This window comes from Rhizobium phaseoli, from assembly GCF_010668805.1.
In the GTDB taxonomy this organism is placed as follows: domain Bacteria; phylum Pseudomonadota; class Alphaproteobacteria; order Rhizobiales; family Rhizobiaceae; genus Rhizobium; species Rhizobium phaseoli_A.
The window spans coordinates 1-47,115 of sequence record NZ_WUFT01000030.1; the positions used below are offsets into that span (position 1 = coordinate 1).

Sequence of the window (47,115 nt, forward strand, 5' to 3'; positions counted from 1 at the left end):
AACCGGCTCCAACGCTGCGCGAGATGAAAGCTTCGCGTTTCCGCCGGTTGCTCACACCGCGCCACTTGGCGTATTCAAAACCGCCGAGGCTCTAATCGCCGCCGGATGAAAATTCAGTGGCAGGTCATCGGCAATAGGCTGGGAGAAGGATCGCGCCGGCAAGGCGAGTGACCGCAGGGTGGAGGCCTACAAGTTGGTCTCGGAGGTCGCGGCAGACTGTTCGCGTGTCACCAATCTCGTGACTACGAGTTGGCCAAATATTGAGCGGCGCATTTTAGCCGCCCTTCCCGATCACCCCGAAGTCATAAAGACCTGCGGCGACGCAGTCACCAAGATGCTCTCAGAAACTGCGCAGATCCAAGCAATGGCCGAGAGCTACAAGCCAATGATACAGAGCGCCAACACACCCCGGGACTGGGAGACTGGCCTCATGAAATTGCACGAGTGGCGAATCACGGCGGCCGGTCTCTATCCTCATGCAGAAGCGACGATTGGGCGTTTCGAAAAATTACTCGCCGCGGCAGAACAAGGAGTGGCCCTGCCGGAGCATGGCGGCAGTGCAGAAAAGGTCGTGGCCTTAAGAGACCGTGATCGTGGGTTTGACGCCCCACCACTTTGATTTTTGCCGACAGTGGCTCAATCGGTACCCATTGCCGGGAACAACGCCCACTCGGGCAGAGAACTCAAGGCAATGCCATCAAGATATAGGGTGTCAAACGCATTCCCCTCCTTCCCATTGATGCGGACCCCGTTGACGTGGCGACGAAACTCGAAGCTAAATCGATGGTCGCTCAGTGGATGACCAGCCCACTCATTGATGGTGGTAATATTGTACTCCGAGAAGAAGGCGCGGAACTCTTGGAGGTGGCGCAGCGAATGCTTGTAGTCTCTACCTGCTGCGATAAGCAGCCTTGCAGCTTTCTTGAGTTCGTCACCGCTCGCATAACTGGACGTGATAAGCTCCAGTGCGGCTTCGGGAGTTTCCTCGCAAAGCAGGGCCTCGACCCTTGATCGAGCAATACGAAGGTCTTTCACCGGATGGAACCCCGTACCCAATACGCCGGCACCGAACAAATGCCCTATCGTGATCGTGCGAGTATTCAGCCGGCCCAGCCCGCGTGGTCCCACCTCATCAAACTGGTCTTCAATTTTTTCCGTATGGCCCAGCATTCCGCCTGACTTGCTGACGGCCTTCAAGGCTTGCACTGCTGCTGGGAATTTCCTTGAGAAAGTGGCTTTAACACGTTCTGCTTCCACTCCTACAGCCAGGGCTAGGTCGATCGCAGCAAGGGCAGCTTTGGTCAGCGGGAGTGATGCAAGGAGGAAGTCCTCCGCACGGGTCCGCTCCATGCGCTCAAGGTATTCCTCTTCGGCACGTCGTTGGTTTTCCTTGTCAGCACAGCAGTGACCAATCAACGCAATGGATTGTCGGCTTTCTATCCAAACGAAGGAACCCTCAAGAAACTTCTCCTTTGGCCCGCACATTGCACAGGGGATCATACCGCGATCACCGCGCTTTTCCCGTGAGACATGGAAATCAGCTATCTTGCGGAATGGGAGGGTCTTCAGCACAGGCCCAAAATCAAGACCGGGGAAATCATCCGGCTGCCCCCCGGCCTTCATGATGTCGATAAAGGTGCTGCGTTCATAACCTGGAAAATCCTTGTAGACGCGAGCAGCTTTCGCACTATCCAGCTTCGGAGCCTCGGCCCGTTTGACCATGCGCCACAACCTCTGATTCAGGTGGAGACTACAGTGTGATTACCTCCGCGTGATTCGGTCAAGACCTAAGGTTGAGAAATACACCAAAAACGAGATGGTTGGCACATTGAGCGTTCAATGGCAGCCGAGAAACCTCTGTCGGTCGCGTGAGGGCGAGGCGCGCGCACTATAACAGGCACTAAGATTCGCCACCTGAGCCTGGTGGAATGGCGCGGAGATTGGCGGCAACAAGCGGGGGTACCAATGGTGGGTACTTTGTTGGGTACTTGTCCGACTCAAAGATCATGCTATCTACTTGATATCAAACCAAAATATACCATGCGGGAAAATTTGGTGGAGCTAAGCGGGATCGAACCGCTGACCTCTTGCATGCCATGCAAGCGCTCTCCCAGCTGAGCTATAGCCCCATCAAGGTGGTCCGGCTCGGGGCCGGTCCTGGGATACTCCTCAAGGCGTGCCCTGCGGAGTGGCGGCTTATTACTTCCGGTTTTCGGAGATAGCAAGCCTAAAAAATCCGGCCCGGAGAATTTTTTCCTCACCGGGCCGAAATGCAGTGGTCAGACTTCGTCTTCGTCGCCGGTCACGCCGATGATGTCGCTCATGTCGTCGTCGTCATCGTCTTCGTCTGGTGTGAGGAAGGTATCGTCGTCGTCATCGCCTTCGATTTCGACATCGTCGTCGCCCATATCGGGGATGTCGTCGCCGGAGGCGGCCTCATCGGCATCCTCAAGCGAAACCAGTTCGACTTCGGTGTTTTCAGTATCGACTTCTGCGACCTCGTCTTCCTCGGCAACGTCGGCGATCGCCGAGGTTTCCTGGAAGAAGGACAAGGGGTAGGACTTGCCGGTATAAGGAGAAACGACCGGATCCCGGTTCAGATCATAAAACTTCTTGCCGGTTTCCGGATCGGTACGCTTGGTTCCAAGTTCCGCTTTCGCCACTATAAGCCTCGTGAGAATGGCCGAATGCGAGATTCGGCAAATGCCGATCAAGCCGGCGTTCCATCGGAATTTATAAGCCGGTCCCCTTAATCGCTGTGGCTTCCTATGTCAAAGCCAAACTTCATGATCAGAGCGCAGGCTATTTCCGGCGCCGCCGGATGACCGGCCGGCGGGTTTATGGTAACCCGCCGCGGCAGCCGCAGATCGTAGCGAAGATTGGCGCCGGAAAGGATGGCCTTGCGAAGGAAATGTTATGCGTTTACAAATGATTACGCCATGCATGGCTCCGCGCCAGGCCCGTAAGTCCGCTGCCCCAGGATTGATCACATGACAACGAAGACCTTCACCATCGCCATCGATGGCCCGGCGGCGGCCGGCAAGGGTACGCTTTCGCGCCGCATCGCCGAGCAATACGGCTTCCATCATCTGGATACAGGCCTGACCTATCGCGCCACGGCCAAGGCACTGCTCGACGCCGGCCTGCCGCTCGACGACGAGGCGGTGGCGGAAAAGATCGCGCGCGAGGTTGAACTCGCTGGATTGGATCGCGATATACTTTCCAAACATGAGATCGGCGAAGCAGCCTCGAAGATAGCCGTCATGCCGGCGGTGCGCCGGGCGCTGGTCGAGGCGCAGCAGCGGTTTTCAACGAAGACGCCGGGAACGGTGATCGACGGGCGCGATATCGGCACGGTCGTCTGCCCGGATGCGCCGGTCAAACTCTATGTAACGGCGACGCCGGAGGTCCGCGCAAGACGCCGTTACGACGAGATCCTCGGCAAGGGGGCGACGGCGGATTTCGCTGCGATTTTCGAAGACGTCAAACGGCGCGACGAACGCGACATGGGACGGGCCGATAGCCCTTTGAAACCAGCTGACGATGCGCACTTGCTTGATACGTCGGAAATGAGTATAGAGGCCGCGTTTCAAGCTGCACAATCGATCATCGATGCGGTCTTGAGCCGAAATGCCTAAATTGAAGCGATTTTGCATGCTCAAGAGCATGGATCGCTGTTAATGCAGCCTGAAATTCCGTCCAAGCGCCGGATTGCCCTCGTGAAAGAGGGCGGACTGGGTTCAGGCCCGTTCAACGCAAACCAACCGGCGCATACGTGTCCGCTTCGCTATTCAGGACACGCAGGAGATTTTATGTCAGTAGCTACTCCCTCTCGCGAGGATTTCGCGGCCCTTCTCGAAGAGTCCTTTGCCAAGAACGATCTTGCCGAAGGCTATGTTACCAAGGGTATCGTCACGGGCATCGAAAAGGATGTCGCCGTTGTTGACGTCGGCCTGAAGGTCGAAGGCCGCATCGCGCTCAAGGAATTCGGCGCCCGCGCCAAGGACGGCCAGCTCAAGGTTGGCGATGAAGTCGAAGTTTACGTTGAGCGTATCGAAAACGCGCTCGGCGAAGCAGTTCTGTCGCGCGAGAAGGCTCGCCGCGAAGAAAGCTGGGTCAAGCTCGAAGCCAAGTTCGAAGCTGGCGAGCGCGTCGAAGGTGTGATCTTCAACCAGGTCAAGGGCGGCTTCACGGTCGACCTCGACGGTGCGATCGCCTTCCTGCCGCGTTCGCAGGTCGATATCCGCCCGATCCGCGACGTCACGCCGCTGATGCACAACCCGCAGCCCTTCGAAATCCTCAAGATGGACAAGCGCCGCGGCAACATCGTGGTTTCGCGCCGCACGGTTCTGGAAGAATCCCGTGCCGAGCAGCGTTCTGAAATCGTTCAGAACCTCGAAGAAGGCCAGGTTGTCGACGGCGTCGTCAAGAACATCACCGATTACGGTGCGTTCGTCGACCTCGGCGGCATCGACGGTCTGCTGCACGTCACCGACATGGCATGGCGCCGTGTGAACCATCCGTCGGAAATCCTGAACATCGGCCAGCAGGTCAAGGTTCAGATCATCCGCATCAACCAGGAAACCCACCGCATCTCGCTCGGCATGAAGCAGCTCGAGAGCGATCCGTGGGATGGCATCCAGGCCAAGTATCCGGAAGGCAAGAAGATTTCCGGTACCGTCACGAACATCACCGACTACGGTGCATTCGTCGAGCTGGAGCCGGGCATCGAAGGCCTGATCCACATCTCGGAAATGTCCTGGACCAAGAAGAACGTTCACCCCGGCAAGATCCTGTCCACGACCCAGGAAGTCGAAGTCGTCGTTCTCGAAGTCGATCCGTCCAAGCGCCGTATCTCGCTCGGCCTCAAGCAGACGCTGGAAAACCCGTGGGCAGCATTCGCCCGCAGCCATCCGGCCGGCACTGAAGTCGAAGGCGAAGTCAAGAACAAGACCGAGTTCGGCCTGTTCATCGGCCTCGACGGCGATGTCGACGGCATGGTGCACCTCTCCGACCTCGACTGGAACCGTCCGGGCGAACAGGTCATCGAGGAGTTCAACAAGGGTGACGTCGTCAAGGCCGTCGTTCTCGACGTCGATGTCGAGAAGGAACGCATCTCGCTCGGCATCAAGCAGCTCGGCAAGGATGCAGTCGGCGACGCCGCTGCATCGGGCGATCTGCGCAAGAATGCAGTCGTTTCCTGCGAAGTCATCGCAGTCAACGATGGCGGCGTTGAAGTGAAGCTCGTCAATCACGAGGACATCACTTCCTTCATCCGCCGCGCTGACCTTGCCCGCGACCGCGACGAACAGCGCCCTGAGCGCTTCTCGGTCGGCCAGGTCTTCGACGCCCGCGTCACCAACTTCTCCAAGAAGGACCGCAAGATCATGCTGTCCGTCAAGGCTCTGGAGATTGCGGAAGAGAAGGAAGCCGTTGCCCAGTTCGGTTCGTCCGACAGCGGCGCTTCGCTCGGCGACATCCTGGGCGCAGCCCTGAAGAACCGCGGCGGCGAATAAGCCTCGCATCCGCCTTTGAATTGAAGAACCCGCCGGATCGCTCCGGCGGGTTCTTCATTTTCGGGCTAAAGCGCGTCGCAATCTTTCAGATTCGCTCCTCGTGCTTTAGCTCTTTATTTTTACGCATGTCGTTGCCGCAAAACCGCTGCACACTTTTGCGCGACATGCTTTAAGCGCGTCGCATCAACGCTGCACACTTCCTGATGACAGGCATTATGGAAATTTATTCCCAGCCGACCATGCGCTGATACAGCGCATAAACAGGGTCGGCGGCCGCGCCTGGCTGATGCGGTACCGGCTCGGAATCAATCATCCTCGGCGTCCTGCGCCCAGGCGCCGCGCTGGCTGCTTCGGCATCAGCTGCGGCATCCTCGCCGCCGGATTGCGCCTGCTGCTGATCCTCCTGTTGATCCCCTTGCTGCTGATCTGGCGGCGCCCCATTGTGGTGGTGCTGATGCTGGTGGTTCGTCTCGCCCGCCTTCTCGTTCGACGGGACATCCTTGGCAAACTGATAAGGGAGCTGCGAATAGGCAAGCCCCTCCGGCATCCTTGCCGCCAGCGGTAGATAGGAAGCCTCGGCCGTCTCGGGAATCGGCGCCATTGGCGGTGGCGCGGCGGCCTCTTTCGGCTGGCGGGTAGCCGCTGCCACGATCTCGGTATCCATCGGCGAAGGGCGAAGCACTGCGGACTGGCCCGCATCCGGGGCTGCGAACTCCGCCGGCTGCCTGGTCAAGGTTTCAGTCGCATCGCTGATGACGGCTTCGTCGAGGATTACATCGATCTCTACGGCTGCCTCGACGGGACCATCCTCCACCACAGCTTCGATATCCTGCTCGCGGATGATGGTGACGATCAATTCGGAGACCTCTTCGGTCATCGAAGCGACAATTCCCGCCCAGTTCCTGGGAATGACGGGATCGCCCTTTTCCGACACCGCGCGAGGCTGGATGGCAGGGGCTTCCGGCGTTTCCTGCGCGTCCTCGGGCGCTGTGGCTTCGGTCGGCAAGACCGGCGCGGCTTCGATCTCCTGCGGCACAGATTTTTCCGGGGCGACCTCGCCTGCCGGCGCCGACGCGGACTGAGCCCGGTTTTCAGGCTGCGGCGTTTCCGGTTCGGCAGCGTCCACGGCCTCGGCGATGACCACTTCCTCGGCAATCACCAACGCCGCGGTCTCGATCAGCGCACTGGCCGGCGCGGACACTCTGTCTGCCGGCTGGCGCGTAGCGGCAGGCCCGCGATCCTCATGCAGCTGGATCTCAGGCCGGGCTTCGGCGCGCATCGGCGAAGCGTCGTTCTGGCCGTAGGAACGCACGACGGCGCGGGCGGCGAGATCGCGATCCTTGTAGCGGACGATTTCCAGATAGGCGACGATGCGGGCTGCTTCAGGGCCTGTCGGGTTCTTCAGGGCCGCGGCGATCATCCGGAGCGGCAGGCTATGGCCCTCGGCAGTGAGTTGGCGCTCGACCTCGTCGATCCTGACGGCCGGCAGCCGTTGGATTGCATCGGCAAGCCGAGAGGCGAAAGCAAGATTGGTCTCGTCCTCGCCGCGATCCAGCGAGATCGCGCCGCTGGCGGCGTCGATGGCATCAAAAAGGGCCTCGACCATGCGCTCACGCGCTGCAAGGAGCAGGATACTGAGCTTGCCGGCAATGGCGGAATTCAGGTCTGCGGCTTCGACCGGGTTGACAGGCGTGGGCGCAATCACAGAACGGCCGAGGCCGCCGGCGACGATCGCCGCAGTCTGGCCTTGGGACGAAAAGCTTGCATTGGACGCTGCACGAACGGGAGTCAACATGGCATGCTCCTTTCGCAAAGTGACGATGAAAGCAGGCTCTATAAAAGGACCGCGCTCATCCGGCCCCCTTGCATCCCAGCAGATCCTCCTGTCCGCATGACGCAATGGCCGCGTCATCGAAATGCATAAACATTGATGGGAATTTTAGGAAAGAGGCGTTAACGAATCGCTAACGCCGCGGACAAGCCTCTCCACGGCGCTTGTCTGCCTACGTGTCGCCGGCAATTTCATCAGCTATGGGCGAAGATATCGGCCTCTTCCCAGCCGAGCAGGTCGAGCTTGGCGCGGGTCGGCAGGAATGCGAAGCAGGCCGTCGCATGGTCGAACCGGCCGTCGCGAAGCAGGCGCTCCGTCAGCTTGTCGCGCAACGCGTGCAGATAGAGCACATCGGATGCGGCATATTCGAGCTGGGCTTGAGATAGCGGTTCGGCCGCCCAATCGGAAGTTTGCTGCGCCTTGGAAACATCGACGTCGAGCATCTCCTTGAGATTGTCCTTGAGCCCGTGGCGATCGGTATAGGTCCGGATCAGGCGCGAGGCGATCTTGGTGCAGAACACCGGCGTCGTCGTCACGCCGAAAGTATGGAAGAGCACGGCAATATCGAAGCGGCCGTAATGAAAGATCTTCTGATGGGTGGGATCTTCGAGCAAGGCGACAAGATTGGGCGCGTCTTTCTGGCCGGCGGCAATGCGGATGACGTCGGCGGTGCCGTCACCCGGCGAAAGCTGGACGACGCAGAGCCGATCCCGGCGCGGCACCAGGCCGAGCGTTTCGGTGTCGATGGCGATTGCGCCGGTGTAACGGGCGGCATCGGCCGCGGAAATATCGCCTACGTGATAACGTATGGTCGCCGCCATGAGATTATCTTTCGTTCGAATGTCAGGCTGAACCGGCCTGAAATCGTCGTGTTTTAGCGCTATAGCGCAAAGCCGCAAAATGCGAAACTGCTTCCTGTGCGGGTGGGTCAGAATGTCGGCGGCGTGTTGATCCAGAGAAGCACGGTTTCGCCGTCGTGGCGGTTGCGCCAGGAATGATAGCGGCGGCTTTCGAAATAGAGCGAATCGCCCGGGCCGAGATCGAAAAACTGATCGCTGTCGAGCACCAACTCGAGCCGGCCGGCCAGAACATGCATGAATTCCTCGCCCTCATGGCGATAGGCGCCCTCGCTGGCCGCCCCCGGCGCCAGCACGAAACGATGGCAATCCATCATCCTGCGGCCTTCGGCGAGCAGTTGCACCGCGACTCCAGGCGTTGTTTCAGGCCAGGTGCGCCACGCCCCGGCACGCACCACAGCCGATCCCTCCTCGCTTTCCTCGCCTGAAAGGCGCGAGACGGTGGTGCCGTAATACTCGGCGAGGTCATGCAGCGTCTTGAAGCTCACGCCCTGCGAGGTGCGCTCCAGCGTCGAGAGCGTCGAAGCGGTGATGCCGATGTCGCCAGCCACCTGATCGAGCGTCTTGCCGGCGGCATGGCGCAGGCTGCGCAGCTTGCGGCCAAGGCCCGCGCCCTGGCTTGCCTCCGCAGCATCGGCCGGGGGCTCCTCCCCTTCCAGCGCCTCGCGGATTGCCGCGGGATTGAGGCCACGCTCGACGCGAAACCAGGAGATGCGCTTCAACCGCGCCACATCGTCGGCGCTGTATTGCCGATGGCCGGTTTCCGAACGGCCGGGAACCAAAAGGCCCTGGCTTTCCCAGAGGCGCAGCGTCGAGGCCGAAACGCCCACCAGCCTTGCGGCCTCCGCCACCTTGTAGCGTACAGGGCCGCTATCGTTCATCCAGAAACATCCCGATTCCAATCGCTGCGTACATTCATCAAAACGCGTGATGTTTGAAGCAAAAAATCCCGCTTGTTTTCTTGCAGGAAAAATGTAGGAATTTTCTACATCCCTTGCAGAACTTCTGCAAGATAATTCCAACCCCTTTTCAGCGCAGGAGCACATTCGATGAAAGCGACAAGCCTTACCGACCGGAAAAACGCCGCCATCTCCCGCGGCGTCGGCATGACGACCCAGATTTATGCCGATCGCGCAGAAAATGCCGAGATCTGGGACAAAGAAGGCCGCCGCTACATCGATTTCGCCGCCGGCATCGCCGTTCTCAACACCGGCCACCGCCATCCGCGGGTGATCGCCGCAGTCAAGGATCAGCTCGACCGTTTCACCCATACCTGCCATCAGGTGGTGCCCTACGAAAGCTACGTGCTTCTCGCCGAACGGCTGAACGCGCTGCTGCCTGGTGATTTCGAGAAGAAGACGATTTTTGTTACGACGGGTGCCGAAGCGGTCGAGAACGCCGTCAAGATCGCGCGTGCCGCCACCGGCCGCTCGGCGATCATCGCCTTTGGCGGCGGCTTTCATGGCCGCACTTTCATGGGCATGGCGCTGACCGGCAAGGTCGTGCCTTACAAGGTGGGCTTCGGCGCAATGCCGGGCGACGTCTTCCATATTCCTTTCCCGGTCGAGCTGCACGGCGTCACCGCCGATCAGTCGCTTGCGGCGCTGAAAAAGCTCTTCGCCGCAGATGTCGATCCGCAGCGCGTCGCCGCCATCATTATCGAGCCCGTTCAGGGCGAAGGCGGTTTCTACGCCGCACCCGCCGCCTTCATGAAGGCACTGCGCGAACTCTGCGACCAGCACGGCATCCTCTTGATCGCCGACGAGGTGCAGACCGGTTTTGCCCGCACCGGCAAGATGTTCGCCATGGATCATCACGAGGTGGCGCCCGACCTGACGACGATGGCAAAGAGCCTTGCCGGCGGCTTTCCGCTCGCCGCCGTCACCGGCCGCGCCGAGATCATGGATGCGCCGGGACCGGGCGGGCTTGGCGGCACCTATGGCGGCAATCCGCTCGGGATCGCTGCCGCCCACGCCGTGCTTGACGTCATCAAGGACGAAGATCTCTGCGGCCGCGCCAACCAGCTTGGCGGACGGCTGAAGCAGCGGCTGGAATCGCTGCGCGAGACGGTGCCCGAGATCGTCGACATCCGCGGACCGGGCTTCATGAACGCCGTCGAATTCAACGACCGGGCGACGGGAATGCCGAGTGCCGAATTCGCCAATCGGGTGCGGCTGATCGCGCTCGACAAGGGCCTGATCCTGCTCACCTGCGGCGTCCACGGCAACGTCATCCGCTTCCTCGCGCCGATCACCATCCAGGACGAGGTTTTCGGCGAGGCGCTCGACATTCTCGAGGCCTCGATGCTGGAAGCAAGTTCGGCCAAATGACGCGACAGCAACCGGATTTCGACGGCTGCCGGCAACCGGCAGCCGCTCCCAAGGAGATATGAGATGGCTTTTACCACCGCCCTGACCAGACACGTTCCCTTCTCGTCGGCCTTCCTGCGCGCCGCCGGCTATATCAACGGCGTCTGGACATCGGGCGATGCCGCCGGGACTTTCGACGTGCTCAACCCGGCAACGGGCGAGCTGCTCGCTTCGCTGCCCGATATGGGGGCTGCCGAGACGCGGGCGGCGATCGATGCGGCCTATGCCGCCCAGCCGGGCTGGGCTGCCCGCCCGGCCAAGGAGCGCAGCGCCATCCTACGCAAATGGTTCGACCTGATGGTCGCCAATGCAGACGCGCTCGCCGCAATCTTGACAGCCGAAATGGGCAAACCCTTCGCCGAAGCGCGCGGTGAGATCCTTTATGCCGCGGCCTATATCGAATGGTATGCGGAAGAGGCCAAGCGCATCTATGGCGAGACGATCCCCGCGCCTTCGGACGACAAACGGATGATCGTCATCAAGCAGCCGGTCGGCGTCGTCGGCACGATCACGCCGTGGAATTTCCCGGCTGCGATGATCACCCGCAAGATCGCGCCAGCGCTCGCGGTCGGCTGCACGGTGGTATCGAAGCCCGCCGAACAGACGCCGCTGACAGGAATTGCGCTTGCCGTGCTCGCCGAGCAGGCGGGCATTCCGGCCGGCGTCTTCAACCTCATCGTCGGCGTCGACGGCCCGGCAATCGGCCGCGAGCTCTGCGGCAACGACAAGGTGCGCAAGATCAGCTTCACCGGTTCGACGGAGGTTGGCCGTATCCTGATGCGGCAGTGCGCCGACCAGATCAAGAAGGTGAGCCTGGAACTCGGCGGCAACGCGCCGTTCATCGTCTTCGACGATGCCGATCTCGATGCCGCCGTCGAGGGCGCGACCGCCTCCAAATATCGCAATGCCGGCCAGACCTGTGTCTGCGCCAACCGCCTCTACATCCAGTCCAACGTCTATGACGCCTTTGCGGCCAAGCTTGCTGCAAAGGTCGCCGAAATGTCGGTCGGCGACGGCTTCAAGCCGGGTGTCGTAATCGGGCCGCTGATCGACGAGCAGGGCCTGGCCAAGGTGGAAGACCATGTCGGCGACGCCCTTGCCAAGGGCGCCAAGGTGCTGACCGGCGGCAAGCGCATCGACGGTGCCGGCACCTTTTTCACGCCGACGGTGCTGACCGGCGTTGCCCGCGGCATGAAGGTGGCGCGCGAAGAAACCTTCGGGCCGGTGGCGCCGCTCTTCCGCTTCGAGACGGTCGAGGATGTCATCGCTGAGGCCAATGACACGGAATTCGGCCTTGCCGCCTATTTCTATGCCGGCGACCTGAAGAAGGTCTGGCGGGTGGCCGAAGCTTTGGAATACGGCATGATCGGCATCAATACCGGCATCATGTCGTCCGAGACCGCGCCTTTCGGCGGCATCAAGCAATCGGGCCTTGGCCGCGAGGGCTCGCGGCACGGCGCCGACGATTATCTGGAAATGAAATATCTCTGCATCGGCGGCGTCTGATCCGCCAGCCAAGGAAATCCGGCACGCGGTATCCGCCGCGTACCGGCAGCGTGCCGTCAATAATGCGGCGGGCGGGTAATTGCCGGGGCGTCTAGCGACTGCTCCTCGAGCGACAGGAAACGTTCCGTCAGCCGATCGAGCTTGGTGCGCATCTGCTCCACGATCTTCCATTGCTCGGTCAGCTGATCGGAAAGCTCCTCGATCGTCTTTGCCTGATGGGCCAGCATTTCCTCCAGCCGGGTGATGCGGTTCGTCTCGTCGGACATCGATCCTCCTTTGCCGAAACCGGCAGAACAGATGGTTCTCCCAGAGCGGAAATAGGCCACCGCGTCAATGCTTTCGATGCTGGCGGAGCGATGCGCCAAACTGTACCGATCAGTTACCAAAAGGCCTTGCCGTGCCTGATGTTGTGGGGTAGGCCGTTATCCATCAGGGAGGAATACTGATGGATGCAGGAAACGGCTTTCTTCATCCGGACCGGCTCTTTCCGGCCGATCCGGCAACACGGACCATTGCGCGAGATCTTTACGAGACGGTGCGCAATCTTCCGATCGTCAGCCCGCACGGGCACACCGAACCCGCCTGGTTCGCCGACGACAAGCCCTTCGAAGACGCCGCCTCGCTGCTGGTCATTCCCGATCACTATCTCTTCCGGATGCTGCACAGCGTCGGCGTTCCCTTGGACGAGCTCGGCGTTCCCAGGCTCGACGGCAAGCCGGTGGCTGCAGGGCGGGCGATCTGGCGGACCTTTGCCGCGCATTATCACCTTTTCCGCGGAACGCCTTCGAGCCTCTGGGTCGATCACGCGATGTCGGCCGTGCTTGGCTGTACCGAGCCGCTGACGCCTGACAATGCCGATGCGCTCTACGACCATATCAATGCCCAGCTCGCCCTTCCCGAATTCCGTCCGCGGGCGCTGCATCAGCGATTCGGCATCGAAACGATCGCGACGACGGACGGCGCGCTCGACCCGCTGGTGCATCACCAGAAGCTCGCCGCCGACGGCTGGATCGGCAAGGTGCGCACCACCTACCGGCCGGACAGCGTCACCGATCCCGAAGCCGTCGGCTTCCGCGACAATCTGGTCAAATTCGGCGAGATCACCGGCACTGAGGTGACGCGCTGGGATGGCCTGATCGAGGCGCATCGGCGCCGGCGCGCCTATTTCCGCCAGTTCGGCGCCACCGCGACCGATCACGGCGTGCCAACCGCCTTCACCGCCGACCTGCCGCTTACGGAAAAACAGGCGCTGCTCGACAAGGCGCTGAGAGGCCAGCTTTCGGCCGAAGACGCGGAGCTCTTTCGCGGCCAGATGATGACCGAGATGGCCGGGCTTTCGGCCGAGGACGGCATGGTGATGCAGATCCATGCCGGCTCGAGACGCAATACCGACCGCGGGCTGTTTGCGACGCGGGGGCCGAATATGGGCGCCGATATCCCGAAACCCACGGATTGGGTCGGCGGCCTGGATGCGCTGCTTTCGAAATACGGCCATGCGCCGGGCCTGCGGGTGCTGCTATTCACGCTCGACGAAACGACCTATGCGCGCGAGATGGCGCCGATGGTCGGCCACTGGCCCTGCCTGATGATCGGCCCGCCCTGGTGGTTCCACGACAGCCCGCTCGGCATTCGCCGCTATCTCGACCAGGTGGTGGAAACGGCAGGCTTCGCCAATATGGCCGGTTTCAACGACGATACGCGGGCGCTGCTTTCAATCCCGGCGCGGCATGACGTCTGGCGCCGGGAAGTCTGCGGCTTCCTCGCTGGGCTCGCCGCCGAGCACCGGATTTCCAAGAAAGAAGCCGCGATCGTCGCCAGCGAACTCTCCTATGGCAATGCAAAGAAGGCCTACAAGCTGTGAGCGAACGACTGCAGACCCTTTCCAGCCTCGCCCCGACGGCGATGCTTCCCGCCTATGACCGCAGCCAGCTGAAAAGCGGCATCCTGCATCTCGGGCCCGGCGCCTTCTTCCGTGCGCATTTCGCGCCGTTTACGGATGGTGCGCTTGCAGCCGCAGGCGGCGACTGGGGTATCGAGGTGGCAAGCCTGCGCACGGCTGATGTCGCCGACAATCTGAGCGCCCAGAACGGGCTCTATACGACGCTGATCCGTGACACATCGGGCACGACGGCTGAGGTGATCGGCTCAATCCTGAAGGCGCATGTGGCGCCGCGCGATCCTGCCGGCCTGCTGGCGCGGCTCGAAGATCCCGCAATCCGCATCGTCAGCATGACGGTGACGGAAAAGGCCTATGGTTTCGATCCCGCAACCGGCGGCCTCGACCTGAAGCACCCCGATATCGTCGCCGACCTCGCCAACCGGCATGCGCCGCGCGGCGTCATCGGCTATCTCGTCGAAGGCCTTGCCCGTCGCCGGCAGAGAGGCATTGCCCCCTTTACGCCGCTGAGCTGCGACAACCTGCCGAGCAACGGCGCCGTTCTGAAACGCCTCGTGCTCGAATTCACCTCCCGCATCGATGCCGATCTGCATCGCTGGATCGAAGCGAATGTGCCCTTCCCGTCGACGATGGTCGACCGCATCACGCCAGCAAGCACCGACGCGACCTATGCCGATGCCGAGCGGTTGACGGGCCGCACCGATATGGCGGCGATCGAGACGGAACCTTTTACGCAATGGGTCATCGAAGACCATTTTGCCAATGGCCGGCCGGCCTGGGAAAAAGTGCGCGGCGCGCTGATGGTCGAAGACGTCTCGGCCTATGAGAAGATGAAGCTCAGGATGCTGAACGGAGCGCATTCGCTGCTCGCCTATCTCGGTTATATCGGCGGCTATGAATTCATCCGCGACGTGATGGACGATGACGCCCTGGCAGCCCTTGCCTACCGCCATATGCATGCGGCGGCGAGAACGCTCGATCCAGTTCCCGGCATCGATCTCGACGACTATGCCAATGAATTGATAGCACGCTTTGCAAACAAGGCGATTGCGCATCGCACCTATCAGATCGCCATGGACGGCACCCAGAAACTGCCGCAGCGGCTGCTGGAACCGGCATGCGAAGCACTGGCGCACGGCGACCGGGCAGAAACCTATGCGATCGCCGTTGCGGCATGGATGCGCTATGCGCTCGGCGAACACGGCAATGGCGAGCGTTACGAGCTCCGCGACCCCCGTGCTCAGGAAATCGCTGCACTGATTGCCGATGTCCCGCGCACCGGTCCTGCGATTTCGGCGGCGCTGTTCACCCTGCCCGGACTTTTCCCAACGGCTTTGACCGGACATCGGGCGTGGACGCAGGATGTGTCGGACAAGCTGGAGATCCTGATCCAGGACGATCGGCTGCCGTTGTTTTGAGGTTTTCTGACATAGGAGAGGGTGTGCCATGGCCGCCCCCCTCTGCCCTGCCGGGCATCTCCCCCACAGGTGGGGAGATTGGCAAGTGGCCAAACCTTCGCATCCGTCTATCGTTTCGCCGGGCTCTGACGCCAGTGGTTTGGGGAAGACAGTGAGCCCAGCCAATCTCCCCACCCGTGGGGGAGATGCCCGGCAGGGCAGAGGGGGGCGACCGCGGCACGCCTTCTCCTCGTCAACTCTATCCTCGGAGTGCTCGAGCACACAGAGAAATTCGCCCCGTCAAGCCTTCACCCGCACCATGTCAGGATCATAAAGCGGCGCCAGCGAGACCGTGCAGGGGATGCGCTCCCTGGCGACATCGAGTTCATAGGTGCCGGAGAGGATGAAATCTTCCGTGACGCCATCGGCATTGCGGATGTAGCCATAGCCGATCGGCTTGCCGAGCGTATAACCGAAGCCGCCGCTCGACAGCCAGCCGACACGTTTTCCGTCGCGATAGATCGTTTCGCGGCCGAGCAGGACGGTATCGGGATCGTCGGGAACGAAGCAGGCGAGGCGCTTCTTCACCCCATCCGCCAGCTGCCGCTCGATCGCCTCCCGGCCGCGGAAGGCAGTGTTCTTCTTGATCTTCACCGCCCAGCCGAGGCCGGCTTCGACAGGCGTATGGTCGGGACCGATATCGGAGCCCCAAGCGCGATACCCCTTTTCCAGCCGGCAACTCTCGATGGCGCGGTAGCCGGCATTGACAAGGCCGAGATCGGCACCTGATGCCATCAGCACGTCATAAACCGTGGTGGCATATTCAATCGGGATATGCAGTTCATAGCCGAGTTCGCCGACATAGGTGATGCGCAGCGCCCGCACCGGGCAACCCGATATGCCGACGGTTCTGACCTTGCCGAAGGGGAAGGCCGCATTCGAGACGTCGCTGCCCGTTACCTTTTCCAGCACGGCGCGGGAATTCGGTCCCATCAGCGACAGCACGCAATAGGCTGAGGTAACGTCGACCAGTTCGGCATGCATCGCCGCCGGAATATTGCGGGCGATCCAGTTGAAGTCATGGGTGGCGAAACCGGTGCCGGTGACGATGTAATATTCGTCCTCGGCGATGCGGGCGACCGTCAAATCGCATTCGATGCCGCCCTTGTCGTTCAGCATTTGCGTGTAGACGAGCGATCCGACAGGCCTTGCGACATCGTTGGCGGCGATCCAGGAGAGTGCTGCCTCGGCATCCCTGCCCTTCAGCACGAATTTGGCGAAAGAGGTCTGGTCGAAGATGACGGCCGCCTCGCGCACCGCCCTATGTTCACGGCCGACGGCGGCAAACCAGTTCTGCCTGGAATAGCTATACACATCCTTCGGCTCCTCGTTGGCGAAGAGATCGGCAAACCAGTTCGGCCGCTCCCAGCCGAGCTTTTCGCCAAAACAGGCGCCCTGCGCCTTCAGCCGGTCATAAAGCGGCGATTTGCGGCAGGGGCGCCCGCTCGAATGCTCCTCCAACGGCCAGGCCATGGTGTAATGCTTGCCATAGGCCTCGAGCGTGCGCGTGCGTACCCAGTCGGTATCGAAATGCGGGCGGCCGAAACGGCGGATATCGACCGGCCAGAGATCGTAGGGCGGCTCACCCTTCGTCACCCATTCGGCAAGCGCCATGCCGGCGCCGCCGGCCGAGGCTATGCCGAAGGCGTTGAAGCCGGCGCCGACGAAGAAATTCTTCAGCTCGGGCGCCTCGCCGAGAATAAAATTGCCATCGGGCGTGAAGCTTTCCGGGCCGTTCAGCAGCTGCTTGACGCCAACATTTTCCAGCGCCGGAACGCGGCCGAGCGCCTGCTCCATGATCTGCTCGAAATGGTCGAAATTACTGTCCAGCAGCGTGTAGTGGAAACCTTCGGGGATCCCGTCTTTCGCCCAGGCAATGGGGTTCGGCTCGTAGCCGCCCATGACGATGCCGCCGACCTCCTCCTTGTAGTAGGTCAGGCGATCAGGATCGCGCAGCGTCGGCAGGTTGGAGGGCACGCCGAAGGATTCGGTGATGATGTATTGATGCTCGACGGAGACCAGCGGCACGTTGACGCCGAAACGCTGGCCAAAGGCGCGCGTCCATTGGCCGGCGCAGACGACGACCCGCTCGCATTCGATGCGGCCTTGCGCCGTCACGACGGCGCGGATCCTTCCCTTGTCGATCTCGAGATCGAGGACTTCGGTATCCTCGAAGATCGAAACGCCGGACATCCGGGCGCCCTTTGCCAGCGCCTGCGTGATGTCGGAGGGATTGGCCTGGCCGTCTGTGGGAAGGAAGGCGGCCCCGACGAGATCATCGACCGTCATCAGCGGCCAGAGATCGAAAGCTTCCTGCGGCGTCAGCAATTGCATTTCTAGGCCGAAGGACTGGGCGGTGGTCGCCTGGCGCCTGACCTCCGTCCAGCGCTCCTCGTTGCAGGCAAGGCGCAGGCCGCCGTTCATCTTCCAGCCGGTGCCGAGGCCGGTTTCTTCCTCCAGCCGTTTGTAGAGATCGACGGAATAGCCGAGAAGCTGGGTGATATTGGCGCTGGTGCGCAACTGGCCAACGAGGCCGGCGGCATGGAAAGTGGTTCCCGAGGTGAGCTTCTTGCGCTCCAAGAGGACGGTATCGGTCCAGCCGAGCTTGCCGAGATGATAGGCTGTCGAGCAGCCGATGATACCGCCGCCGATGACAACGGCTTTTGCCGTCTTCGGTAATTCCTTCGTCATTTATTGTTCCTGCTCAAAGGCTTGATAGGCGCGTTCGAAGCGCGCGAGATTTTCGGCCGTATAGGCGGAATAGTCGAAATCGATGGTGGAGTGGATTTCGGAAATCATGCTCCAGAGCGTCTCACGCAATAGCGACGCGCATTTCATCGCGCGGTAGCGCCGGCTGAGGTCATCGGTCAGCGGCCGACCGTAATAGATCTCCAGCATCATGCGCTCGGCTACTTCCGGGAGTTCGTTGTTTGAGGCCAGTCCACCGAGGTCGAATAGCGGCGTGTTGAAGCCGGCATAATCCCAGTCGATCAGCCAGAGCCGCTTGCCGTCATCAAGAAAGTTGGCGGCCAGCAAGTCGTTATGGCCGAAGGCGATCTCGAACGGCCCTGCCACTGCTTCCAGCGTCTCGGCCTTGCCGATCAGCGCCGGCAGCAGCGGGAGATAGGTGCTGCCCGACGCCTTCAGATTGGCGGCGTAGTCGCGAATGACGTGGAAGACCCAGAAGATCATTGCCTGGCCACGGAAATGCCTGGCGATATCGCAGTGGCAGGCGCGGACCAAGGGGACAATCCGGGTCAGCATTTCCGGTGTCCTGACATCCTCCGGCGAAAGCGCCCGCGCCTCGATATATTCGAGCACCAGCACGCCGGGCGAATGGTGGAGGACGGCAGGCGATATGCCGGCGGCATGGGCCGAACGGCTTGCGGCAAGCTCGTTCTGGCGGCTGATGTGGTGGATCGGAATATCCGTGCCGAGCCTCACCACGCAGCGCGCTACGGCATCGCTGACCAGATAATTCCTATTGGTGATGCCGCCGGATATCGGCGAAATCTCGATCGGGCCCTGCCAGATGCCAAGGGCATGAATCCTATCTTCAGGCGTCACGCTTATCCCCCAGAGCATGATGCCGAAAAGTGTGAGCGGTTTCGGACGACAGCATGCTCTAACTATTTAAGTTAGAACAGGATTCATCCTGTTCTAACGGCCCCATCCGGAAATGATGGGGCAGAGTGGGATCGGCTGTCAAGAAGGGCGGTTAGATCGTTTTGCCGGCGGCATCGAAGACGTGGCAGCGGGCCGGATCGAAGGAAGTCTTCACATTGGCGCCGCGCTCGACCTTCTGCTGGCCGTCGAGCGCAACGGTCAGGAGCTGACTATCGGGCGTCGTCGTGTAGAGCATGGTGGCGCCGCCAAGATTTTCGACGAGATCGATGTTGACGGTCGACAGTGCGATGGCGCCCTCGGCGAGGGAAAGATGTTCGGGACGGATGCCGAAGGTGACGTCCTGGCCTGCCTCGCCTTTCAGCCGGCGCGGCAGGCGAACCGAATTGCCGCAGACATGGATGCTGGTTTCCGTCTCGCCGACCTGCTCGATGCGGGCCTTGAGAAAATTCATTTTCGGACTGCCGATGAAGCCGGCGACAAAGCGGTTGGCCGGATTGTTGTAGAGATCGAGCGGCGCGCCGACCTGCTCGATACGGCCGGAATTCAACACGACGATCTTGTCGGCCATCGTCATGGCTTCGACCTGGTCATGGGTGACATAGATCATCGTATTACCCAGGCTGCGGTGCAGGCGGGAGATCTCGACGCGCATCTGCACGCGCAGTTCGGCATCGAGGTTCGACAGCGGTTCGTCGAACAGGAATATGCGCGGCTCACGCACGATGGCCCGGCCGATCGCCACACGCTGGCGCTGGCCGCCGGAGAGCGCCTTCGGCTTGCGCTCCAGGAGCTTTTCGATCTGCAGGATCTCGGCGGCGCGCTTCACCTTCGGTTGGATATCGGTCTTCTTGTAACCCGCCGTCTCCAGGCCGAAGGCGAGGTTCTTGTAAACCGACATATGGGGATAGAGGGCATAGGACTGGAAAACCATGGCGATGCCACGCTTGGCGGGCGCAACCTCGTTCATGCGCTCGCTGTCGAGAAGCAGCGCGCCGGCGGTGATCTCCTCAAGCCCGGCGATCATGCGCAGAAGGGTGGATTTTCCGCAGCCGGAGGGGCCGACAAAAACGACGAATTCGCCGGGATCGATCGTCAGGTCGATGCCATGGATCACATCCAGCGAGCCGTAGCGCTTCTCGACCTTCTGAAGAACGACACTGGTTGCCATCTTCTCAAAACCCTCTCGTTTTATTTATCGGTTACTTCGTTCTTGCGCGCCAATCGGCGTATTTCGGGCTGTCAGGACCGACCGGCAGCGGCACGTCGGCGCCGCTGTCGGAAGACTGGTAAATGGCTGTCACCAGTTCCAGCGCGCGGCGGGCATCCATCGTCGTCACCGGCAGCGGCCCCTGGCCGCTGAGGAAGGCGTGGAACTGGCCCATCTGGGTGGTGAAACGCGGCGCGACCGGCTGCCAGTCGGCAATCACCCGGTCGATCTTTTCCCGCACGTCGTCATTCGCCGCGATAATCTTCCAGGGATCCTTGCCTGGGGTGTAGGGCTCGTGGCTGCTTTCGAACGTGACGTTCTCGAAGTGCAGCCTTAGCCGGCTCAATTGTTCCTGCGAACCAAGCGTGCAGGACAGCGAGACAAAGGCGCCGTTTTCCATCAGCAGGCTGGCGGAGGCGCAATCTTCCACCTCGATATCGTTGACGCGGGTGGCGACACGGCCGAAGACCCTTGCCGCCGGGCCCATCAGATGCATCATCATGTCGTGCAGATGCAGCGCATGGGTGACGAGCACGCCGCCGAGTTCCGTCGCCCATTTGCCGCGCCAGGGCACGGCGTAATATTCCGGCTTGCGCAGCCAGAAGGTTTCGACCGAAGCCGTATAGGCCTTGCCGGCAATGCCGGCATCGATGATCCGCTTGGCCTTCTGAATGCCGTCGCCATAGCGATACTGGAAGATCGGCATCAGCACGCCTTTGGCGGCTCTTTCCGCTGCCATGATCGTATCGACACCGGCCAGGGAGCCGGTCAGCGGCTTTTCGCAGACGACATGTTTGCCGGCCGCGAGTGCCGCAACCACCTGTTCCAGATGAATGCCGGGCGGGGTACAGATATCGATAATGTCGATGGTGTCGTCGGCCAGCAGGTCTGCAAAAGAGGCGGTGCGGCGTTCGATACCGAACTCGTCGCCGACTGACGCCAGACGCTCTCCGTTCAGGTCGCAGATCGCCACGACCTCGAACTTGTCGGAATGCGGCAGGTAACCTTCGACGATGTGGGAGCGGCCGATGCCGCAGCCGACGATCGCCACCGTCTTGATGCTCATGTCGTTCCTTCCCGCGATCGCCGTCAACGCTTCATGCCCGTCGTGGCGATGCCCTCGATCAGCAGACGCTGGAAGAACAGGAAGAAGAAGAACACCGGCACCAGTGTCAGGGTCGACATGGCGAACAGACCGCCCCAATCCGATGCGCTGGTGGAGTCCACGAAGGTGCGCAGGCCGAGCTGGATCGTGTAGGTGTTCATGTCGTTCAGGTAGATCAGCGGACCGAAGAAATCGTCCCAGGTCCAGATGAAGGAGAAGATCGCGGCCGTCGCCAGCACCGGCAGCGACAGCGGCAACATGATCTTCCAGTAGATGCGCCAGGCGCTGCAGCCATCCATCATGGCGGCTTCGTCGAGTTCGCGCGGGATGCCACGGAAGAACTGCACCATCAGGAAGATGAAGAAGGCATCGCTTGCCAGGAACTTCGGCACGACCAGCGGCAGGATAGTGTTGACCCAACCGAGATCGAGGAAGAGCACATATTGCGGGATCAGCGTCACGTGGTAGGGGATCATCAGCGTGCCGAGCATGATCGCGAACCAGAAATTGCGACCCGCGAACCGCAGCCGCGCAAAGGCGAAGGCCGTCAGCGAACAGGCGATGACATTGCCCGTCACCACCAGCAGCGAAATGACCAGCGAATTCCAGAAGAACCGGCCGAAGCTGACATCGAGGCCGACCCAACCGCGCGCATAGGAGGAGAAATCGATCGACGACGGGATCAGCGAGGTCGACGAGAAGATCTCGGTTTCCGGCCTGACCGATGCCGAAACCATCCACAACAGCGGATAGAGCATCAGAAGCGATGCGGCGATCAGCAGGGCGTGGATGATGAGCGACGCCGGCAGGCTGCGCTTGGTGATGTCCGATGGCGGCCTGGCCGCAGTGACGGAAGCGGTCATCTCAGTCATCGTAGTGCACCCAATAACGCGAGGTCAGGAAGGAGAAGGCAGTGAAGATCGCGATGATCACCACTAGGATCCAGGCGAGCGCCGAGGCATAGCCCATGCGGAAATTGCCGAAGGCTTCCTGATAGAGGTAGAGCGTGTAAAAGAGCGTCGAGTTGATCGGACCCCCTGTGCCGCCGGAGATGATGAAGGCGGGCGTGAAGGCCTTGAAGGCATCAATCGTCTGGACGACGGCGTTGAAGAAGATCACCGGCGTCAGAAGTGGCAGTGTTATCTTGTAGAATTGCCGGAATTTCGAGGCGCCGTCGAGGCTTGCGGCCTCATACATATCCTGCGGGATTTGGCGCAGGCCGGCCAGGAAGATGATCATCGGCGAGCCGAACTGCCAGACGGACAGCGCCACCAGCGTGTAGATCGAATAATTCGGATGCGAGATCCAGCTCGGCCCCTCGATGCCGATCTGGGCAAGCGCCGCGTTGATCAGGCCGTCGCTGGCGAAAAGCTGGCGCCAGAGCACGGCGATCGCCACGCTGCCACCCAGCAGTGAGGGGAGGTAGAAGATGGCGCGATAGATCGGCAGCCCACGCAGGCCGCGATTTAAAGCCATGGCGACCAGCAAGGCGAAGGTCAGCTTGAACGGCACCGATAAGACGACATAAGTCAGGGTTACGTGCATGGCGGCCGAGAATTTCGGATCCGCCGTGGCGATGCGCACGTAATTCGCCACCCCCACCCACCGCGGCGACTGAATCATGTCGAAGTCGGTGAAGGAGAGGTAGAGCGAAATCAGGGCCGGCCCGAGGGTCAACCCGAAAAAGCCGATGAGCCATGGCAAAAGGAAGAGATAGCCGGGAGCATTGGCATTCCAGAGACGCCGGAAGCGTCCTTCGGCCACGGCCCCCTGATAGCTTTCCACTGATATGGCCCCTGCGGGCGTGCGCATCGCATTGCTCATACGGGATCAGCCTCGTGCGAGAATCTGCGTGATTTCAGTGACGAGCTGTTTGCCGCCATCGGCGGGAGACAGCTGTCCGAAGCCGACCTGTTCGGCGATGTTACGCAACATCAACTCGCCCTCACCGGCCCCGGCCGGCGGCGGCGGCGGCAATTTGCCGGCGAGATCGCCAAGGCCGCTGACATAGGCAAGCGCAACCTTGCCATTCTCGTCGAGCTTCGCCGCGACGACCTCGCGCATGGCGGCCGATTCCGGAATGCCGCGTTCGACATCCAGGAGCACCGCTGCCTCGGGGTTCTTGACGAAGAAATTGACGTAGTCCACCGCCTGATCCACCGATTTCGACTGGGCCGAGACCGAGAAGAACATCGAAGGCTTGCGATAATGGCCGCCCTTCGAATCTGCTTTGATGCGCATGTAGTTGGTGAGCGCCAGCTTGTCCTTGCTCATTGCCTGATAGGCGACGAATTGGTTGGAGTGGGCAAAACCGGCCGCAGACTTGCCGAGCGATACCGTGTTGGTTTCAATGTCGTTCTTGTCGAGCGCCTGGACGTCGGCAGGAACGCAGGCGCCGGCCTCACGAAACTTGGCCCACATGTCGTACCATTCCGACGCATCGTCGACATCGAAGGCGATCTTGCCGTCGGCGGTATAGAGGCCCTTGCCGCGCTGACGCAGCCAGTTTTCGAACAGCGGTTCACCGCCGCTGCCATCGGCGATGCCGAACATGCCCTTGCGTTTGCCCGCCTTGGTGATCTCGACGCCCATGCGGCCGAACTCTTCCCAGGTGGTCGCTTGTGTCGGCAGATCGACACCCGCTTCCTTGAAGGCGGTGGTGTTCAGCACCGTCGCGGCCGAATTCGCCCCGAGACTGACGCCATAGAGATGGCCGTCGACACTGCCGCCTTCGACCTGCGCCTTGTCGAAATCATCAAGGTTCAGCTTCGCCGGCATGTAGGATTCGAGCGGCGCAAGCGCACCGCGCCGCGCATATTGAACGATATAGCGATAGTCCATCTGGATGATATCGGGCGCATTGCGGCCGGCGACCTGGGTCGCAAGACGCGGCCAGTAATCGCCCCAGCCGAGGAATTCGCCGGTGATCGACGTACCGGCATTCTTTGTCTGGTAAAGTTGGGAGACCTTGTTGGTGCGGTCGGCGCGCGGCTGCGAGCCCCACCACAGGAGACGCAGGCGCGTTTCCTGTGCCAAAGCGCTGGTTCCGAGCGCCGAAAGCGAAAGAAGCGTTGCGCCTCCCGCCACGAAGTTGCGTCTGCTTACACGTAGGCTCATTTTTTCCTCCTCCTAAGGGGAAGCGCCTCCACACGCTTCCGATGTAGTTATCCTTGCATAAATAACTAATTGGTTACAAGCTACGAGCAAAGCGGCAAGCGTGTCAAGCGGGGTGTCGGTTGTTGCTGGCAGCCCTTCCAAATTCGGTTTTTACAATTTCGCACCGAAGGCTTATGAGCGCAACATCCGAGACGGAGGGGAAACGATGAACGACAACGGGGAAAACGGGCAAAAGAAAAGCTCCCGGCGCCCATCTCAGGAACGCACGGCGCAACGCGATCCAGAGCGGACGCGCGCCGCGATCCTGGAAGCGGCCACCCGGGAATTTGCCGAAAACGGTATGGGCGGGGCCCGCGTCGATGGCATCGCCGAGCGCGCCGGGACCAACAAGCGCATGCTCTACCATTATTTCGGCGACAAGGAGCAGCTCTACCTCAGAGTGCTCGAAGAAGCCTATGTCGGCATCCGCACGGCCGAACGTGCGCTTCATATCGGCGACCGCAGCCCGGAAGAAGGCATCGGCGAACTCGCGCTCTTCACCTGGCGTTATTTCCTCCAGCACCCGGAATTCCTGAGCCTGCTCGGCACGGAAAATCTGCATCGCGCCCGCTGGCTGCGCCAGTCCGTCCGGCTGAAGGAACTGCATTCGCATCTGATCGGCGAGCTTTCTGATGTCCTCGAGCGGGGAAAGAAGCAAGGCGTCTTCGTCGAGACCGCCGATCCGCTGCACGTCTATCTGACGATCGCCTCGCTCGGCTATTTCTACCTGTCCAACCAGTACACGCTTTCGACGATCTTCGGCCGCGACCTGATCGAGCCGACGCATCTCAATGCCTGGGAAAGGCATATTGTCCACGTGACGCTCGCCTCGATCAAGGGCTGAATCCCGAAAACAGGATTTGACTATTGACAGCCTCGCTGCTCTTCTGCCATCAAGTAACTGTTTAGTTACCGACTTGGGAGGGTCGGGCCGGATGCCCGCTCCCGCCGCAAAAAATTGCAAGGGAGGAAAAAATGGCACGCTTGGGGATCATCTTGCACGGCGTTACCGGCCGCATGGGGTACAATCAGCACCTGGTGCGTTCGATCCTCGCCTTCCGCGATCAGGGTGGCATCACGCTGAAATCGGGCGAGAAACTCGAGATCGACCCGATCATCGTCGGCCGCAACGGCGCCAAGATGGAAGAGCTGGCAAAGAAGCATAACATCAAGCGCTGGTCGACCGACCTCGATGCCGCTCTCGCCAATCCCGACGACACGATCTTCTTCGACGCCGGCACGACGCTGATGCGCGCCGAGCTTTTGTCCAGGGCGATCGATGCCGGCAAGCATGTCTATTGCGAAAAGCCGATCTCCGACGATCTGCAGGTGGCACTCGACCTTGCCCGCAAGGCGCGCGGCTCCGGGCTCAAACACGGCGTCGTGCAGGACAAGCTGTTCCTGCCCGGCCTGCGCAAGCTGGCGCTGCTCAGGGATTCCGGCTTTTTCGGCAAGATCCTCTCGGTGCGCGGCGAATTCGGCTATTGGGTTTTCGAAGGCGATTGGGGCGTGCCCGCCCAGCGTCCGTCCTGGAACTACCGCAAGGGCGACGGCGGCGGCATCATTCTCGACATGCTCTGCCACTGGCGCTACGTGCTCGACAATCTGTTCGGCGAGGTGAAGGCCGTCTCCTGCCTCGGCGCCACGCATATTCCGCGTCGCATCGATGAGCAGGGCAAGCCCTATGATTGCGATACCGATGATGCGGCCTATGCGACCTTCGAGCTCGACGGCGGCGCCATCGCGCAGATCAACTCCTCCTGGGCCGTACGCGTGCGCCGCGACGACCTCGTCACCTTCCAGGTCGATGGCACGCATGGTTCGGCCGTCGCCGGCCTGACGAAATGCTGGAGCCAGCACCGCGTCAACACGCCGAAGCCGGTCTGGAACCCCGACCAGCCACAGACGATCGACTTTTACAAGACCTGGGACGAGGTTCCGGACACGCAGAGCTTCGACAACGGCTTCAAAGCACAGTGGGAGATGTTCATCCGCCACGTCGTCGAAGATGCGCCATGGCCCTATGGCTTGGAAGCCGGCGCCAAGGGCGTGCAGCTGGCCGAACTCGGCCTGAAATCCTGGGCCGAGCGCCGCTGGCTCGACGTTCCCGCACTGGAGTTCTGACCGTGACGACGATCAATCTCCCCCTCGACGGCAAGATCGTCCCCTACACGCTGACCGGCACGCCGATCGAACTGAAGAAGCGCGACGCCAAGGCCTTTCCACGCATCGCCTTTGCCGCCGCCCATGTCGTCGCCGATCCGCTCGCCGACAACGATCCCTGGCTGACGCCGGCGATCGACTGGGACCGAACGCTCGCCTTCCGCCACCGGCTCTGGGATCTCGGCCTCGGTGTCGCCGAAGCGATGGATACGGCGCAGCGCGGCATGGGTCTCGGCTGGCCTGAGGCGCGCGACCTCATCCGCCGGGCGCTTGGCGAAGCGGCGGGCCGCAAGGATGCGCTGATTGCCTGCGGCGCCGGCACCGACCATCTGACGCCGGGACCCGACGTGACCGTCGACACGATCCTCAAGGCCTATGAGGAGCAGATCGAAACGGTGGAGGCAGCCGGCGGCCGGATCATCCTGATGGCGAGCCGGGCGCTTGCCGTCGCCGCCAAGGGACCGGACGACTATGTCAGGGTCTATGACCGCATCCTTCGCCAGGTCAAAGAACCGGTCATCATCCATTGGCTGGGCGAGATGTTCGATCCGGCGCTCGAGGGCTATTGGGGCAACGGCGATCACCTCAAAGCGATGTCCACCTGCCTCGAGGTGATCGAGGCGCATGCCGACAAGGTCGACGGCATCAAGATTTCGCTGCTTTCCAAGGAAAAGGAAGTGACGATGCGACGGCAGCTGCCGAAAGCCGTGCGCATGTATACCGGCGACGACTTCAACTATGCCGAACTGATCGCCGGCGACGAAGAGGGCCATTCCGACGCGCTGCTCGGGATTTTCGATGCGATCGCGCCGGCAGCGTCGGCTGCGCTCGACGCGCTCGGCCGCAAGAGCAACCACGAGTTCTTCGATCTGCTCGAGCCGACTGTGCCGCTGTCACGCCATATCTTCAAAGCGCCGACGCGATTCTACAAGACCGGCGTCGTCTTCCTCGCCTATCTCAACGGCCTGCAGGACCATTTCACCATGGTCGGCGGCCAGCAGAGCACCCGCTCGCTGACGCATCTGGCAGAGCTCTTCCGCTTGGCCGACAAGGCGCGGGTTCTGGCCGATCCGGAACTGGCAACAGCGCGCATGCGCCAAGTGCTTGCCGTCCACGGCGTTCACTGATCTCAGGCACGACGATGGGAGGAGAATGACATGCAGGTCGAAGGACTTTCGATCAACCTGGCGACGATCCGCGAGCAATGCGGTTTTGCCGAAGCCGTCGATATCTGCCTGAAGCACGGCATCACCTCGATCGCGCCCTGGCGCGACCAAGTCGCCAAAGCCGGCCTCGATGAAGCGGTGCGGATCGTCAAATCGAACGGCATCAAGCTGAGCGGGCTTTGCCGCGGCGGCTTCTTTCCAGCGGCAAACGACGCCGACTGGCAGAAGAACCTCGACGACAACAGACGCGCCATCGACGAGGCGGCGGCCTTCGCGGCCGATTGCCTGGTGCTCGTCGTCGGTGGGTTGCCGGGCGCTTCGAGAGATATCGTCGCGGCCCGCCAGATGGTGTTCGACGGCATTGCCGCGGTGCTGCCGCACGCCCAGGCTGCCGGCGTCAAGCTCGCCATCGAGCCGCTGCATCCGATGTATGCCGCCGACCGGTCCTGCGTGAACACGCTCGGCCAGGCGCTCGACATGTGCGAGCCGCTCGGCGAGGATGTCGGCGTCGCGATCGACGTCTACCATGTCTGGTGGGATCCCGATCTTGCCAACCAGATCGCCCGCGCCGGACGGATGAAACGCATCTTTGCCCATCACATCTGCGACTGGCTGGTGCCGACCAAGGACATGCTGCTCGACCGCGGCATGATGGGCGATGGCGTCATCGACCTCAAGGGCATAAGACAAATGGTCGAGGCCGCCGGTTTCTTCGGCGCGCAGGAGGTGGAAATCTTTTCGGCCGAGACTTGGTGGAAACGCCCGGCCGATGAGGTGATCGCCACCTGCGTCGAGCGCTTCAGAAGCTGCTGCCAGATTTGATTTCAATATTCGTTTCATCACGCATGCAGGAGGTTCATTCGATGGAGAAACGCCGTTTTGCCCTGATCGGCACCGGAAACCGCGGCACCACCATGTGGGGCAAGGATCTGCTGGCCGGCTGGCGCGAACATGTCGACCTCACAGCCATCGTCGAGACGAATTCGCTGCGCGGCGAGCGCGCCCGCAACATGATCGGCAGCAACGCGCCGCTCTATGAAAACATCGATTCCATGCTCGCCGAGCAGAAACCGGATCTGGTCATCGTCTGCACGCCCGACCATACGCATGACGATATCGTCGTGCGGGCGCTGGAGGCCGGTATCGACGTCATTACCGAAAAGCCGATGACCACCTCGGTCGAGAAAATTCGCCGGATTCTCGATGCCGAAAAACGCACCGGTCGCCGCGTCGACGTCTCCTTCAACTATCGCTACGCGCCGACGGCCGCAAAGATCAAGGAGCTGCTGAACAGCGGCGAGATCGGTCGGGTGACCTCCGTCGATTTTCACTGGTATCTCAACACCAAGCATGGCGCCGACTACTTCCGACGCTGGCATGCCTATACGGAAAATTCCGGCAGCCTGTTCGTCCACAAGGCGACACATCATTTCGATCTGTTGAACTGGTATCTCGACAGCGATCCCGACGCGGTCACATCCTTCGCCGACCTGCAGAACTACGGCCGCAAAGGGCCGTTCCGCGGGCCACGCTGCAAGCTCTGTCCGCACGCGCATGAATGCGACTACTATCTCGATATCGAAAAGGATTCCTTTCTCGATCAGCTCTATGAAGATCCCTCTAGGATTGACGGCTATTTCCGCGACGGGTGCGTCTTCCGCGAGGATATCGATATTCCCGATACGATGGTGGTCAGCCTGCGCTATCGCAACAACGTCCATGTCTCCTATTCACTGAATACCTTCCAGCCGATCGAAGGCCATCACCTCGCCTTCAACGGCACCAAAGGACGCATCGAGCTTCGCCAGTACGAGGCCCAGCCCTGGGAAGAGCCGAAGCAGGACACGATCCTGCTCATCCGCAATTTCCCGAACGGCAAGGAGGCGGTCGAGAGCATCGTCGTTCCGCATTTCACCGGCGGCCATTACGGCGGCGACGACCGGATGCGCAACATGATCTTCAAGCCCGATATGGAAGACCGGCTCGCCCAGCGCGCCGGCACGCGGGCCGGCGCCATGTCCGTGCTCTGCGGCATTGCCGCGCTGACCAGCTCGCGCATCGGCAAGGTGGTCAATATTGCCGACCTGATGCCCGAACTTGCCGATGACGGGTCGCCGAATTCGCTGCGGACATCACGCTGATATCTCGTCGCCTGGGTCGCTCGACGCGTCTCAGGCGATGTTTTCTAGATTGGCCTGGTGGATCTGGTAAAGCAGCGGCCGGCCGGTGATGAAGCGCTCGACCTCGTCCACCGCCATTTCGCCGAGGCGCGCCCGTTCCAGCCCGATGGCGCCGGCAATATGTGGCGTCAGAAAGACATTCGGCAGATCGTAGAATACCGAGCCGGGCTCCGGGATCTCCGGATCGGTGACGTCGATGACCGCATCGATGCGGCCGGTCTTCAGCTGCGACAGCAGCGCCGCCTCATCGACGAGGATACCGCGCGCGGTGTTGATCAGCGTTGCGCCGTCCTTCATCAGCGACAATCTTCGCGCGTCGATCATATGCCGGGTTGAGGGCAGCGACGGCGCGTGCAGGGAAACGATATCGGCGCGGCGCATCAATTCGTCGAGCCCAACCTTCTCCGCGCCGAGGCCGGCCGCTTCTGCGGCATCAAGCATGGGATCGAACAGCAGCAGCCTGTAGCCGAAGGGTTTCAACAGCTCGATTACCCGCCGGCCGATGCGTGAGGCGCCGACAATGCCGAGGGTGCGGCCGTAGTTGCCGATCGCTTCCCGCTGCATCGGATAGGTCCGGTCGCGGTTGCGGTCAGCAATGTAGAGATCGCGGAACCGGAAGGCTCGCTTGCCGGCGAAGATGATCGCCGCCAGCGTGAATTCGGCGACGGGCACGGCATTGGCCTCGGCCGCATGGCTGACCACGATGCCGGCTCCGAAGATGCTGTCGTCGATGACGCCCTTTACTGTGCCCGCCGCATGAACGATGAGGCGAAGGTGCGTTGCTGCGGCAGGAATGTCAGGCCCGACATAGGGCGCGCCCCAGCCGGTGATCAGGATTTCGGCTTCCGCCAGCAGGCGTTGCGCACGCTGGTCGTCAAGGCGCTGCAGCGGCTCGGAATCCAGCAGGCGGCCTATGCCGTCCAGCCGGCGCAAGATTTCCTCCGGCAGGACGTGCTCGGTACGCGAGGGCTCCATCGCAAGAATAATGGCCGGGCGGCTCATGGCATCTGTCCCGGGGCTTCGATGGCGCTGACGCTCACGCCCTTTTCCCGCACCAGGGCCTCCAGCGCTGCGATGTCGGGCGCCTTCGGCGGCTTCATCCAAGCAGAGGAGACAGCGGCGGGATCGTTGAGCGCCAGCACTGCCGTCACCAGGATGGTTTCACCGGCCGGGATCTGGCCGCGCAGCTGCGGCACGATGGTTTTCGCAACGATCACATTGGTGTTGGGTTGCGCCTTCTGGGCAAGCCCGGCCCGCCTGACCGAGGAACCGAGATCGAGGATCCCAGTGAAATCGGCTTTGCCGATCGCGTAGGCAGCCCCATCCGAAGCCGACAGCCTGTCCAGCTCAAAATCCCGGCGGCCGATGGCAAAGCCGCCTTCGGCGATGCGCAGCGGCCGGTCTGAGCTGATCCGGTGGAGGCGGATATGCCAGGGGGCTGCGGGTACCAGCCAGGTTTCGACAGCGACAGCGGGGAAAGGCGACCATTTCGCATAGAGCACCTCGCCTGCGAGCTTGGCTTGCTCGTTCGTTTCGCGCACGCGGTAGTGCAGGCCGTCATCGCTGAAGGCCAGCATCGAATCGAAGGCGGCGAGCGCAAAGCCGCGCTCATCGGATTCGACACTGAAGCCGTAGCGGGTGGAATAAGCGAACTTGGCGTATTTTTCCGTGCCGAAACGCATCTGCAGGTTTTCCTGGCCCGCAGACAGTGCCACGACATCGCCGCCCGCCCGCATCATCACCATGCCGGGATGACGCTGGGGGACGATAGAAGGTGCCTGCTCCGGCGCCTTTTCCTCAGCGGTCCAGAACGGATGATCCTCGGCGATGGCGAGCGGCAGGAAGGCCTTGAGCGCCCAATAGGGCGAGCCGGCGGAATTGTAGCCTTCCGACATCAGCAGGTTCGGATAGCCAAAACCGATCGACAGTACGCCGTCGCGATCGGCGATCGGCTTATCCTTCCACCAGCGCAGATGCTGCAGGCAGAGATGCTTGACCTCGCCCCAAGGCAGCGCCTCGACATCGGCAAAGGCGAGCGCCGACCAGAAGCCGGCACAGGCAAAGCGATAGGTCAGGCTGCGGCCGAAGGGGATTGTCGCGCCATCGGCGGCAAACCAGTGGCGGAAGTCCCGGGCAAAGAGGATGGCGCGCTCGCGGTAGCGCTCTGCGTAATCATCGTCGACGAGCTTGGAATAGATCAGGCCATAGAAATGCATGGCGAAGGGAATGTAATGGTCGATGCGGCGTACGTTTCCGTCGCGATACCAGCCGTCGCCGATATAGAAACCTTCGAGCTCCTGCAGATATTGCCGGGTCAGGCTGCGGTCGAAATCGGCGCCGAGACGATCGAGCGCGATGTCGACGAAGATCCGGAAAAACTTCCAATTGTTGTCGGCATAGTCGAACTGTCGCGCATGTTTGAGATAGGCGACAACATTGCTGCGGGCGCGCGCATCGAGCGGTTCCCAGATCTTTTCCGGCACCAGCGCCAGGGCAAAACCGAGAGCGGCAAGCTCGACCATGCGCTGATCGCGGCCGTTGACCGTTCCCCAATATTCCGGATGGGCGGGGTCGGTGCCGTTTGCGAGACCTTCGGCAAATCGATGCCAGTGGGCGAAGTCGCCGTTGCCGGCGCCAAGCGGCGCCAATCCCCAGAGCGGCCGGGCGAAGCCTTCGAGATCGGCTGCCGCCCGGTCGAAATGGGCGGCAGCGCCGCTCAACCTGACTCGGGCATTGCCTTTGGAAAAACAGGCAAGCAGCGGATCGAAGAGATCAAGCAGAGCCCGGCTCATATCGGCGCGGGTTTCGAGCGGATTGCCTGCAAGCGGGTTGGCGCTGGCGGGATCATAGGTCATCGGCATCACTCACGGTTCTAGAGCATGATGCCGAAAAGTGTGAGCGGTTTTCGGACGACATCATGCTCTAACTCTTTGATGTAGATCAGGATGATTTCGGCCGGATCGGCCTAAATCATTCTGTTCTAGGCATTCCGAACGGTCCCTCCCGCAACGGGAATGACAGCCTGGCAAATGTGGCGCGCCGGCGCCGTCCTGTTGCGGAAACGGGACAGCATCAGCGAGATGGCCTCTCGCCCGAGGGCGGCGCGGTCGACGCGCATGGTGGAAAGCCGCGGATTGGTCATCAGCGCGCAGGGCAGATCATCGAAGCCGACGATCGCGAAATCCTCAGGAACACGCAGACCGGCTTCGGTGACGGCCTCGAGCACGCCGACGGCGATGAAATCATTCATGCAGAAGGCGGCGGTGAAACCGGCATTTTCGGCAAGGACCGCGGCCGTGCGTTCATGCGCCTCGCGGCTGGCGCTGCCCTCCAGCACCAGAGACACGAAACGGCCCTCGGCGTCGGGGACGGCGGCCACCGCAGCCTCAAAACCGCGGATACGCTCCCGGATCGTGTAGCGGTGCGAGCCGCTCAGATGCAGGATGCGGCGATGGCCAGCCTTGATCATTCGGCTGGTCGCTTCATAGGCACCGAAAAAATTAGCCGGCGAAACGCCATCAAACTGCATTCTGGGATCGGTACCGTTGACAAGCACGGCCGGCGTCATGGTGTCTTGCAGCCAGTCACGCAGCATCTCGTTCGGATCGATGCCGACCAGAAAGAGACCTTCGGCGTCTGCTGCCTGCATATAGTCGCGCACGGCGTCCGGTGTGATGCGATCCTCGCGCACCATTCGGATTTCGAAGGGCATGCCCGCTTCGGCGGCTCCGGCGCGCAGGCCCTCGACGATCGCCTCATAAAAAACGCTGAGACCGCCGGTGGCGCCGTCGCTGGCAATCAGCGCTAGGCCGCCGGCAACGGCTTCGGTCGCCGATTTCACTGGATAGCCGTGCTCAGCCGCCACCTTCAAGATCTGGCGGCGCACGGTTTCGCTGATGCCGGGTTCGTTGGCAAGCACACGCGACACCGTTGAGACGGAGACGCCGGCCAATGTGGCGATATCGGCCTGACGCGGCCGTCTGGTTTTTTGGTCGTTGGTTTCTTGATCATTGGTTTTTTGGTCAGCCATAGGCAAACCTTATGCAAATTATGCAAAATTGCAAGATAAACGTTATTTATTGCAATAATTATTTTTTTGCGTAATCTGTTGCGAAATGCACGCCAACGCCCTTGGAGGATGGTCGCGGGCATAATGCGACAAGGAGGAGGATATCATGCAGGTCAACCGCCGTTCATTTCTGATGGGTTCCGCCGGAGCAGCCGCCGGCCTCGCCTTCGGCGCGGGGAGCGCAATTCCGGCTTTTGCCGAGGACGCGTCGCTGCGCGCCATGTGGTGGGGATCGAACGACCGCGCCAAGCGCACGCTGGAGGTCGCCAAGCTCTACCAATCGAAGACGCCCGGCGTCACGATCGTCGGTGAATCGCTTTCGGGCGACGGCTACTGGACCAAACTCGCAACGCAGATGGCCGGCCGTTCGATCGCCGACGTCTTCCAGCTCGAGCCGGGAACGATCTCCGACTATTCCAAGCGCGGCGCCTGCCTGCCGCTCGACGAATTCCTGCCTTCGACCCTGAACGTCCAGTCCTTCGGTGCCGACATGCTGAAACTGACCACCATCGACGGCAAACTCTATGGTGTCGGCCTCGGCCTCAACTCCTTCTCGATGTTCTTCGACACGGTCGAATTCGAAAAGGCGGGCATCCCGCTGCCGACACCCGACCTTACCTGGGATGAGTATGCCAAGCTCGCCGTCGAACTCACAAAATCTTCCGGCAAGAGCGGCGGCCCCTATGCGGCCCGCTACGCCTATGTGTTCGACGCCTGGCTGCGCCAGCGCGGCAAGAGCCTTTTTGCAAAGGAAACCGTCGGGCTCGGCTTCACGGCCGACGATGCCACGGAATGGTTCGACTATTGGGAAAAGCTGCGCAAGGCGGGAGGCACCGTTGCTGCCGACGTCCAGACGCTCGATCAGAACACCATCGACACCAATAGCCTCGGTGTCGGCAAATCGGTGATCGGCATGGCCTATTCCAACCAGATGGTCGGCTACCAGCTGATCATCAAAAACAAGCTCGGCATCACCATGCTGCCGCGGGAAAAGAAGGGTGGGCCGTCGGGCCACTACTACCGTCCCGCGCTGATCTGGAGCCTCGGCGCCACGACGAAGAACGGCGAGGCGGCCGCGAAATTCATCGACTTCTTCGTCAACGATATCGAGGCCGGCAAGATTCTCGGCGTCGAGCGCGGCGTGCCGATGTCCCCGGCCGTGCGCGAAGCCATTCTGCCGCAGTTGAACCCGACGGAGCAGGAAACGGTCAAATACGTCAATCTTCTCAAGGATCAGGTCGGCGAATATCCACCGCCGGTGCCGATGGGCGCAACCCAGTTCGACCAGCGCGTGCTGCGCCCGATCTGTGACGAACTCGCCTTCGAACGGATTTTGCCCGCCGAGGCGGCAACCCGGCTTATCGAAGAGGGTAAGGCGACGATCAAAGGCTGATCGATCGCCCGACATGAGAGGAGAGGCCCGCAAACCCCGGCGGGCCTTTCTCTTTTCCGGGCGGTCAGTTGGCCAGGCCTTCGACGACCCGCCAGTCCGGCCGGCCGAGATCGAACGGCCAGGCATTCACATCCCGGTCGTTGAAATAGACGACTTCCTGAAGGTTCGGAAAGGCGCTCTGCTTCAGCGTCGCGGTTTCGATCCAGGGCCTGACATAGGCGTCGCCGCCCTGATAGCCGAGTTCGGCCACCCAGATCGGCTTTCCGTAACCGGCAACGAGATCGTAACCCTGCCTCAGCGCTTCCGAAAACGTTCGATGCTTGCTGTAGGCAAGCTCATCGTAGCGTTCCAGGCCAAAGACCGAGAGCCCGACCAGATCGACATAATCATCACCGGGATAATAGTCCTGCAAGCCTGGCTCGCCCTTCGGCGACCACATGAGCTTGGTGCCGGGCGCCTCTTGGCGGACGATATCCATCATGCGCTTGTAGGCCGCGATATAGTCCTGCGGGTTCCATCCGGACCATGAAAACCGCCCGGACTTGTCTTCCATCTCCTGGCCCCAGCGGACGATCACCGGGCTTTTCAGCTGGGATATCATTTGTGCGATCGCACGCATGTTGACATCGTAGTCGCCGCGCAGAACCTTTTGGCGAAGCTGGCCGGAGGTCAGCCGCCAGTCGACGTCCCAGGACCACGGCTCCACCGATATCAGCAGATTGCGGCCCCTGGCCTGCGCATAGGCATCGGCAACGCGCAGCGTCTCCAGATCGACGTCCTCCCAAGGCAGGAACAGGGCTTCGGTCGCGACATTCGATTGCGCGCCAAAATCACCATGTGGATCGTAGGCGCCGAACTTGATGCCATCGGCATGAAGAACGGGGCGTTTATCGATGATCGTCTGAACGCCTGCCGCCGGGTTCGGGACAATGCCCGCATATTGCATCTCGCTTCGGCCCGGCATATCCGCGACACACAGCAGGAGCACCGCTATCGCTGCAGTCGAGAGGTTTTTTTTCATTGGCTTCTTCATGGCTCACCCTCCTTTTCGGGCTACTTCCTGGCTCAGCAAGGCCTGCTTCAGGTCACGCGCTTTCGCACTGACCCAATCCATGGGAACGAGCTTGCCAAACTCGTCATCGCCGCGCACCGACGCATGACGGAAGACGTACCAATTGCCGTCCGGCTGGCGCCGCTGATAGATCGTGTCGCCGATTTTGCGATGGCCGAAACAGGTGCTGGCGCGGGCCGCGCCTTCGGCATTCGTCCAGGTGGCGCGCATGCAGAGCTGGCCGAGATCGTCGACCACCCATGTGCCTTCGGCGAAGGACTGCTTGCCCTTGTCATCCGTCCAGGCGACGAACCGCCGGCCGTCATCGACGAAGCGACCGCCGCCGGTGTTCCAGACCCAGGTCTTGTCGCCGTAGATGCGGTAGAGCTCATAGGCGCTGAGCGGCACCGTCGCCCGCGCCGTCTTGCCGGCTGCCTCGGCGCCATGTGCCGCGATTGGCAGACACAGGCTGAGAGCAAGGGCTGCTCCATAAAGTTTCGATCCGATACGCATGACATCCTCCTGTTCGACACTCGCCGGACTGCCGGCTACACACCCTGTTCGTCCCGTCCCATGTTGCCGAACCCATTCCATTTGAGACGGAATTTCGTGATCCTGGTCTTGCCGCCACCGAGGCCGGCGCCGGCCACGGCAAAGTGTGATTCGGTGAAGCTGATGAACGGCTGACCATGGGAAAGAGCTTCGAGGCTGCTGAGGCCATGGCTGCCCAGCTGCATGCCGCCGGCAACCCAGAGCGCAAGCCCCATGGCGGTGGCAAGCCGCAGCCCGTGTGATTGCGGCAGCAGCGGCAGACCGTTCTCGATCGCATGGCGAACGACGATCAGCGCCGCCAGCGACAGATAGATCGAGAGGTTCATCGCGGCGAAAATGTAAAAGCCCTGAGCGGCAGCGACGTCGCTGGCCAGCGCCATGGCGACGACGCAAAGCCCGGCGAGCGCGATATACGGGGCAACGACACGTAGCGGCAAAGACTGCTGCTGCTGTTTTCCCTTGGGGGTGATGCGGAAGTCGACGAAGGAGCCGGAGATATGATCGCGAACGGCTGCAAGGCTGCCGGCGAGCGACCACGGCCAGCGCAGGAAGATGAAAGCCAGCCCCTCCCAGCCGAAAAGTTTCGCATCATGCGGCCTGAAGGATCCCGTCGCCCGCCAGAAGACGGAAAACAGCGTCAGCACCCCCGATAGGGGCAGGAAATGCAGCAGGAAATCCGGATAGGTGACGTCGACGAAGACATGTCCTGTCAGCAAAGCGGCAACCGGCAGCAGGAACATGACGGCCATGAAGGCGGAAAACAGCGGGTACCACAGCTGCGAGAACACGAACTGAAATTTCAGCCGCCAGGGCAGATGGACGACATAACGGCTGGAATGTTGCAGCAGAATGGTGACGAGGCTGCGCGACCACTGAAATTCCTGGACGACGAGATCGGCAAAATTCGCCGGGCCGTCGCCATGGGCGATCGCATCGACGGCATGCACGCCGCGCCAGCCGCCGGCGTTCATCATCAGCGTCGTCGAATGGTCTTCGGCGAGTTCCGGGCCGAGGCCGCCGATCTGGCGAAGTGCGGCCGTGCGAACGGCATAGTGGGAACCGATGCAGAGCGGCGCCCAGCCATTGTTGTAACCTGTCTGCAACGAACCATGCAGGCTGGCCTCGGCATAGAGCCTGCCGCGCGCGGCCCAACTCGTACCGGCATTGGCATCGCAGATGCTCGGCGCGGAGACATAACCGATTTCAGGGTCGGCGAAGGGGCGCAGGATTTCACGGAGATAGGTCGGCGTCGGCACATGATCGGCGTCGAACTGGGCGACGAAATCATAACGCTCATAGCCGAAATGGTCGTAGAAATAGGCAAGGTTGCCTTCCTTGCATCGCGTCCGGCGCGGCCAGCTTGCGCGATGATATTCCGCCACCCCCTTGCGGGTGGAGATCAGCACGCCGTGCTGCGCGCACCAGCGCCTGGCCTCCTCGGAAGGATCCTCGTCGGCCAGCCAGACATCGAACTCGACGCCGGTCTGATCGAGCATTGCCTGAAGCGTAGCGCGAACGACGGCAAAAGGCTCGGACGGCGCCTTGGTGACGACCATCGCCACCCGCCCTACCGGCAGCCGAGCGCGGCGGCTGACCGCCCTTGCATCGAGGAAGATCAGGATGAAATAGGCCGGCACGAGCGTGATCCAGCCCAGTACGAGAGTAATGAGCACAAAGGCGGTCCAGGAAATGATATGGGCGGACTGGCACCACCAGATCCAGAAAAACCCCAGTGCGGCCAGCCAGCAAAGGATGCCGAAACCATAGGCGACGCGGTTCCAGCCGGTAAAAACAGGCTCGAATGCATCCTCGGTGGCGGCTTTCGCCGTCCTGACGCCGTGGCCGATTCGCGAAACGTTGCTCACGCCGTCATCTCCAGTCCAAAGGTCGGGCCGGCGGTGCGGATGATCGTATCGATATCCGATAGGGTGGGCGCGAAGCCGAGTTCCGCCTTCGCTCTCGCCGTGTTGGCAAAGAGGATCGGCGGATCGCCGGCCCGGCGGGGGCGATAGCGGACAGGGACTTCACGCCCGGTCGCGCGATAGATGGCTTCGAGGATCTCGCGCACCGAGGTGCCGCGACCGGAGCCGAGGTTGACGCTGAGCGAGCCGCCGTCGGCCATCAGATGATTGACGGCGGCAAGATGCGCCTGCGCGAGATCGCTGACGTGAATATAGTCGCGCACGCAGGTTCCGTCCTCGGTCGCATAGTCGGTGCCGAAGATATCCAGTCTCTCCAGCCTGCCGGCGGCAGCGAGAAGGGCGCGGGGGATGAGATGGGTTTCCGGCTGGTGCCGCTCGGCAAGCTCACCCTCCGGATCGGCGCCGGCCGCGTTGAAATAACGCAGGGCGGCGAAGCGGATGCCATAGGCGGCGGCAAAATCCTCGAGCGCCATCTCGAAGATCAGTTTGGTGCGACCATAGGGGTTGACCGGCAGCTGCGGGCTCTCCTCGCGTATCGGCAACGAGGCGGGAATGCCATAGGTGGCGCAGCTGCTCGAAAAGACGATCCGGTTGATATCCTGATCGAGGCAGGCCTCGAGCAGCGTCAGACTGCCGACAACGTTGTTGCGGTAATATTTCCTGGGCATCTCGACGGATTCGCCGACATAGGCATTGGCACCGCAATGAATGACGCAATCCGGCGAAAACTCGGCAAGGGTCCGGCGCAATGTGGCGGCGTCGGCTAGCTCAGCCCGAATGAGCGGCCCCCAGCGGACGCTGTCGGCATGTCCCGTCGACAGATTGTCGTAGGTCACCGGGATCATGCCGGCGCGCGACAGCGCTTTGCAGATATGACTGCCTATGAAACCGGCGCCGCCGGTAACCAGAATGTAGCGGGGCATCTCATACGACCTCCGCCTTCTCGGTTTCGGCGAGCAGCCCGTCGAAATAATCGACGGTGCGCGCCAGGCCGGCTTCGAGGCCGACGCGGGGTTGCCAGCCAAGATCGGCCAAGGCTCGGGAAATATCCGGCCGCCGCTGACGGGGGTCGTCGGTGACCGCAGGCAGGTGAACGATCCGGGAACGGGAATTTGTCAGGTCGCGGATGATTTCCGCCAGGCGGCGAACGGTGATCTCAGCCGGGTTGCCGAGGTTGATCGGGCCGTGGCAGGTGTCGCCGGCGGCCGAGAAACGCAGGAAGCCCTCGACGAGATCGTCGACATAGCAGAAAGAGCGGGTCTGCTGACCATCGCCGTAGATCGTCAGGTCTGCATTGCGCAGGGCCTGCACGATGAAATTGGAGACGACGCGGCCGTCATCCAGACGCATGCGCGGCCCATAGGTGTTGAAGATACGGCCGACCTTGATGTCGACGCCGTAAGTCCTGTGATAGTCGAAGAACAGGGTTTCGGCGCTGCGTTTGCCTTCGTCGTAACAGGCGCGCGGTCCGATCGGATTGACATTGCCGCAATAGGATTCCTGCTGCGGGCTCTGGCTCGGGTCGCCATAGACTTCCGATGTCGAGGACTGAACGACGACAGCACCGGTCTTGCGGGCGCAATCCAAGGTGTTGACGGCGCCGAGCACGTTGGTGAGCAATGTTCCTACAGGATCCCGCTGATAATCGGGCGGGGAGGCGGGCGAGGCAAAGTTGAAGATGAGCGACGCTTCGATATCGAAAGGCTGGCGAACGTCGTGCTCGACCATGTGAAAACGGGCGTCCGCGGCGAGGTGATCGACATTCACGCGGCGACCGGTCGAAAAATTATCGAGGCAGATGACGCGGTGGCCACGCTGCAGCAGCCTTTCGCAGAGATGTGAACCGAGGAAGCCGGCTCCGCCATTGACAAGAGCGGTGCCCACCTGTTTGAGCACCGGTATACGAGTTACCTCAGAATTTCCTTCGCTGGGAACGAAACTACGCATGACAAACTCCTTCCCATGTATTTAGTCTTTTGATTTATTTATGCACTGCACTTCTCCTCATCCGGCTGGATATTCATTGTATCGACTATCTCAACATGAATAACTTTGGAGTTATTCTTCGGATGACTGGATTACTATTTAAACAATAAGACGATTACGGCTAACGTCAACTTCAAAAATTCTGACTATCCAAAATAACTACGCAACTATTCTTAAGAATAATAAGTGATTAATCATTTTATTATTGTTTTTTACGTGGCACGGGTAGGATGAGGTCGCTTAAGCCTCACTCAATACAGCCGATGTAGAAGAAATGAGGAAGGTTGGCCGCGCCGGACTGCGCGACCGGTCTTGCATCCGCAAGCGCCATGTGCGAGGGATTTTGCCATGTTGAAAAAACAAGATGCAGCGCAGCCGAAAGGCTGGGGTCTATTTCGTTTTGCGATGTTCGCCTGGGGAACGACGCTTCTGGCGATCGGACCCAGTGCCTGTGCGGTCGCTGACGACGACATAGCCGTCGTCGCGAAAAAAAGCGTCGTCGTGGTCGAGGCTCCGCGTGTCTCGAAAGACTATGCCTATCCGGCAGATCGGCCCGAACGCCCTGCTGCGGCAACCGTTCACGTCGCCTATCACGGCTCGGCGCCTTATATCTGCTCGCCAAGCGGCTTCGGACAGAAGTCGCACTGCTTCGCGCGCCCCTCGATCTGAAGCGACAGCGTTAAAGCATGTCGCCCAACATCGCGATACGCGTTTCGGTCAGTTGCGCCACCGGCCGGACATGTCGTCATCGCCGGCGGGATGCTCATTGAAGAAGCGGGACGCAGCTTCCGTGCGGTTTCGCACGTTCATCTTTTTGTAGATGTTGCGCACGTGAACCTTCACGGTATTTTCGGAAAGATGCAGCTTGTCGGCGATGATCTTGTTTTGCGTGCCCTTGCAGATGAGATCCAGGATCTGAACCTCCCGGGTGGTCAAACTGGAGATGCTGTCGCGTCTCAGCTTCAGTGCATTGCTGCGCGCCGCATCGACCGACTTTGTCTGATAGAGCGAGGGCTCCAGCTGGGCGTTCTTGTTGGTGAGGCGATTGAGAAGTGCTGACGGAAAATGTTCGCCGCCCTTCATCAGCAGATCGACTGCGGCCATGAAGACATCGAGACGCAGGTTGAGCGGCAGGACGCCATCGATGATCCTTGCTTCCACCAGCCGGCTGACATAGGGCTCAAGCATATCGATCGCCTCGACGACAAGTCCGACTGATGTTTCCGGATGGTTTTCGCGGGCAGCCTGCAGTGCTTCATGAAGCTCAGGCCCTGGTATATGATAGAATAAAACGAGCTTTATATCACTGGCATCTTTTTCCAGCATCGGCTTTGTGCTCGTTATGCTTGCCACTTCACAGTTCGGAAATTTCTTTGCCAGCGCCTCTACCATGCACTCCGAGAACAGGTCCGCCTTGGCTACTACGAGTATGGTATTTCCAGATGAATCTAACTTCCTTCCCTGGTCAGTATTCTCCGTCCCTGAGCCTGTCATGAACATATACGCCTCCCCTAGCGTTACACTTTACTCAAACTTGGAGCGATGGCGGGTATTAAATAGTATGAAATGCCGGCCCCGGATGTCACCGCTTTATTTTTTAGACATTTCTTAATTATGTTAATACGGATTGAGAGGGAAGGAAATGGCCCAAAGTGATTAGTTTTAGCGGGCAAAAAACGATAATATACTAAGCGTTGGTTGTATTTTTACTGTGATGGGTACTTCGAGGTTATGTCTGCTCCCAATATAGATCAAAGCTTGATGTAATATTTCAGTACAGATTGTTATATTTTCGTCCTGCATGGAGTGTCGTGCAGGAGGCGAGCAGCCATTGAATGGTTGCTCTCAACCCAACGGCGAGCGCAGAAAGTTCTGGATTCCCGCGGCGCGGCGGCACGCCGCCGAAGACCTTTCAACGCTCCAGCGATAGGGGCTAGCAATCCGCCTTAGCCCTAATTGATAGCTATCGGCTCCGCATTTTTTCCAGCAATCTGTGATCGTCGTCCAAGTGGCGACATGGACGATCCAGGTATCGGCGTGTGTTTTTGATACTTGATATCCATTTTTGGCAACTCAACGACAATAAAACCCGAGTACTCCTTATCCCTTTCAGGATGCGGAGCTGGATATGTACGCCTTGTACTGAGTACATACGGTCCCAATACCAACGATTTGACCAACAAATCGCGACGAAGCTGCAGATGACTGGTTTCGAATACATCTGCCGATGTTAACCGCATCGGAGCGAGCGCGAGCAAAATCCCATTTGAGATGAGAGGGATTTCGAAAAGCTGCTCCGGTTTTTTTCTGGAGGAACTTCGATGTCTGACAACTATAAGCACGGCCCGTCGCCGGGCGACGAAATCACGAAAGTCGGAGCGCTTGCCGACGGTTTTGCCAACAGCGCTATCAATTCAACGGAAGTCGACGATGGCTCGACCGGTTATGTCGGCGGCGTCGCCAATGGCGACAATCGTGACAATACCGACAATAGCGTGGATGTGAACGTCACGGCCGATGTCGATATCTCCGCCAGTAACGGCGACAACCGCGACAACGACTACGACTACGACTGGAGCTACAAGTCCGACGACGATACGAGCACCAAGACGACGACGATCACCGACACCAAAACCGATTACGACTGGAGCTATGACAGCAAGACGTACAGCGACAATGACACCAAGACGATCACGGATACCGATACGAAAACCGTGACCGATACCGACATCAAGACCATTACCGATACCGACACCAAGACGATCTCCGACAGCAACAACACCGCTGACAGCTTCAACAAAACCGATACCGATTTCGCTGTGATCGATGACGTCAAGGACTTCGACAATCTCGGCGTTGCCGGCCATGACCTCACCTTCAACCTCGGCGACGACTTTTCCTTCACGCTCGACGTCGACAGCATCCTGAACAATTCGCTGAGCGGAGAAGGCAACGACAGCGGCTTCAGCGCTGTCCAGGCGAACCATCTGGCTGACCAGGATAATGCCTGGAACATCAAGATGGACAACGGGGGAGCTGAGAACCACCTGAACGCCACTGCCGGCACCGCCGATAGCGCAGAAGGCATGGAGATGGACGGCAGGGGCTGGGATCTCAAGGCCGGTGACGACGCCACCGGCACGAGCACGGCCGATGCTTCGGCAATCCTTGCCAATTCCGGCTTCCACCTCGAGCTCGTTCAGGGTGCGAACCTGCTCAGCAACACAGTCGACTCCAGCGTCATCGGCGGCAATTCCCATGTCTCCGACGTTGGCGAGGATACCAGCACCGGACACTGACCTCCACGACCAAGACGAACTGCACCGGCTCCGGCCGGTGCAGTTTGATTGCTTGAAAACGGTTTGACGACCGACCACGGCGCCCCGGGGGTGCCTCCAAGGCCGATCGTCATTTCGAATGGGAGGGCCGAACCATGCATATCGAGAAGATTTCGGAAATCATTGCGCACTTCATCGGCCTCTTCGAGACGACCACCGAAGAGATGAGGGCGCGCACCAACTATGCCGAAGGCGCAGGACCCGGCGACGATGGACCGGCTCTGCCGGATCAGGACGCTTTTACCGCGGGCTTCTCTTCCAATCTCCAGCTCAAGGACTACGATCCCGCTATCATCTACAAAAGCGGCAGTTACGATATCGAATATGGCCCGGCGCGCCATCTGGGCCGCGTCTTCGAAGAGAGTATCGAAAAGCTGGCGGCGATTGCCGCAAGAGACATACCGTTACCGCATTTCGGCGCGCCGACCGATATCATCCTCTCGGATGAGCCGGAACTGAATGTCTTTGCCGGGCCTGGTTCGGCGATCAGTCATGTCGTTCAGGTCAATGTGCTTTACGACGACGACTATCTCGACATGACCGACGGTATCCATGCCCCTCGGGACACGAGTTTCGTCATCGAGCGGCTGGCGGAGTTCAGCACCCAGGCCGAAATCTTCACGCCTTTTGCGGACCTCCACCGAACCGATACCTATGACGGCGCCCTGAAGATCGCCCAGGATCTCGAAAGCGATATCCAGAATGCCCACAATAGCGAGGACGGTGGGGACAGCGAGGACAGTGGCGCAACGCCGCCTAGCGCCGACGCCACGCATGATTTCATCCGCATCGATCCCGAGATCAACACCGCGTACGTCAACGGCAAGGTCGAGGCCGACATACCCGTCCTCGATGATTTCCTGCCCGACCGCGGTCTCGCCAAACTCCCGGAGGAGCCCCACGACAGCAATTCATCCGTTGAGTTGACCGACCCGAGCGGCAACAGCCTTGAGGTGACCGCCGGTGCAAACTTCCTCGTCAACGTCGCCTCGGTGATCAATACCGGCGTCATCGCCTCGGTCACCGCGGTCATGGGCAACTACCACCAGATCGACGCAGTTTCCCAATCCTTCGTCTACAGCGATAATGACGAGATCGCCTCGGCGTTGCGCTCCTCCGGCCATTCCGCCGAGGAAGCAGGGACGGTCGCCAAGAATATCGCCGTCTTCCAGCAAAGCACCTTCGAAGCATCGAGCCATGGCGAAAGCGATGCTGCCGATCCGACGTTCCCGACCAGCTGGCGCGTCAGTGTCATCGACGGCGATGTCTCCTTCGTACAGTGGGTCGAGCAGTATCACTTCGTCAGCGACAACGACACGATGACGGTAACCACCTCGGGATCCGAAACCACGGTTCTGACCGGCGGCAATACCTCCATCAACCTCTCCTCCTTTTTCGGGATGGGCATGCAATATGATCTGGTGATCGTCGGCGGCAATGTGCTCGACATCAACAGCATCACGCAGATCTCGCTGCTCTACGACAATGACTGGGTGCGGGCGGGAGACGGCGCCGGTCCCGGCGCCGACATACAGACCGGCGGCAATCTGATCTGGAATTACGCTTCGATCCACAATGTCGGAACAGGCAGCCCGTTCGAGGCGATGCCGGACTATATGGTCGAAACCCAGAAAGCGATCGAAGATCGCGATCCCAACATGCCGGAAGGGCTGACGTTCGATGTGAATTTCCAAGGGTATGCCGGCCTCAACGTGCTCTACATCACCGGCAATCTCTACGACATGACGATCATAAAACAGGTCAGCATCCTCGGCGATTCCGACGATGTGACCCAGGCGGCCTCGACGCTTCTGGCGAACAATCTCGACGCGACGGTCACGATCGACACCGGCAGCAACGCGATCGTCAATATCGCCGAGATCATCGATTATGACAGTTTCGGCCAGACGACCTATCTGGCAGGCCAGCTCTACTCCGACGCCATCCTCATTCAGGGCGGGCTGATAGAGCATGACACCACCCAGCCGCACCAGGCCGACGACAGGCTCGCCAACGAAGTCATCGCCTTTCTCAACGACGACGATCCCGCGGGCGGCGATTCTGCCGATGGCGTCCTCAATGCAGGGCATGACCTTTCATGGTCGTCGGCGCATCCAGCCGACGTCATGCAAGCCATGACCGCGTGACCTTAAGGATTGTGAGAGCATCACGATGAACCAGATTTCGAAACAAATCTTTGCAGCCGGCAGCGCCCTCGATTTGAGGTCAGGCAATATTCCCTCCGCTGCTCCCTCGGAAGCGGCGAGGACCGATCTGTGCCTCTCTGCAATCGACGAAGCGGTCGAGAACCTTCGTCGGCTCACCGGCGTCACCGCATCGGCTCCATCTCCCGATCGCAGCAAGGCAACGGCCGATGTTGCAGCAAGCGACGCTGCCGGCATGGCACGTGCAGGCGCGGTGCAGGCACCCCTCCCGCAAAAGACCATGATGCCGGAAGCCTTGCCGAAAGCCTGGAATGCAGAACCGGCGGCTCCTGCCGCAGTGATGCAGGGCCCGGCGCCAACAAAACCAGTCGAAGAAAAGCCGGTGGAAGCAAAACCGGTTGAGGCATTCGCCCAACCGCAGATCGAGGCGCGGGCGGTGCCCGAATTGCCGAAAGAGAAAATCGAGCTCAAATCGAGCCCGACGATGCCCTTCGCCAAGACCATCGAAGGCGAGAGCGGTCCGGTCAGCGAAACCGACAGGCGTCTCCGTACCGGCGGAGGCGGAAACGACAAGAATTCCGATCCCGGGGGCGGCGGGGGCG

General features: G+C 60.8%; 38 protein-coding genes, 1 tRNA gene and 1 pseudogene. 17 read left to right on the plus strand and 23 right to left on the minus strand.

What is annotated here, in order from left to right:
• The first annotated feature begins 193 nt into the window (after nucleotides 1-193).
• Nucleotides 194-619: a hypothetical protein gene (locus GR197_RS29295; protein WP_164015980.1), complete on the plus strand. Its 426-nt coding sequence runs from the start codon at nucleotides 194-196 to the stop codon at nucleotides 617-619.
• 17 nt (nucleotides 620-636) lie between these two features.
• Here the strand turns inward: GR197_RS29295 and GR197_RS29300 are convergent, their stop codons facing one another.
• From GR197_RS29300 to GR197_RS29310, 3 genes are all read right to left on the minus strand, one after another.
• On the minus strand, nucleotides 637-1,722 hold the full coding sequence (locus tag GR197_RS29300; protein WP_164015982.1) for a hypothetical protein: 1,086 nt from the start codon (nucleotides 1,720-1,722) through the stop codon (nucleotides 637-639).
• A 331-nt stretch (nucleotides 1,723-2,053) separates the two neighbouring features.
• Nucleotides 2,054-2,129: transfer RNA gene (locus GR197_RS29305), tRNA-Ala, on the minus strand.
• 150 nt (nucleotides 2,130-2,279) lie between these two features.
• Nucleotides 2,280-2,663, minus strand: a complete 384-nt coding sequence (locus tag GR197_RS29310; protein ID WP_164015984.1) for a TIGR02300 family protein — start codon at nucleotides 2,661-2,663, stop codon at nucleotides 2,280-2,282.
• A 327-nt stretch (nucleotides 2,664-2,990) separates the two neighbouring features.
• Here GR197_RS29310 and cmk point away from each other — a divergent pair, with 327 nt between their 5' ends.
• Nucleotides 2,991-3,638, plus strand: a complete 648-nt coding sequence (gene cmk / locus GR197_RS29315) for a (d)CMP kinase (protein WP_164015986.1) — start codon at nucleotides 2,991-2,993, stop codon at nucleotides 3,636-3,638.
• 174 nt (nucleotides 3,639-3,812) lie between these two features.
• Nucleotides 3,813-5,516, plus strand: a complete 1,704-nt coding sequence (gene rpsA / locus GR197_RS29320; protein WP_164015988.1) for a 30S ribosomal protein S1 — start codon at nucleotides 3,813-3,815, stop codon at nucleotides 5,514-5,516.
• A gap of 223 nt (nucleotides 5,517-5,739) precedes the next feature.
• Here the strand turns inward: rpsA and GR197_RS29325 are convergent, their stop codons facing one another.
• The 3 genes from GR197_RS29325 to GR197_RS29335 form a co-directional block, all read right to left on the minus strand.
• Nucleotides 5,740-7,311, minus strand: coding sequence for a hypothetical protein (locus tag GR197_RS29325; protein WP_164015990.1), 1,572 nt, complete (start codon nucleotides 7,309-7,311; stop codon nucleotides 5,740-5,742).
• Between the two features lie 230 nt (nucleotides 7,312-7,541).
• On the minus strand, nucleotides 7,542-8,168 hold the full coding sequence (locus tag GR197_RS29330) for a ribonuclease D (RefSeq protein WP_164015992.1): 627 nt from the start codon (nucleotides 8,166-8,168) through the stop codon (nucleotides 7,542-7,544).
• Nucleotides 8,169-8,275: 107 nt separating this feature from the next.
• On the minus strand, nucleotides 8,276-9,085 hold the full coding sequence (locus GR197_RS29335; protein WP_164015994.1) for a MerR family transcriptional regulator: 810 nt from the start codon (nucleotides 9,083-9,085) through the stop codon (nucleotides 8,276-8,278).
• 168 nt (nucleotides 9,086-9,253) lie between these two features.
• Between GR197_RS29335 and GR197_RS29340 the strand changes: the two genes are divergently transcribed.
• Nucleotides 9,254-10,534 carry a 4-aminobutyrate--2-oxoglutarate transaminase gene (locus tag GR197_RS29340; RefSeq protein WP_164015996.1) on the plus strand — a complete coding sequence of 427 codons (1,281 nt, stop codon included), beginning with the start codon at nucleotides 9,254-9,256 and terminating at the stop codon, nucleotides 10,532-10,534.
• A gap of 63 nt (nucleotides 10,535-10,597) precedes the next feature.
• On the plus strand, nucleotides 10,598-12,079 hold the full coding sequence (locus tag GR197_RS29345; protein WP_164015998.1) for an NAD-dependent succinate-semialdehyde dehydrogenase: 1,482 nt from the start codon (nucleotides 10,598-10,600) through the stop codon (nucleotides 12,077-12,079).
• A 56-nt stretch (nucleotides 12,080-12,135) separates the two neighbouring features.
• Here GR197_RS29345 and GR197_RS29350 read toward each other — a convergent pair whose 3' ends face one another.
• Nucleotides 12,136-12,345, minus strand: a complete 210-nt coding sequence (locus tag GR197_RS29350) for a SlyX family protein (RefSeq protein WP_164016000.1) — start codon at nucleotides 12,343-12,345, stop codon at nucleotides 12,136-12,138.
• 179 nt (nucleotides 12,346-12,524) lie between these two features.
• On the opposite strand from GR197_RS29350, the gene uxaC reads away from it, so the two are divergent.
• Together uxaC and GR197_RS29360 are read left to right on the plus strand one after the other, a co-directional pair.
• Nucleotides 12,525-13,940 (plus strand): glucuronate isomerase, encoded by a 1,416-nt coding sequence (gene uxaC / locus GR197_RS29355; protein WP_164016002.1) that lies wholly within the window; start codon nucleotides 12,525-12,527, stop codon nucleotides 13,938-13,940.
• Complete coding sequence (locus GR197_RS29360; protein ID WP_164016004.1) at nucleotides 13,937-15,394, plus strand: mannitol dehydrogenase family protein; 1,458 nt, start codon at nucleotides 13,937-13,939, stop codon at nucleotides 15,392-15,394. Before uxaC ends, GR197_RS29360 begins: the two co-directional genes overlap by 4 nt.
• A 279-nt stretch (nucleotides 15,395-15,673) precedes the next feature.
• Here GR197_RS29360 and GR197_RS29365 read toward each other — a convergent pair whose 3' ends face one another.
• From GR197_RS29365 to GR197_RS29395, 7 genes are all read right to left on the minus strand, one after another.
• Nucleotides 15,674-18,124 carry a GcvT family protein gene (locus tag GR197_RS29365; RefSeq protein ID WP_164016006.1) on the minus strand — a complete coding sequence of 817 codons (2,451 nt, stop codon included), beginning with the start codon at nucleotides 18,122-18,124 and terminating at the stop codon, nucleotides 15,674-15,676.
• On the minus strand, nucleotides 18,125-19,018 hold the full coding sequence (locus GR197_RS29370) for a choline/ethanolamine kinase family protein (protein ID WP_204330456.1): 894 nt from the start codon (nucleotides 19,016-19,018) through the stop codon (nucleotides 18,125-18,127).
• Nucleotides 19,019-19,151: 133 nt separating this feature from the next.
• Nucleotides 19,152-20,228 carry an ABC transporter ATP-binding protein gene (locus tag GR197_RS29375; protein ID WP_164016010.1) on the minus strand — a complete coding sequence of 359 codons (1,077 nt, stop codon included), beginning with the start codon at nucleotides 20,226-20,228 and terminating at the stop codon, nucleotides 19,152-19,154.
• Nucleotides 20,229-20,259: 31 nt separating this feature from the next.
• A complete protein-coding gene (locus GR197_RS29380; protein ID WP_164016012.1) occupies nucleotides 20,260-21,333 on the minus strand; it encodes a Gfo/Idh/MocA family protein in 1,074 nt (357 codons plus the stop codon).
• A 23-nt stretch (nucleotides 21,334-21,356) separates the two neighbouring features.
• On the minus strand, nucleotides 21,357-22,244 hold the full coding sequence (locus GR197_RS29385) for a carbohydrate ABC transporter permease (protein WP_003544261.1): 888 nt from the start codon (nucleotides 22,242-22,244) through the stop codon (nucleotides 21,357-21,359).
• Nucleotides 22,237-23,196, minus strand: coding sequence for a carbohydrate ABC transporter permease (locus GR197_RS29390; protein ID WP_164016014.1), 960 nt, complete (start codon nucleotides 23,194-23,196; stop codon nucleotides 22,237-22,239). The genes GR197_RS29385 and GR197_RS29390 overlap by 8 nt, the downstream gene beginning before the upstream one ends.
• A 6-nt stretch (nucleotides 23,197-23,202) precedes the next feature.
• Complete coding sequence (locus GR197_RS29395; protein ID WP_164016016.1) at nucleotides 23,203-24,489, minus strand: ABC transporter substrate-binding protein; 1,287 nt, start codon at nucleotides 24,487-24,489, stop codon at nucleotides 23,203-23,205.
• A gap of 205 nt (nucleotides 24,490-24,694) precedes the next feature.
• On the opposite strand from GR197_RS29395, the gene GR197_RS29400 reads away from it, so the two are divergent.
• The 5 genes from GR197_RS29400 to GR197_RS29420 all read left to right on the plus strand — a co-directional run bounded on the left by GR197_RS29400 (nucleotide 24,695) and on the right by GR197_RS29420 (nucleotide 29,998).
• Complete coding sequence (locus GR197_RS29400) at nucleotides 24,695-25,372, plus strand: TetR/AcrR family transcriptional regulator (protein WP_164016018.1); 678 nt, start codon at nucleotides 24,695-24,697, stop codon at nucleotides 25,370-25,372.
• Nucleotides 25,373-25,503: 131 nt separating this feature from the next.
• Complete coding sequence (locus tag GR197_RS29405; protein ID WP_164016020.1) at nucleotides 25,504-26,652, plus strand: Gfo/Idh/MocA family protein; 1,149 nt, start codon at nucleotides 25,504-25,506, stop codon at nucleotides 26,650-26,652.
• 2 nt (nucleotides 26,653-26,654) lie between these two features.
• Complete coding sequence (locus GR197_RS29410; protein ID WP_164016022.1) at nucleotides 26,655-27,818, plus strand: DUF993 family protein; 1,164 nt, start codon at nucleotides 26,655-26,657, stop codon at nucleotides 27,816-27,818.
• 30 nt (nucleotides 27,819-27,848) lie between these two features.
• Nucleotides 27,849-28,679, plus strand: a complete 831-nt coding sequence (locus GR197_RS29415; RefSeq protein WP_164016024.1) for a sugar phosphate isomerase/epimerase family protein — start codon at nucleotides 27,849-27,851, stop codon at nucleotides 28,677-28,679.
• 41 nt (nucleotides 28,680-28,720) lie between these two features.
• Nucleotides 28,721-29,998, plus strand: coding sequence for a Gfo/Idh/MocA family protein (locus tag GR197_RS29420; RefSeq protein WP_164016026.1), 1,278 nt, complete (start codon nucleotides 28,721-28,723; stop codon nucleotides 29,996-29,998).
• A 30-nt stretch (nucleotides 29,999-30,028) separates the two neighbouring features.
• Here the strand turns inward: GR197_RS29420 and GR197_RS29425 are convergent, their stop codons facing one another.
• The 3 genes from GR197_RS29425 to GR197_RS29435 all read right to left on the minus strand — a co-directional run bounded on the left by GR197_RS29425 (nucleotide 30,029) and on the right by GR197_RS29435 (nucleotide 34,067).
• Complete coding sequence (locus GR197_RS29425; RefSeq protein WP_164016028.1) at nucleotides 30,029-31,039, minus strand: hydroxyacid dehydrogenase; 1,011 nt, start codon at nucleotides 31,037-31,039, stop codon at nucleotides 30,029-30,031.
• Entirely contained in the window at nucleotides 31,036-32,892 is a 1,857-nt protein-coding gene (locus GR197_RS29430; protein ID WP_164016030.1) for a DUF2264 domain-containing protein, read from the minus strand. The genes GR197_RS29425 and GR197_RS29430 overlap by 4 nt, the downstream gene beginning before the upstream one ends.
• 125 nt (nucleotides 32,893-33,017) lie before the next feature.
• The gene (locus GR197_RS29435) at nucleotides 33,018-34,067 is read right to left on the minus strand and encodes a LacI family DNA-binding transcriptional regulator (RefSeq protein ID WP_164016032.1); all 1,050 of its coding nucleotides are present in this window, start codon (nucleotides 34,065-34,067) and stop codon (nucleotides 33,018-33,020) included.
• 145 nt (nucleotides 34,068-34,212) lie between these two features.
• Here GR197_RS29435 and GR197_RS29440 point away from each other — a divergent pair, with 145 nt between their 5' ends.
• Nucleotides 34,213-35,499, plus strand: a complete 1,287-nt coding sequence (locus GR197_RS29440) for an ABC transporter substrate-binding protein (protein ID WP_164016033.1) — start codon at nucleotides 34,213-34,215, stop codon at nucleotides 35,497-35,499.
• A 64-nt stretch (nucleotides 35,500-35,563) separates the two neighbouring features.
• On the opposite strand, the gene GR197_RS29445 is transcribed toward GR197_RS29440, so the two are convergent.
• From GR197_RS29445 to GR197_RS29465, 5 genes are read right to left on the minus strand one after another with little or no spacing between them, the layout of a single operon-like run.
• Entirely contained in the window at nucleotides 35,564-36,532 is a 969-nt protein-coding gene (locus GR197_RS29445) for a glycoside hydrolase family 26 protein (protein ID WP_164016034.1), read from the minus strand.
• 3 nt (nucleotides 36,533-36,535) lie between these two features.
• Nucleotides 36,536-37,063, minus strand: a complete 528-nt coding sequence (locus GR197_RS29450; protein ID WP_164016036.1) for a DUF995 domain-containing protein — start codon at nucleotides 37,061-37,063, stop codon at nucleotides 36,536-36,538.
• A gap of 35 nt (nucleotides 37,064-37,098) precedes the next feature.
• Nucleotides 37,099-38,967: a glycosyltransferase family 2 protein gene (locus GR197_RS29455; RefSeq protein ID WP_164016037.1), complete on the minus strand. Its 1,869-nt coding sequence runs from the start codon at nucleotides 38,965-38,967 to the stop codon at nucleotides 37,099-37,101.
• Nucleotides 38,964-39,947: a UDP-glucose 4-epimerase GalE gene (gene galE / locus GR197_RS29460; RefSeq protein ID WP_164016039.1), complete on the minus strand. Its 984-nt coding sequence runs from the start codon at nucleotides 39,945-39,947 to the stop codon at nucleotides 38,964-38,966. The genes GR197_RS29455 and galE overlap by 4 nt, the downstream gene beginning before the upstream one ends.
• A gap of 1 nt (nucleotide 39,948) precedes the next feature.
• The gene (locus GR197_RS29465; protein WP_164016041.1) at nucleotides 39,949-40,971 is read right to left on the minus strand and encodes a UDP-glucuronic acid decarboxylase family protein; all 1,023 of its coding nucleotides are present in this window, start codon (nucleotides 40,969-40,971) and stop codon (nucleotides 39,949-39,951) included.
• Nucleotides 40,972-41,358: 387 nt separating this feature from the next.
• On the opposite strand from GR197_RS29465, the gene GR197_RS29470 reads away from it, so the two are divergent.
• Nucleotides 41,359-41,679 (plus strand): hypothetical protein, encoded by a 321-nt coding sequence (locus GR197_RS29470; RefSeq protein ID WP_164016043.1) that lies wholly within the window; start codon nucleotides 41,359-41,361, stop codon nucleotides 41,677-41,679.
• Nucleotides 41,680-41,727: 48 nt separating this feature from the next.
• Here GR197_RS29470 and GR197_RS29475 read toward each other — a convergent pair whose 3' ends face one another.
• Nucleotides 41,728-42,510, minus strand: a complete 783-nt coding sequence (locus GR197_RS29475) for a helix-turn-helix transcriptional regulator (RefSeq protein ID WP_164016045.1) — start codon at nucleotides 42,508-42,510, stop codon at nucleotides 41,728-41,730.
• An 821-nt stretch (nucleotides 42,511-43,331) separates the two neighbouring features.
• Between GR197_RS29475 and GR197_RS29480 the strand changes: the two genes are divergently transcribed.
• The 3 genes and pseudogenes from GR197_RS29480 to GR197_RS29490 all read left to right on the plus strand — a co-directional run.
• Nucleotides 43,332-44,309 (plus strand): fibrinogen-binding protein, encoded by a 978-nt coding sequence (locus GR197_RS29480; RefSeq protein WP_164016046.1) that lies wholly within the window; start codon nucleotides 43,332-43,334, stop codon nucleotides 44,307-44,309.
• A 134-nt stretch (nucleotides 44,310-44,443) separates the two neighbouring features.
• Entirely contained in the window at nucleotides 44,444-46,495 is a 2,052-nt protein-coding gene (locus GR197_RS29485) for a hypothetical protein (RefSeq protein WP_164016048.1), read from the plus strand.
• 25 nt (nucleotides 46,496-46,520) lie between these two features.
• A pseudogene (locus tag GR197_RS29490) lies at nucleotides 46,521-47,115 on the plus strand (type I secretion system permease/ATPase); the annotation flags it as partial.

Bases quoted from the DNA above. Each gene is read 5' to 3' on its own strand.
- GR197_RS29300 (WP_164015982.1), bottom strand. From the start codon at position 1,722: ATGGTCAAACGGGCCGAGGCTCCGAAGCTGGATAGTGCGAAAGCTGCT.
- cmk (WP_164015986.1), top strand. From the start codon at position 2,991: ATGACAACGAAGACCTTCACCATCGCCATCGATGGCCCGGCGGCGGCC.
- rpsA (WP_164015988.1), top strand. From the start codon at position 3,813: ATGTCAGTAGCTACTCCCTCTCGCGAGGATTTCGCGGCCCTTCTCGAA.
- GR197_RS29325 (WP_164015990.1), bottom strand. From the start codon at position 7,311: ATGTTGACTCCCGTTCGTGCAGCGTCCAATGCAAGCTTTTCGTCCCAA.
- GR197_RS29330 (WP_164015992.1), bottom strand. From the start codon at position 8,168: ATGGCGGCGACCATACGTTATCACGTAGGCGATATTTCCGCGGCCGAT.
- GR197_RS29335 (WP_164015994.1), bottom strand. From the start codon at position 9,085: ATGAACGATAGCGGCCCTGTACGCTACAAGGTGGCGGAGGCCGCAAGG.
- GR197_RS29340 (WP_164015996.1), top strand. From the start codon at position 9,254: ATGAAAGCGACAAGCCTTACCGACCGGAAAAACGCCGCCATCTCCCGC.
- GR197_RS29345 (WP_164015998.1), top strand. From the start codon at position 10,598: ATGGCTTTTACCACCGCCCTGACCAGACACGTTCCCTTCTCGTCGGCC.
- GR197_RS29350 (WP_164016000.1), bottom strand. From the start codon at position 12,345: ATGTCCGACGAGACGAACCGCATCACCCGGCTGGAGGAAATGCTGGCC.
- uxaC (WP_164016002.1), top strand. From the start codon at position 12,525: ATGGATGCAGGAAACGGCTTTCTTCATCCGGACCGGCTCTTTCCGGCC.
- GR197_RS29365 (WP_164016006.1), bottom strand. From the start codon at position 18,124: ATGACGAAGGAATTACCGAAGACGGCAAAAGCCGTTGTCATCGGCGGC.
- GR197_RS29370 (WP_204330456.1), bottom strand. From the start codon at position 19,018: ATGCTCTGGGGGATAAGCGTGACGCCTGAAGATAGGATTCATGCCCTT.
- GR197_RS29375 (WP_164016010.1), bottom strand. From the start codon at position 20,228: ATGGCAACCAGTGTCGTTCTTCAGAAGGTCGAGAAGCGCTACGGCTCG.
- GR197_RS29380 (WP_164016012.1), bottom strand. From the start codon at position 21,333: ATGAGCATCAAGACGGTGGCGATCGTCGGCTGCGGCATCGGCCGCTCC.
- GR197_RS29385 (WP_003544261.1), bottom strand. From the start codon at position 22,244: ATGACTGAGATGACCGCTTCCGTCACTGCGGCCAGGCCGCCATCGGAC.
- GR197_RS29390 (WP_164016014.1), bottom strand. From the start codon at position 23,196: ATGAGCAATGCGATGCGCACGCCCGCAGGGGCCATATCAGTGGAAAGC.
- GR197_RS29395 (WP_164016016.1), bottom strand. From the start codon at position 24,489: ATGAGCCTACGTGTAAGCAGACGCAACTTCGTGGCGGGAGGCGCAACG.
- GR197_RS29400 (WP_164016018.1), top strand. From the start codon at position 24,695: ATGAACGACAACGGGGAAAACGGGCAAAAGAAAAGCTCCCGGCGCCCA.
- GR197_RS29405 (WP_164016020.1), top strand. From the start codon at position 25,504: ATGGCACGCTTGGGGATCATCTTGCACGGCGTTACCGGCCGCATGGGG.
- GR197_RS29415 (WP_164016024.1), top strand. From the start codon at position 27,849: ATGCAGGTCGAAGGACTTTCGATCAACCTGGCGACGATCCGCGAGCAA.
- GR197_RS29420 (WP_164016026.1), top strand. From the start codon at position 28,721: ATGGAGAAACGCCGTTTTGCCCTGATCGGCACCGGAAACCGCGGCACC.
- GR197_RS29425 (WP_164016028.1), bottom strand. From the start codon at position 31,039: ATGAGCCGCCCGGCCATTATTCTTGCGATGGAGCCCTCGCGTACCGAG.
- GR197_RS29430 (WP_164016030.1), bottom strand. From the start codon at position 32,892: ATGACCTATGATCCCGCCAGCGCCAACCCGCTTGCAGGCAATCCGCTC.
- GR197_RS29435 (WP_164016032.1), bottom strand. From the start codon at position 34,067: ATGGCTGACCAAAAAACCAATGATCAAGAAACCAACGACCAAAAAACC.
- GR197_RS29440 (WP_164016033.1), top strand. From the start codon at position 34,213: ATGCAGGTCAACCGCCGTTCATTTCTGATGGGTTCCGCCGGAGCAGCC.
- GR197_RS29445 (WP_164016034.1), bottom strand. From the start codon at position 36,532: ATGAAGAAGCCAATGAAAAAAAACCTCTCGACTGCAGCGATAGCGGTG.
- GR197_RS29450 (WP_164016036.1), bottom strand. From the start codon at position 37,063: ATGCGTATCGGATCGAAACTTTATGGAGCAGCCCTTGCTCTCAGCCTG.
- galE (WP_164016039.1), bottom strand. From the start codon at position 39,947: ATGCCCCGCTACATTCTGGTTACCGGCGGCGCCGGTTTCATAGGCAGT.
- GR197_RS29465 (WP_164016041.1), bottom strand. From the start codon at position 40,971: ATGCGTAGTTTCGTTCCCAGCGAAGGAAATTCTGAGGTAACTCGTATA.
- GR197_RS29470 (WP_164016043.1), top strand. From the start codon at position 41,359: ATGTTGAAAAAACAAGATGCAGCGCAGCCGAAAGGCTGGGGTCTATTT.
- GR197_RS29475 (WP_164016045.1), bottom strand. From the start codon at position 42,510: ATGTTCATGACAGGCTCAGGGACGGAGAATACTGACCAGGGAAGGAAG.
- GR197_RS29480 (WP_164016046.1), top strand. From the start codon at position 43,332: ATGTCTGACAACTATAAGCACGGCCCGTCGCCGGGCGACGAAATCACG.
- GR197_RS29485 (WP_164016048.1), top strand. From the start codon at position 44,444: ATGCATATCGAGAAGATTTCGGAAATCATTGCGCACTTCATCGGCCTC.